This is a genomic window from Streptomyces sp. NPDC001231 (assembly GCF_042896885.1).
Taxonomy (GTDB): Bacteria; Actinomycetota; Actinomycetes; order Streptomycetales; family Streptomycetaceae; genus Streptomyces.
The window spans coordinates 129,868-186,144 of the sequence record NZ_JBIAXS010000015.1; the positions used below are offsets into that span (position 1 = coordinate 129,868).

At 72.7% G+C, this 56,277-nt stretch carries 50 protein-coding genes (1 of these 50 only partly in view); 22 read left to right on the plus strand and 28 right to left on the minus strand.

What is annotated here, in order from left to right; all coding sequences use genetic code 11:
- Positions 1-135: 135 nt before the first annotated feature.
- The 5 genes from ACFY3J_RS19975 to ACFY3J_RS19995 form a co-directional block, all read right to left on the minus strand.
- The gene (locus ACFY3J_RS19975) at positions 136-1,440 is read right to left on the minus strand and encodes a DUF6986 family protein (protein ID WP_384180757.1); all 1,305 of its coding nucleotides are present in this window, start codon (positions 1,438-1,440) and stop codon (positions 136-138) included.
- A 236-nt stretch (positions 1,441-1,676) separates the two neighbouring features.
- Positions 1,677-2,639 carry an electron transfer flavoprotein subunit alpha/FixB family protein gene (locus tag ACFY3J_RS19980; protein WP_390841382.1) on the minus strand — a complete coding sequence of 321 codons (963 nt, stop codon included), beginning with the start codon at positions 2,637-2,639 and terminating at the stop codon, positions 1,677-1,679.
- 52 nt (positions 2,640-2,691) lie between these two features.
- Positions 2,692-3,486 (minus strand): electron transfer flavoprotein subunit beta/FixA family protein, encoded by a 795-nt coding sequence (locus ACFY3J_RS19985; protein WP_384180761.1) that lies wholly within the window; start codon positions 3,484-3,486, stop codon positions 2,692-2,694.
- Positions 3,487-3,705: 219 nt separating this feature from the next.
- Entirely contained in the window at positions 3,706-4,224 is a 519-nt protein-coding gene (locus ACFY3J_RS19990) for a flavin reductase family protein (RefSeq protein ID WP_384180763.1), read from the minus strand.
- A gap of 208 nt (positions 4,225-4,432) precedes the next feature.
- Entirely contained in the window at positions 4,433-4,822 is a 390-nt protein-coding gene (locus tag ACFY3J_RS19995; protein WP_384180765.1) for a TlpA family protein disulfide reductase, read from the minus strand.
- A gap of 276 nt (positions 4,823-5,098) precedes the next feature.
- Between ACFY3J_RS19995 and ACFY3J_RS20000 the strand changes: the two genes are divergently transcribed.
- Positions 5,099-5,827 carry a lysophospholipid acyltransferase family protein gene (locus ACFY3J_RS20000; protein WP_384180767.1) on the plus strand — a complete coding sequence of 243 codons (729 nt, stop codon included), beginning with the start codon at positions 5,099-5,101 and terminating at the stop codon, positions 5,825-5,827.
- A gap of 82 nt (positions 5,828-5,909) precedes the next feature.
- On the opposite strand, the gene ACFY3J_RS20005 is transcribed toward ACFY3J_RS20000, so the two are convergent.
- The 5 genes from ACFY3J_RS20005 to ACFY3J_RS20025 all read right to left on the minus strand — a co-directional run bounded on the left by ACFY3J_RS20005 (position 5,910) and on the right by ACFY3J_RS20025 (position 10,570).
- Positions 5,910-6,605 (minus strand): B3/4 domain-containing protein, encoded by a 696-nt coding sequence (locus ACFY3J_RS20005; RefSeq protein WP_384180769.1) that lies wholly within the window; start codon positions 6,603-6,605, stop codon positions 5,910-5,912.
- Positions 6,606-6,622: 17 nt separating this feature from the next.
- Positions 6,623-7,216 carry a transglutaminase domain-containing protein gene (locus tag ACFY3J_RS20010; protein ID WP_390841383.1) on the minus strand — a complete coding sequence of 198 codons (594 nt, stop codon included), beginning with the start codon at positions 7,214-7,216 and terminating at the stop codon, positions 6,623-6,625.
- A gap of 89 nt (positions 7,217-7,305) precedes the next feature.
- Entirely contained in the window at positions 7,306-8,376 is a 1,071-nt protein-coding gene (locus ACFY3J_RS20015) for a threonine aldolase family protein (protein ID WP_384180773.1), read from the minus strand.
- Positions 8,373-9,131, minus strand: coding sequence for an SDR family NAD(P)-dependent oxidoreductase (locus ACFY3J_RS20020; RefSeq protein ID WP_384180775.1), 759 nt, complete (start codon positions 9,129-9,131; stop codon positions 8,373-8,375). Before ACFY3J_RS20020 ends, ACFY3J_RS20015 begins: the two co-directional genes overlap by 4 nt.
- A gap of 41 nt (positions 9,132-9,172) precedes the next feature.
- Positions 9,173-10,570 (minus strand): DUF6421 family protein, encoded by a 1,398-nt coding sequence (locus tag ACFY3J_RS20025; protein WP_390841384.1) that lies wholly within the window; start codon positions 10,568-10,570, stop codon positions 9,173-9,175.
- A 437-nt stretch (positions 10,571-11,007) separates the two neighbouring features.
- Here ACFY3J_RS20025 and ACFY3J_RS20030 point away from each other — a divergent pair, with 437 nt between their 5' ends.
- Entirely contained in the window at positions 11,008-11,691 is a 684-nt protein-coding gene (locus ACFY3J_RS20030; protein WP_384180779.1) for a glycerophosphodiester phosphodiesterase, read from the plus strand.
- 252 nt (positions 11,692-11,943) lie between these two features.
- On the opposite strand, the gene ACFY3J_RS20035 is transcribed toward ACFY3J_RS20030, so the two are convergent.
- Complete coding sequence (locus tag ACFY3J_RS20035; protein WP_384180781.1) at positions 11,944-12,483, minus strand: GNAT family N-acetyltransferase; 540 nt, start codon at positions 12,481-12,483, stop codon at positions 11,944-11,946.
- A 69-nt stretch (positions 12,484-12,552) separates the two neighbouring features.
- Here ACFY3J_RS20035 and ACFY3J_RS20040 point away from each other — a divergent pair, with 69 nt between their 5' ends.
- Positions 12,553-12,945: a VOC family protein gene (locus tag ACFY3J_RS20040; protein ID WP_384180783.1), complete on the plus strand. Its 393-nt coding sequence runs from the start codon at positions 12,553-12,555 to the stop codon at positions 12,943-12,945.
- Between the two features lie 105 nt (positions 12,946-13,050).
- Positions 13,051-13,815, plus strand: coding sequence for a VOC family protein (locus ACFY3J_RS20045; RefSeq protein ID WP_384180785.1), 765 nt, complete (start codon positions 13,051-13,053; stop codon positions 13,813-13,815).
- 57 nt (positions 13,816-13,872) lie between these two features.
- On the opposite strand, the gene ACFY3J_RS20050 is transcribed toward ACFY3J_RS20045, so the two are convergent.
- Positions 13,873-14,466 (minus strand): MarR family winged helix-turn-helix transcriptional regulator, encoded by a 594-nt coding sequence (locus ACFY3J_RS20050; protein ID WP_384180787.1) that lies wholly within the window; start codon positions 14,464-14,466, stop codon positions 13,873-13,875.
- Entirely contained in the window at positions 14,463-16,139 is a 1,677-nt protein-coding gene (locus ACFY3J_RS20055; RefSeq protein ID WP_390841385.1) for an FUSC family protein, read from the minus strand. Before ACFY3J_RS20055 ends, ACFY3J_RS20050 begins: the two co-directional genes overlap by 4 nt.
- A 197-nt stretch (positions 16,140-16,336) precedes the next feature.
- Between ACFY3J_RS20055 and ACFY3J_RS20060 the strand changes: the two genes are divergently transcribed.
- From ACFY3J_RS20060 to ACFY3J_RS20080, 5 genes are all read left to right on the plus strand, one after another.
- Positions 16,337-16,897, plus strand: a complete 561-nt coding sequence (locus ACFY3J_RS20060) for a DUF5134 domain-containing protein (RefSeq protein ID WP_384180791.1) — start codon at positions 16,337-16,339, stop codon at positions 16,895-16,897.
- A gap of 146 nt (positions 16,898-17,043) precedes the next feature.
- Entirely contained in the window at positions 17,044-17,979 is a 936-nt protein-coding gene (locus ACFY3J_RS20065) for a M56 family metallopeptidase (protein ID WP_390841386.1), read from the plus strand.
- Positions 17,980-18,045: 66 nt separating this feature from the next.
- Positions 18,046-18,744 (plus strand): HAD family hydrolase, encoded by a 699-nt coding sequence (locus tag ACFY3J_RS20070; RefSeq protein WP_390841387.1) that lies wholly within the window; start codon positions 18,046-18,048, stop codon positions 18,742-18,744.
- Between the two features lie 198 nt (positions 18,745-18,942).
- Entirely contained in the window at positions 18,943-19,620 is a 678-nt protein-coding gene (locus ACFY3J_RS20075) for a TetR/AcrR family transcriptional regulator (RefSeq protein ID WP_384180797.1), read from the plus strand.
- 147 nt (positions 19,621-19,767) lie between these two features.
- A complete protein-coding gene (locus tag ACFY3J_RS20080; RefSeq protein ID WP_384180799.1) occupies positions 19,768-21,120 on the plus strand; it encodes an FAD-dependent oxidoreductase in 1,353 nt (450 codons plus the stop codon).
- Between the two features lie 219 nt (positions 21,121-21,339).
- On the opposite strand, the gene ACFY3J_RS20085 is transcribed toward ACFY3J_RS20080, so the two are convergent.
- The 3 genes from ACFY3J_RS20085 to ACFY3J_RS20095 form a co-directional block, all read right to left on the minus strand.
- Positions 21,340-25,659: an HAD-IC family P-type ATPase gene (locus ACFY3J_RS20085; protein WP_390841388.1), complete on the minus strand. Its 4,320-nt coding sequence runs from the start codon at positions 25,657-25,659 to the stop codon at positions 21,340-21,342.
- A 9-nt stretch (positions 25,660-25,668) separates the two neighbouring features.
- The gene (locus tag ACFY3J_RS20090; RefSeq protein ID WP_384180803.1) at positions 25,669-26,211 is read right to left on the minus strand and encodes a hypothetical protein; all 543 of its coding nucleotides are present in this window, start codon (positions 26,209-26,211) and stop codon (positions 25,669-25,671) included.
- 665 nt (positions 26,212-26,876) lie between these two features.
- Entirely contained in the window at positions 26,877-28,178 is a 1,302-nt protein-coding gene (locus tag ACFY3J_RS20095; RefSeq protein WP_384180921.1) for an SGNH/GDSL hydrolase family protein, read from the minus strand.
- A 440-nt stretch (positions 28,179-28,618) separates the two neighbouring features.
- Between ACFY3J_RS20095 and ACFY3J_RS20100 the strand changes: the two genes are divergently transcribed.
- Both ACFY3J_RS20100 and ACFY3J_RS20105 read left to right on the plus strand, forming a co-directional pair.
- Positions 28,619-29,593 carry a polysaccharide lyase family 1 protein gene (locus ACFY3J_RS20100; protein ID WP_384180805.1) on the plus strand — a complete coding sequence of 325 codons (975 nt, stop codon included), beginning with the start codon at positions 28,619-28,621 and terminating at the stop codon, positions 29,591-29,593.
- A 43-nt stretch (positions 29,594-29,636) separates the two neighbouring features.
- Positions 29,637-30,440, plus strand: a complete 804-nt coding sequence (locus ACFY3J_RS20105) for a pectate lyase (RefSeq protein ID WP_384180807.1) — start codon at positions 29,637-29,639, stop codon at positions 30,438-30,440.
- A gap of 68 nt (positions 30,441-30,508) precedes the next feature.
- Here ACFY3J_RS20105 and ACFY3J_RS20110 read toward each other — a convergent pair whose 3' ends face one another.
- A complete protein-coding gene (locus ACFY3J_RS20110; RefSeq protein ID WP_384180809.1) occupies positions 30,509-31,258 on the minus strand; it encodes a PaaX family transcriptional regulator C-terminal domain-containing protein in 750 nt (249 codons plus the stop codon).
- A gap of 73 nt (positions 31,259-31,331) precedes the next feature.
- Between ACFY3J_RS20110 and ACFY3J_RS20115 the strand changes: the two genes are divergently transcribed.
- Positions 31,332-33,089: an acyl-CoA dehydrogenase family protein gene (locus ACFY3J_RS20115; RefSeq protein WP_384180811.1), complete on the plus strand. Its 1,758-nt coding sequence runs from the start codon at positions 31,332-31,334 to the stop codon at positions 33,087-33,089.
- Positions 33,090-33,342: 253 nt separating this feature from the next.
- On the opposite strand, the gene ACFY3J_RS20120 is transcribed toward ACFY3J_RS20115, so the two are convergent.
- Positions 33,343-33,930, minus strand: coding sequence for a hypothetical protein (locus ACFY3J_RS20120; protein WP_384180813.1), 588 nt, complete (start codon positions 33,928-33,930; stop codon positions 33,343-33,345).
- 283 nt (positions 33,931-34,213) lie between these two features.
- Here ACFY3J_RS20120 and ACFY3J_RS20125 point away from each other — a divergent pair, with 283 nt between their 5' ends.
- Positions 34,214-35,299: a WD40/YVTN/BNR-like repeat-containing protein gene (locus ACFY3J_RS20125; RefSeq protein WP_384180815.1), complete on the plus strand. Its 1,086-nt coding sequence runs from the start codon at positions 34,214-34,216 to the stop codon at positions 35,297-35,299.
- Positions 35,300-35,308: 9 nt separating this feature from the next.
- On the opposite strand, the gene ACFY3J_RS20130 is transcribed toward ACFY3J_RS20125, so the two are convergent.
- Together ACFY3J_RS20130 and ACFY3J_RS20135 are read right to left on the minus strand one after the other, a co-directional pair.
- Positions 35,309-36,112: an SAM-dependent methyltransferase gene (locus ACFY3J_RS20130; protein ID WP_384180817.1), complete on the minus strand. Its 804-nt coding sequence runs from the start codon at positions 36,110-36,112 to the stop codon at positions 35,309-35,311.
- Positions 36,113-36,266: 154 nt separating this feature from the next.
- On the minus strand, positions 36,267-36,944 hold the full coding sequence (locus tag ACFY3J_RS20135) for a uracil-DNA glycosylase (RefSeq protein ID WP_141363695.1): 678 nt from the start codon (positions 36,942-36,944) through the stop codon (positions 36,267-36,269).
- A 245-nt stretch (positions 36,945-37,189) separates the two neighbouring features.
- On the opposite strand from ACFY3J_RS20135, the gene ACFY3J_RS20140 reads away from it, so the two are divergent.
- A complete protein-coding gene (locus ACFY3J_RS20140; protein ID WP_384180820.1) occupies positions 37,190-38,182 on the plus strand; it encodes an N-acetylglucosamine kinase in 993 nt (330 codons plus the stop codon).
- A 186-nt stretch (positions 38,183-38,368) separates the two neighbouring features.
- Positions 38,369-39,292: a sirohydrochlorin chelatase gene (locus ACFY3J_RS20145; protein ID WP_384180822.1), complete on the plus strand. Its 924-nt coding sequence runs from the start codon at positions 38,369-38,371 to the stop codon at positions 39,290-39,292.
- 148 nt (positions 39,293-39,440) lie between these two features.
- On the opposite strand, the gene ACFY3J_RS20150 is transcribed toward ACFY3J_RS20145, so the two are convergent.
- Together ACFY3J_RS20150 and ACFY3J_RS20155 are read right to left on the minus strand one after the other, a co-directional pair.
- Positions 39,441-40,475, minus strand: coding sequence for a lactonase family protein (locus ACFY3J_RS20150; protein WP_384180824.1), 1,035 nt, complete (start codon positions 40,473-40,475; stop codon positions 39,441-39,443).
- A gap of 99 nt (positions 40,476-40,574) precedes the next feature.
- On the minus strand, positions 40,575-42,098 hold the full coding sequence (locus tag ACFY3J_RS20155; RefSeq protein WP_384180826.1) for an FUSC family protein: 1,524 nt from the start codon (positions 42,096-42,098) through the stop codon (positions 40,575-40,577).
- A 284-nt stretch (positions 42,099-42,382) separates the two neighbouring features.
- Between ACFY3J_RS20155 and ACFY3J_RS20160 the strand changes: the two genes are divergently transcribed.
- The gene (locus ACFY3J_RS20160; protein WP_384180828.1) at positions 42,383-42,859 is read left to right on the plus strand and encodes an Lrp/AsnC family transcriptional regulator; all 477 of its coding nucleotides are present in this window, start codon (positions 42,383-42,385) and stop codon (positions 42,857-42,859) included.
- Positions 42,860-42,869: 10 nt separating this feature from the next.
- On the opposite strand, the gene ACFY3J_RS20165 is transcribed toward ACFY3J_RS20160, so the two are convergent.
- Positions 42,870-43,775, minus strand: a complete 906-nt coding sequence (locus tag ACFY3J_RS20165) for a LysR family substrate-binding domain-containing protein (RefSeq protein ID WP_384180830.1) — start codon at positions 43,773-43,775, stop codon at positions 42,870-42,872.
- Between the two features lie 58 nt (positions 43,776-43,833).
- Between ACFY3J_RS20165 and ACFY3J_RS20170 the strand changes: the two genes are divergently transcribed.
- Positions 43,834-44,244: a DUF5997 family protein gene (locus ACFY3J_RS20170; protein WP_384180832.1), complete on the plus strand. Its 411-nt coding sequence runs from the start codon at positions 43,834-43,836 to the stop codon at positions 44,242-44,244.
- A 71-nt stretch (positions 44,245-44,315) separates the two neighbouring features.
- Entirely contained in the window at positions 44,316-45,056 is a 741-nt protein-coding gene (locus tag ACFY3J_RS20175; protein ID WP_384180834.1) for a class I SAM-dependent DNA methyltransferase, read from the plus strand.
- A 43-nt stretch (positions 45,057-45,099) separates the two neighbouring features.
- Here ACFY3J_RS20175 and ACFY3J_RS20180 read toward each other — a convergent pair whose 3' ends face one another.
- On the minus strand, positions 45,100-46,659 hold the full coding sequence (locus tag ACFY3J_RS20180) for an SMI1/KNR4 family protein (protein WP_390841389.1): 1,560 nt from the start codon (positions 46,657-46,659) through the stop codon (positions 45,100-45,102).
- Positions 46,660-47,522: 863 nt separating this feature from the next.
- On the minus strand, positions 47,523-48,983 hold the full coding sequence (locus ACFY3J_RS20185) for a multicopper oxidase family protein (RefSeq protein ID WP_390841390.1): 1,461 nt from the start codon (positions 48,981-48,983) through the stop codon (positions 47,523-47,525).
- 156 nt (positions 48,984-49,139) lie between these two features.
- On the opposite strand from ACFY3J_RS20185, the gene ACFY3J_RS20190 reads away from it, so the two are divergent.
- From ACFY3J_RS20190 to ACFY3J_RS20200, 3 genes are read left to right on the plus strand one after another with little or no spacing between them, the layout of a single operon-like run.
- Positions 49,140-50,093: a hypothetical protein gene (locus ACFY3J_RS20190; protein ID WP_390841392.1), complete on the plus strand. Its 954-nt coding sequence runs from the start codon at positions 49,140-49,142 to the stop codon at positions 50,091-50,093.
- Positions 50,094-50,103: 10 nt separating this feature from the next.
- Positions 50,104-51,225, plus strand: coding sequence for a sensor histidine kinase (locus ACFY3J_RS20195; protein WP_384180842.1), 1,122 nt, complete (start codon positions 50,104-50,106; stop codon positions 51,223-51,225).
- A complete protein-coding gene (locus tag ACFY3J_RS20200) occupies positions 51,222-51,875 on the plus strand; it encodes a response regulator (protein WP_384180844.1) in 654 nt (217 codons plus the stop codon). The genes ACFY3J_RS20195 and ACFY3J_RS20200 overlap by 4 nt, the downstream gene beginning before the upstream one ends.
- A 352-nt stretch (positions 51,876-52,227) precedes the next feature.
- On the opposite strand, the gene ACFY3J_RS20205 is transcribed toward ACFY3J_RS20200, so the two are convergent.
- A complete protein-coding gene (locus ACFY3J_RS20205) occupies positions 52,228-52,650 on the minus strand; it encodes a secondary thiamine-phosphate synthase enzyme YjbQ (RefSeq protein ID WP_384180846.1) in 423 nt (140 codons plus the stop codon).
- Positions 52,651-52,710: 60 nt separating this feature from the next.
- Between ACFY3J_RS20205 and ACFY3J_RS20210 the strand changes: the two genes are divergently transcribed.
- The gene (locus ACFY3J_RS20210; protein WP_390841393.1) at positions 52,711-53,790 is read left to right on the plus strand and encodes an NAD(P)-binding domain-containing protein; all 1,080 of its coding nucleotides are present in this window, start codon (positions 52,711-52,713) and stop codon (positions 53,788-53,790) included.
- A 53-nt stretch (positions 53,791-53,843) separates the two neighbouring features.
- On the opposite strand, the gene mltG is transcribed toward ACFY3J_RS20210, so the two are convergent.
- Together mltG and ACFY3J_RS20220 are read right to left on the minus strand one after the other, a co-directional pair.
- Entirely contained in the window at positions 53,844-54,689 is an 846-nt protein-coding gene (gene mltG / locus ACFY3J_RS20215; protein WP_390841394.1) for an endolytic transglycosylase MltG, read from the minus strand.
- A gap of 43 nt (positions 54,690-54,732) precedes the next feature.
- On the minus strand, positions 54,733-56,277 hold the 3' portion of the coding sequence (locus ACFY3J_RS20220) for an ABC transporter ATP-binding protein (protein ID WP_390841395.1). 258 nt of this gene lie beyond the right edge of the window; 1,545 of the gene's 1,803 nt are visible here — the last part of the coding sequence; its start codon lies beyond the right edge, outside the window; its stop codon occupies positions 54,733-54,735.

Consider the following 56,277-nt stretch of genomic DNA (forward strand, 5'->3'; position numbering starts at 1 on the left):
GGGCCGGGGGGGGCCCGGCGCCTGCCCCCCCCCCCCGTGGCCGGCCCGGGGGGGGGGGGGGGCGCCGGGCCGGGGGGGGGGGGGGGGGGGGGGGGGGCGGCCCCCGCCCCCCCCGCCCCTGTCGGTGCCCCCCGGCTACTGCGCCGAGGCAGTCAGGTCGCCGCGGCGCGGGGCGGAGAAGGACTCCAGGTCGGCGCGGGTCAGGCCGGTGAGCTGGGCGACCTCGGCGGAGTCGAGGGCGCCGCAGTCCAGGCCGCGCAGCAGGTAGCCGCTGAGCGCCTTGGCGGTGGCGGGCTCGTCCATGACGTCGCCGCCGGCACGGCTGACGTAGCGGGCCAGGCGGGCCGCCGCCTGCTCGAAGCCCTCGCGGTAGAAGGCGAACACGGCCGCGTACCGGGTGGGGATGTGGCCGGGGTGCATGTCCCAGCCCTGGTAGTAGGCGCGGGCCAGGGCACGGCGGGTGAGGCCGAAGTGCAGCCGCCAGGCGTCGTGCACCTTCTCGGTCGGGCCGACCGGCAGGACGTTGGTGGAGCCGTCCGAGACGCGTACGCCCGTGCCGGCCGCGGCGACCTGCATCACGGCCTTGGCGTAGTCGGCCGCCGGGTGGTCGCTGGCCTGGTAGGCGGCGGAGACACCGAGGCAGGCGCTGTAGTCGAAGGTGCCGTAGTGCAGTCCGGTCGCGCGGCCCTCGGCGGCCTGGATCATCCGGGCGACGGTGGCGGTGCCGTCGGCGGCGAGGATGGACTGGCTGGTCTCGATCTGGAGCTCGAAGCCGAGGCGGCCGGGCGCCAGCCCATGGGCCTTCTCGAAGGCCTCGAGCAGCCGGGCCATGGCGGTGACCTGCTCGGGATAGGTCACCTTCGGCAGGGTCAGGACCAGCCCCTCGGGCAGGCCGCCGGCCGCCATCAGGCCGGTGAGGAAGATGTCGAGGGTGCGGATGCCCCGGTCGCGGACCGCCGCCTCCAGGCACTTCATGCGGATGCCCATGCAGGGGGCGGCCGTCCCGTTGCGGTACGCCTCGGAGACCAGCCTGGCCGCGCGGGCGGCCGCCTCGTCCTCCTCCGCGTCCGGGCGGGGGCCGTAGCCGTCCTCGAAGTCGATCCGCAGGTCCTCGATGGGCTCCCGCTCCAGCTTGGCGCGGACGCGGTCGTACACGGGAGCGGCCAGTTCGTCGCTCAGGCCGAGGACGGCGGCGAAGGAGGCCGCGTCCGGGGCGTGTTCGTCGAGCGCGGCGAGCGCCTGGTCGCCCCAGGAGCGGATGGTGCCGGCGTCGAAGACGTCGCCGGGCACATAGACGGTGTGCACGGGCTGGCGGGTACCGGGGTCGCCCGGGTAGAGGCGCTCCAGTTCGGCGTCGACCGGCGCGAGGGAGGCGCTGATCTCCTCGCTGACGGCGCCCGCGAGGCTCGTCGCCACGTTCTCCTGCTGGCCCTGACCCATCCCACACCCTCCTGTTTTCCGCTTCACGGAATCAATAATCCGCAGTACGAAGTTATCCGTGGATCTTCCCGTGGGTCAACACCGTCTTTCGCGCGACCGCCCACGCCTTCATCGTGGCGCGCGGGAGGAGGGGATCACCCGTCGAAGCCACGGGGGGTGTGCCGCCGGACGAGCCGAGGCCCCCGCGTCCTGCCCAGAGAGGGCGGGGCGCGGGGGCCTCGGTCGGTGTCGGAGGCTCAGCCCTTGCGGGCCTTGATCTCCTCGGTGAGCTGCGGGACGACCTCGAACAGGTCGCCGACCACGCCGTAGTCGACCAGGTCGAAGATCGGGGCCTCGGAGTCCTTGTTGACCGCGACGATCGTCTTCGAGGTCTGCATGCCGGCCCGGTGCTGGATCGCGCCGGAGATGCCGTTGGCGATGTACAGCTGCGGGGACACGGACTTGCCGGTCTGGCCGACCTGGCTGGTGTGCGGGTACCAGCCGGCGTCGACGGCGGCACGCGAGGCACCGACGGCCGCGCCGAGGGAGTCGGCGAGCGCCTCGATGACCGCGAAGTTCTCCGCGCCGTTCACGCCACGGCCGCCGGAGACCACGATGGCGGCCTCGGTCAGCTCCGGACGCCCGGTCGACTCACGCGGCGTCCGGCCGGTGACCTTGGTGCCGGTCGCCTGGGCGGAGAAGGACACGTCCAGCGCCTCGACCGTACCGGCGGCCGGGGCGGCCTCCACCGCGGCCGAGTTCGGCTTGACGGTGATGACCGGGGTGCCCTTGGAGACACGGGACTTGGTGCTGTACGAGGCGGCGAACACCGACTGGGTGGCCACCGGGCCCTCGTCGCCGGCCTCCAGGTCGACGGCGTCGGTGATGATGCCCGAACCGATGCGCAGCGCCAGACGCGCGGCGATCTCCTTGCCCTCGGCGGAGGAGGGGACGAGCACGGCGGCCGGGGAGACGGCCGCGACCGCGGCCTGGAGGGCGTCCACCTTGGGCACGACCAGGTAGTCGGCGTACTCGGGCGCGTCGTGGGTGAGGACCTTCGCCGCGCCGTGCTCGGCGAGCGTCGCGGCGGTGTCCGCGGCACCCGCGCCGAGGGCGACGGCGACCGGCTCGCCGATGCGGCGGGCCAGGGTCAGCAGTTCCAGGGTCGGCTTGCGGACGGCACCGTCCACGTGGTCGACGTAGACGAGGACTTCAGCCATGGGACTTCTTCTCTCCTGCTTGCGAAGGGGGGCGGTCGGCGGGTTGCGGGCCTTAGATGAACTTCTGGCTCGCGAGGAACTCGGCGAGCTGCTTGCCGCCCTCGCCCTCGTCCTTGACGATCGTGCCGGCGGTGCGGGCCGGGCGCTCCGTGGCGGAGTCGACGGCCGTCCAGGCGTTCTCCAGACCGACCTCGTCCTCGTCGATGTCCAGGTCGGACAGGTCCCAGGACTGAACCGGCTTCTTCTTGGCCGCCATGATGCCCTTGAACGACGGGTAACGGGCCTCGCCCGACTGGTCGGTGACCGACACCACCGCGGGCAGGGACGCCTCCAACTGCTCGGAGGCGGCGTCGCCGTCCCTGCGGCCCTTCACGGTGCCGTCCTCGACCGACACCTCGGCCAGCAGCGTCACCTGCGGAACACCCAGACGCTCGGCCAGCAGCGCCGGGACCACGCCCATGGAGCCGTCGGTGGAGGCCATGCCGGAGATCACCAGGTCGTAACCGGCCTTCTCGACCGCCTTGGCCAGCACCAGCGAGGTGCCGATGGCGTCCGTGCCGTGCAGATCGTCGTCCTCGACGTGGACCGCCTTGTCGGCGCCCATCGAAAGCGCCTTGCGCAGCGCGTCCTTGGCGTCCTCCGGACCCACCGTCAACACGGTGACCTCGGCGTCGCCGTCCCCGTCGTAGTTCTCCGCGATCCGCAGCGCCTGCTCGACCGCGTACTCGTCCAGCTCGGAGAGCAGACCGTCCACGTCGTCCCGGTCGACGGTCAGGTCCTCGGCGAAGTGCCGGTCGCCAGTGGCGTCGGGCACGTACTTCACAGTGACAACGATCCTCAAGCTCACGCCGGCTCTCCTACTGCATCGTCTTCTCTGGGCTGCCTTCCTGCAGGCAGCATAGGCGCCTGAAGCGGCCGATCCCGGTCAGGGCGACCGCGCGCTCCGAGCGAAATATTACTCGTCAGTACACCCAGTTCATGCCCGCTGAGCAAGCGCTTTGAACTGTGACCTTCGCAACGCAGCGTAACCGGAACCCGACGGCTTCGCAGGAGAGTGCCGAGGTGATCAATCACGCAGGCCGCTGAAGCCGCCCTGGTGGTAGAGAAGCGGACGGCCGGCGCCTGTGGCGTCGCCCAGAACGACCTCGGCCAGCACGATGCGGTGGTCCCCGGCGGGCACCCGCGTGACGACCCGGCACACCATCCAGGCGAGCACGCCGTCGAGGACGGGCACCCCCTCGGGGCCCTCGCGCCACGCCGTCGGCGCTCCGAAGCGGTCGGCACCGCTGCGCGCGAAGGTGGCGGCCAGTTCCTCCTGGTGCTCCCCGAGTATGTGGACGCCTACATGGTCGGTCGCGGCGATCGCCGGCCAGCTGGAGCCGCCGGTGCCGACGCCGAAGGAGAGCAGCGGGGGTTCGGCGGAGACGGAGGTGAGGGAGGTGGCGGTGAAGCCGACCGGACCGGCGTCGCCCCGGGCGGTGATCACCGCGACGCCCGCCGCGTGCCGCCGGAAGACGGAGCGCAGCAGATGGGGGGAGGCGAGCCGGACGGTGGCGGAGGCGCCCAGGTCGGACGTGGCCGTCATGGAGCTGTCCTTCTGCTGGTCGGGCGAGCGGGATCCGTGGCTGCTCAACAGTCCGGGCGGCACGCGCTCGTGGGGCGGGCTGGGTCGACGCGGGGCCGCCCGAGAAGAAGGAGTTCCGAGGGCATGCGGTCAGGCTCACGATAGTTGGCGTGTCCAGTCAAGTACGTCCCGGGATGTGGGAGCTGTCCCGCCGTCATGGACAGGGACCTCACAACGCCTCCCCCAGCGCCGCGATGACGTCCGCCCTGCGCGGTTGTCCGGCGGCCCGCCGCACCACGCGGCCGTCCGCGTCGAGGACGAGCACGGTCGGCGTCCTGAGGATCCCGAGTTCGCGCACGAGGTCGAGCCGGGCCTCCGCGTCGATCTCGACGTGCGCCACCCCGGGGACCATGCGGGCCACCTCGCCGAGGACTCGCCTGGTCGCCCGGCAGGGTGCGCAGAAGGCGCTGGAGAACTGCACCAGCGTGGCACGCGCGCCGAGGTCCTCACCGAGTTCGGCCGTCCCGAGCCGCCTGTCCTCGCCACGTCCCCGCACGCCCGCTCTCCTGTTCCGCTGTGCCGCCGCCGTACCTTCGCGAACGCGCCGGTGCGCGCCCACCGGTTCAGCGCGCCCGGGAGCGCGGAGATTCCCGGGACCCGGGACGGGTCCGCCGGGCGGCGGTCGCGGCCGGCGGATCCGTGGACGCGGTGTGGCCGCCATGGGCCGTCGGGCGGAATCTCACGGGTGACGTGACGAGGATCTCGCCGTGGACGGGCACGTGGGCTGGCTCCCGGGCCGTTCTTGGGGCACGATCTGCGACAGGCCGTAAACCTACGGCAGCGTAACTTCAGCCGGGAGCCCCTTCCCTGGCAGAGAGAAGGGTCCGTCCCGCTCATGGCAGAGCTCGTCTACCGCCCCGTCATCGGTCTCGCCCGCACGATGTTCAAGGCGTGGGACCTCAAGATCGACTGCCGGGGATCGGAGAACATCCCGCGCACGGGCGGCGCCGTGCTGGTGAGCAATCACATCAGCTATCTGGACTTCGTCTTCAACGGGCTCGCGGCGCTCCCGCAGAAGCGACTGGTGCGTTTCATGGCCAAGGAGTCGGTCTTCCGGCACCGGATCTCCGGCCCCCTGATGCGCGGCATGAAGCACATCCCGGTGGACCGCGCCAACGGTGAGGCGGCGTACGCGCGAGCGCTGGACTCGCTGAGGTCCGGCGAGCTGGTCGGGGTGTTCCCGGAGGCCACGATCTCCGAGTCGTTCACGCTGAAGAGCTTCAAGTCGGGCGCGGCGCGCCTCGCGCAGGAGGCGGGCGTTCCGATGATCCCGATGGCCGTCTGGGGCACGCAGCGCCTGTGGACCAAGGGCCACCCGCGCAACTTCAAGCGCAGCCACATCCCGATCACGATCCGCGTGGGCGAGGCCATGGAGGCCTCCCGCGAGCAGTACGCGGGCGCCATCACCCGCCGGCTGCGCGAACGCGTCCAGGAGCTCCTGGAGGCCGCCCAGCGCGCCTACCCGGTCCGCCCCCGGTCCGCCGACGACACCTGGTGGATGCCGGCCCACCTCGGCGGCACGGCCCCGACCCCGGACCAGCTCCGCACGGCCGGGGCGCACTGACGCCGACCGGGACCGTGCGGCAGACCGGCCGACCCGGCCGGGACCGCGCGCCAGACCGGAAGGTGACGGACCGGACCCGGGTCTAGGACGCGGGCTGCCGTACGGTGACCTCGGCACCCGGGCTGAACTTCTCCAGCAGTTCGGCGAGTTCGGCCGCCGCCGCCTCCACCTCGGCGACCGGCATCGGGGCCAGGCTCTCCAGCAGGAAGATGCCCGACGCGGTCTGCTCGGTGAGGCGGGTGCGCGGGCCCTGGCGCCAGTTCCAGCGGCGGCAGGTCACGCCGGCCTCGTCGCACCACACCACCTCGCCCGCGTCCGGGTGTTCGACGGTCTCCTCGCCGCCCGCGACGGTCACGAAGTCCTCCTCGCCACTGGCGCGCACCAGGCGCATACCGCCCTCGATCCGGTCGAGGTCCTCGCCTCCGACGGGGATGAGATGGGCGACGCTGATGGCGTTGTAGAGGTCGACGAGCAGGTTGATACGGGGCAGTCCGGCGTCGGTCAGCGCCCGCCGGGCCAGCGCCTCCGCCGAGTTGCGGGTACGGGAGGGCTTGGAGCCGAACGCCGTGTAGGTCTCGCGCCAGGCGGCCATGTGCGGGTCCTCGTGCGGGGCGCGCCCCTCCAGACCCGCCGCCAGACGGCGTGCGGCGTCGTCGAGGAGCGCCGAGGAGGCCTCGGTGCTCGGTCCGCCCACCAGCCCGTGGGCCTCGACGGCCACGTGGGTGAAGCCGGGCGCGAGTGCGCGTACCTCGTCGGACACGGTGAGCGTCAGTGCCATGTTCTCCCGCCTCGCGGTCAGAGTGCGGCAGGGAGCGTCTTCCACAGCCGCGGCCGGTCCGGAGCGGCCGTGAGGGCGGCCAGCACCGCCGGGTGCGGTTCAGCGTACAGCACCGGATAGTCCAGCTCGTTGGACTTTGGATCCGGTACGAAGGCCAGGCGCTCACCAGTGAGGGAGAACTGGGCGCCGACGCCCGGCTTGTTGCCGCGCGGGTCCTGCCGGTGCCAGGCTCCGTTGAACCGGACCGCGACCAGTCCGTGCACCACGTGCCCGCCGCCCTCGTCGTGCGTCAGCCGCTGATAGCACAGCGCCGTCGGGATGTCCTCGGCCCGCAGCAGCGCCGCCAGGGCATGGGCCTTGGCGTGGCAGATGCCGGTGCGCAGCCGGAGGACGTCGGAGGCGCGCCAGGTGACACGCGGGTCGCCGGAGTCCTGCGAGTGCGGGATGCCGTCGCGCACGAACTCGTACGCGGACCGCGCATAGGCATACGAGTCCACCACCCCCTCGGCGAGACGCGCAGCTGTCTCGCGGACCATCGGGTGCTCATGGTCGATCACCTCGTCGGCGGCCAAATACGCAGACAGGTCGGGGGTGTTCTGGATCAGCTCCATGCCCGCAGAGCATAGGAACGCGACCACTCGAACGTCAATGACTTTTCGAGTGATCGCATAACTATGCAGATCCGACCGGCGTGCGGACGCTAGCGCGCCATCTCCTCCTTCAGCGCGGCCACGAACGTGTCCACGTCGTCCTCGGTGGTGTCGAAGGCGCACATCCAGCGCACGACGCCCTCCGCCTCGTCCCAGAAGTAGAAGCGGAACCGCTTCTGCAGGCGCTCGCTCACCTCGTGCGGGAGCTTGGCGAAGACCCCGTTGGCCTGCACCGGGTAGAGGATCTCCACGCCGTGCACGGCGCGCACGCCCTCCGCGAGCCGCTGCGCCATCCCGTTGGCGTGCCGGGCGTTGCGCAGCCACAGGTCCTTGGCGAGCAGCGCCTCCAACTGCACCGACACGAAACGCATCTTGGAGGCGAGCTGCATGCTCATCTTGCGGATGTGCTTCATCCGGCGGACGGAGTCCTGGTTGAGGACCACGACCGCCTCGCCGAACATCGCGCCGTTCTTCGTCCCGCCCAGGGAGAGGATGTCGACGCCGACGGCGTTGGTGAACGTCCGCATCGGCACGTTCAGGGAGGCGGCCGCGTTGGCTATGCGGGAGCCGTCCAGGTGCACCTTCATGCCCCGCGCGTGCGCGTGCTCGCAGATGGCGCGGATCTCCTCGGGCGTGTAGAGGGTGCCGAGTTCGGTGCTCTGGGTGATCGAGACGGCCTGCGGCATCGCCCGGTGCTCGTCCTCCCAGCCGTACGCCTGCCGGTCGATCAGCTCGGGGGTGAGCTTGCCGTCGGGCGTGGGCACGGTGAGCAGCTTCAGGCCGCCCATGCGCTCGGGGGCGCCGCCCTCGTCGACGTTGATGTGCGCGCTCTCCGCGCAGATCACCGCGCCCCAGCGGTCGGTGACCGCCTGGAGCGCCACGACGTTCGCGCCGGTTCCGTTGAACACCGGGAACGCCTCCGCGGTGGCGCCGAAGTGGCTGCGGACGATCCGCTGGAGGTTCTCGGTGTAGTCGTCCTCGCCGTACGCGACCTGGTGCCCGCCGTTGGCCACGGCCAGGGCGGCGAGCACCTCCGGGTGGACCCCGGCGTAGTTGTCGCTGGCGAACCCGCGGACCTCGGGGTCGTGATGGCGACGCGCGTCGGTCCTGGGAGGGTTCACGGCTTGTCGGTCAGCCACAGACGGTTTCCGTTCACTTCCGCGGCGGGCTTGCTCCACACGTCGACGATGGCCTCGGCCAGGTCCTTGACGTCCGTGAAGCCCGCGAACTTCGCGTTGGGGCGGTCGGCGCGCATCGCGTCGTGCACCAACGCCTTCACCACCAGGATCGCAGCCGCGGACGTCGGCCCTTCGGCGCCCTCGCTCTTTCCCGCCTTGCGGAAGAAGTCGGCCATGGCCAGCGTCCACGCCTCGGCGGCCGCCTTGGCGGCGGAGTACGCCGCGTTGCCCGCGGTGGGCTTGCTGGCCCCGGCCGCGCTGATCAGGACGTACCGGCCGCGCTCGCTGCGCTGCAGCGCCTCGTGGAAGGCCAGGGAGGTGTGCTGCACGGTGCGGATGAGCAGCAGCTCCAGGAAGTCCCAGTCGTCAAGGCTGGTCTTGGTGAAGGTCTCGCTGCCGCGCCAGCCGCCCACGAGGTGGACCAGGCCGTCGATCCGGCCGAAGTCCTTCTCGATGTGCGCGGCCCAGTCGCGGGTGGACTGGAGGTCGAGCAGGTCGACGGTGTCCCCGGTGACGCGGGCGCCGCCGGAGGCGTACCGGGCGGCGTCCACGGCCTGCGAGAGCCGCTCCGGGTCGTTGTCCGCGCCGACGACGGTCGCCCCCGCCTCGGCGAGCCTGAGCAGCGCCGCCCGGCCGGCCGGTCCGCCCGCGCCGGCCACCGCGATCACCGCACCGCTGAGAGCCCCGTTCCCCGCCATGTTCCTCGCCTCCTGCGCAGTGTTCTTGGTTTCGCGGCCGCTCACGCGGCGACCCGCTCGGCGCTGTCCGCCACGATGCCCCTGGTCGAGGCGATCACATTCTTCAGCTTCTTGGACAGTGCCTCGTAGAACATGCTGAGCGGAAACTCGTCCGGAAGCACGTCATCCACGAGCTTGCGCGGGGGCTGGGTCAGGTCCAGGGCGTCGGGGCCCTTGGCCCACTTGGAGCCCGGGTGCGGAGCGAGGTAGGTGGAGACCAGTTCGTAGCCGGCGAACCAGTGGACCAGCTTGGGGCGGTCGATGCCGTCGCGGTAGAGCTTCTCGATCTCGGCGCACAGCTGGTTGGTGACCTGCGGGGCGCGCTCCCAGTCGATGGTCAGCTTGTTGTCGGTCCAGCGCACCACGTCGTGCTTGTGCAGGTAGGCGAAGAGCAGCTGACCGCCGAGGCCGTCGTAGTTGCGCACGCGCTCGCCGGTGACCGGGAAGCGGAACATGCGGTCGAACAGCACCGCGTACTGCACGTCACGGGCCTGCGCGACACCGTCGGCCTGGAGCTTCACGGCCTCCTTGAAGGCGGTGAGGTCGCAGCGCAGCTCCTCCAGGCCGTACATCCAGAACGGCTGGCGCTGCTTGATCATGAACGGGTCGAATGGCAGGTCGCCGTGGCTGTGGGTGCGGTCGTGGACCATGTCCCACAGTACGAAGGCCTCCTCGCAGCGCTTCTGGTCGTGGACCATGGCGGCGATGTCCTCGGGCAGTTCGAGGCCCAGGAGGTCGACGGCGGCGGCGGTGACGCGGCGGAAGCGGGCGGCCTCGCGGTCGCAGAAGATGCCACCCCAGGAGAACCGTTCCGGCGCCTCGCGCACGGCGATGGTCTCCGGGAAGAGGACGGCGGAGTTGGTGTCGTAGCCGCCCGTGAAGTCCTCGAAGGTGATGCCGCAGAACAGCGGGTTGTCGTAGCGGGTGCGCTCCAGTTCGGCCAGCCAGTCCGGCCAGACCATGCGCAGCACGACCGCCTCCAGGTTGCGGTCCGGGTTGCCGTTCTGCGTGTACATGGGGAAGACGACCAGGTGCTGGAGGCCGTCCGCGCGGTTCGCGGCGGGCTGGAAGGCCAGCAGCGAGTCCAGGAAGTCCGGCACCTCGAAGCCGCCCTCGGCCCAGCGGCGCAGGTCCCGCACGAGTGCCTCGTGGTAGGCGGCGTCGTGCGGCAGCAGCGGGGACAGCTCCTCGACGGCGTCGATCACACGGCGTACGGCGGCGTCGGCGTCCGCCCGGCCGGGGGCGCCCTCGGCCGTGAAGTCGATCGCGCCGTCCTTCGACTGCCATGGCCGGATTCGCTCCACGGCATCCTTGAGCACGGGCCACGCCGGGTGCTCAACCACCCTGGCCACCGGAGGAACCTTCTCCTCCGCACCCACCTGCACAAGAATTTCCGTCATGTCTCATCCTCCACGGGACAACCTCGCGTAAGGAGACCGTATACATACAGGGTTTCTCCCAGCAAGGGGAGCCTCGGGAGTTTATTCTGCACACGGCCATGGTCACCGACTATTTTCCTGCCGTACACCCGGACGGGGCCAGACCCGGCGGGCCGGTCGGGTGACCGACGCCACGTCTCCCCAGGGGCGGTTTCCGGCCGTGGGCGACCGTGCGAAGGCTTCACGGCCCGGCGGTCAACGCGACCGGGGACTCGCCCACGCCGGAGTGACCGCCGCGACGGATCCGGCCCGCTCCTGCGGGGCGTCACCCCACTGCGGCGTGTACGCGGGGGTTCAACCAGCGTGTGGGCCATTAGGCTGCGTCACTACCGCGCGGACGACGAGGTCCGTCCGCTCCGCGCCGCGCAGAGCCGCCGTCGACGGAAGCGAGTTGAACTTTGAACTTCCTTACCATCGGTCACCGCGGAGTCATGGGAGTCGAGCCCGAGAACACCCTCCGTTCCTTCGTCGCCGCCCAGCAGGCCGGACTGGACGTCATCGAACTCGATCTGCACCTGAGCAAGGACGGCGCCCTTGTCGTCATGCACGACGACAAGGTGGACCGCACCACCGACGGAAGCGGCGCGATCGCCGACAAGACACTCGCCGAGCTGCGCTCCCTGGACGCCGGCCGCGGCGAGCGGATCCCGCTCTTCGAGGAGGTCCTCGACGCTGTGCGGTCACCGCTCCAGGCCGAGATCAAGGACGTATCCGCGGCCCGCGCACTGGCCGAGGTGCTGCACGAGCGGGACCTGGTCTCCCGCGTCGAGGTGTCCTCGTTCCACGACGAGGCGATCGCAGAGGTCGCCCGGCTGGTGCCGGGAGTGCGCACCGCGCTCGTGGCCAGCCGCTACGGCTCCGAGGTCGTCGAACGCGCCACCGCCGCCGGCGCCGCGACCGTCTGCCTCAACATCCGCCGGCTCACCCTCGAGATCGTCGAGCACGCGCGCAAGGCGGACCTGCGGATCATCGGCTGGGTCGTCAACACCCTGGACCATCTGCGCCTGGTCCGCGCCCTGGAGCTGGACGGGGCGACCACCGACTACCCGGAGATCAAGCTCACGGGCCGCTTCACCGCCTGACCCTCCGGGCGAGGGTGCCTAGCTAGTGCTGTGACCGGAGAGGTTCACCGGCTCGCGACGCCCGGCACGGCTCCCCCAAGCTCTTCGAGCAGGGGGACCCCCAGCCGCGTTGTCGCATCACCCGAGCACATCCAGTACGCGGGTCATGCTCCGCCTTGCGATGTTCCCCCACTGCCCGAACGGCGTGGGAGGTGCCCCCAGCACCGGACGCCGCGAGCTTCCCGGCAAACCTTTCCGGTCACAGCACTAGCCCTAGACGAGTTCCTTGACCAGCAGCTCGAACTCCAGGTCGTCGCGTTGCGGAATGCCGAACCGCTCGTCGCCGTACGGGAAGGGGGTCGTCCTTCCCGTACGGCGGTAGCCGCGGCGCTCGTACCAGGCGATCAGGTCCTCGCGCACGGAGATCACGGTCATGTGCATCTCCCTGGCGCCCCAGTCCTCCCGGGCCTGGCGCTCGGCCTCCGCGATGACCACCTTGCCCAGGCCCGCGCCCTGCAGTGCAGGGCTGACGGCGAACATGCCGAAGTAGGCGTGGTCCCCCTGGTGCTCCAGTTGGCAGCAGGCGACCACGCGGCCCTCCCGCTCGACCGTCAGCAGCCTGCTCCCGGGCGACTTGATCACCTCCAGCACGCCCTCGGGGTCCGTCCGCTGCCCCTGGAGGATGTCCGCCTCGGTGGTCCAGCCCGCCCGGCTGGAGTCCCCGCGGTACGCCGACTCGATCAGGTGCACCAGCGTGTCGACATCGGCGTCGCGGGCGTCACGGAAGGTCAGTCCGCTGGCGGCGGTCTTCATGGGGCGAGCCTTTCGGTTCGGGCGCTGTCGGGCGGGGCGAGCGCCATCCTGCCACTAGGCTCCAGGTGCATGGTGCACGTACTCAGCAGCCGGACACTGGTCCGGCCCACGGACCCCGAGCGTTCCCGTGTCTTCTACGGCGAGCGGCTCGGCCTCGCCGTCTACCGCGAGTTCGGCACGGGGCCGGAGCGGGGCACCGTCTACTTCCTCGGTGGCGGTTTCCTGGAGCTCTCCGGGCGCTCCGACGGCCCGCCGTCCCCGTCCGTGCGGCTGTGGCTCCAGGTCGAGGACGTGGCGGCGGCCCACGAGGAGCTGCGGGCGAAGGGCGTCGAGATCACGCGTGAGCCGGTGCGCGAGCCGTGGGGTCTGATCGAGATGTGGATCGCCGATCCGGACGGCACGCCCATCGTCCTCGTCGAGGTGCCGGCGGAGCACCCGCTGCGGTACCGGGCGGGGATCTGAGCCGGATCCGGGCGCGCGGCGGCCGCGGGCGGCTCCCACTGGCCCGCGTCGGCGGCCGGGGCTAGCGTGCTGGTGGGTGGGGACGAGCCTTCCCGGAGGAGTGCCATGGAGTTCGACAAACCTGTGGTCGGCGGACCCTGCTGGGCGGAGCTGGGCACCAGCGATCTGGAGGCGGCCACACGGTTCTACACGGAGGTGTTCGGCTGGCGCATGCGGCGCCACCCCCGGCTGGTCTCGGGTGACTACACCCTCGCTCACCTCGGGGACGCGCCGGTCGCCGCGATCACGCCCCTGTACCAGAGGTCGCAGCCGGTCGCGTGGAACGTCTCGTTCGCCGTCGCCGACGCGGACGCCGTGGCGAACAAGGTGGTGGAGGCCGGCGGGACGGTGATCCACGGCCCGAGGGACATCTACGACGAGGGCCGCTTCACCGTCGCGCTCGACCCGTCGGGCGCGGCCTTCCAGATGTGGCAGGCGCGGGAGTTCTCCGGTGCCGGGGTGTTCAACCGGCCCGGCTCGCTCGGCTGGGTGGAACTGGTCACCCGCAACCCCAAGCGGGCCAGGGACTTCTACACGAGCGTGTTCGGCTGGAGCGTCAACGCCTCGGAGTGGTACACGCAGTGGGGTCTGCACGGCGAGGACTTCGGCGGTGTGACGGCGATGCACGACCGCTTCCCGGCCGATGTGCCGCCGCACTGGCTGCCGTACTTCGCGGTCGAGGACGTCGACGCGACCACGGACGTCGCGGTCCGGGCCGGCGCCAAGGCCCTGCTGGAGCCCACCCCGCTCCCGGACGGCCCCCGTATCGCGGTCCTGCGGGACCCCCAGGGCGCGACCTTCGGCATCTACCGGTCCGCCCAGGAGAGCTGAGGCCCGTCCAGGAAGGCCGAGGTCCGCCCGGGGGAGCCGAAGAACTGGCCCTCCGGCTCAGAGGCGCAGGGCGCCCGGGCGGCCCTCCAGCCGGCCGAGCAGCTCGCCCAGGAGCGCGGCCAGGCCGTCCCGTTCCCGCCCGGCCAGGCCGGACAGGACGGCCCGTTCGTAGGCGAGCTGTTCCGGCAGGATGCCGTCGACGAGGTCCCGTCCGGCGTCCGTGAGGCGGACGTGGGCGACCCGGCGGTCACGGGTGTCGCCGCGGCGCTCCACCAGTCCGCGTTCGGTGAGCTGCTTCAGGCGTTTGGTGACCGCCGCCCCCGAGGAGAACGTCTCGCGGGTCAGTTCACTCGGGGTGAGTTCGTCCCCCGTCCGCCGCAGCGCCCCGAGCAGGTCGAACTCGGGCCGGCTGAGGCCCGCCCGGCGCAGCGGCGCGTCCTCGGCCTGCTGGAGGAGGGCGGCGCAGCGGTTGATCCGGCCGATGATCTCCATCGGCGCGGTGTCCAGATCGGGGTGGACGGCCCGCCACTGGCGGACCACCCCGGCGACGGTGTCGCCGCCCGGCTCGGTCCCCGTGGGCCGGGTCCACCCGTGCGCCGCGTCCCCGGTCGCCGCGTCCTCGTGGGCCGGCCGTCCGTTCCTCGCCGTCATGGCCGTACGTCCTCCGTCGTCTCGCCCGTGCTCGCCGGGGCGTGCAGGCCCTGGCGTCGTACCGTCGCGGCGAGCGTACGGTGTGCGGACTGCTCGGTGAGCACGACCCGCTCCTGGGGCAGGGCGCGTTGCCACCACTCGCCGGACGCGGCGTCAGCGGTGGCGCGCAGGTCGGCCAGCGCGGCCGCCAGGCTCCGGCGGGCGGACTGCAGGGCGGCGGGCGCGGGCCGCTCCTCGGCGAGCAGGCGGGCGGCCCCTTCGCGGGCCCGGTCGACGGCGGCCAGGGCGTGCTCGATGCGGTCGCCGGCCCGGCGGTTGGTGACGGCGACGGCGGCCACGAAGCCGACCAGCGCGCCGGCCAGGGTGTCCACGGCCCGCTCGGTGATCAGCTCGCCCGGCTCGTGGAACCCGGCGAACTCGATGATGAGCAGCGCCAGGGGGGTCACGCAGATGCTGCCGAGCCAGTAGTTGCGGCCGATCAGCGCCTCGGCGCCGAAGTTGAAGGCCATGCAGAGCAGGACGAGGGCCAGGTCACTGGCGTGCGCGAGCGGGGCGACGACGGCGAAGACGAGGACGCCGACGAGGTTGCCGACGACGCGCTGGATGCCCCGCTTCCAGGTCAGGGTCAGGTTGGCCTGGTACAGGGAGGCGGCGGTGACCAGGGCCCAGTAGGGGCGGCCGACACCGAGCGCGAGGGAGGCGTAGCCGGCGAGGGCACAGCCCAGCGCGGTGCGCACCACGATCGGGGTGAGCGGGCCGAGCCGGGTCCACCAGGGCCGGTGGGGGGCGGTGGTCTCGGCGTCCACGCCGAGCAGTTCGTCGGCGTCCGCCGCCGTCTCGCCGGCCTCGGGGATCGGCCCGGTCCCGCACAGTTGGCGGGCCCAGGTGCGCAGCCTCTCGGGGTCCGTGTCGGCCGGGGCGGCGAGCGCGACCTCGGCGCGCACGACGAGCCGTTCCAGAGCGCGCCGGGGAGCGGTGCGGGCGCCGGTGGACAGCAGCGTCTGCCAGGCGGCCTGGACGGCGGCGGCCGCGGCGGCGCGGGTCCGGGCGTGGCCTTCGCCGGTGCCGCCGGTGGCCGCGTGGGCGGCGGCCGCGTTCAGCGCCTGCGCGGTGGCGCGGCGCTCCGGGCCGTGCGGGCGCAGCAGCCCGGGCGCCATGCCGACCACCCAGGCCCAGGCCGCCGCGGCCAGGGCCAGCGCCAGGTGGGCCGGGACCTGGCCGAGGGTCTGCGGGGCGAACAGGGAGGCGGAGCTGATGAAGGTGAGGACGACATTGCCGGGCGGTCCGATGCGGGTGGTGTCGCAGAGAGCCTTCTGCGCGGCCGCCATCAGGGCACCGATGGTGACCAGGACGACCGGGTCGGTGGTGAGCGAGGCGGTGACCAGGGCGAGGGCGAGGCCGCCGATCATGCCGAGGACCACCCAGGCCAGGGCACGGGCCCGGGCGGCGTAGGGGCGGTTGTGCGCGTACAGGGCGCACAGCGAGCCCGCCATCGTGTACATGGCCAGGTCGAGCCGGCCGAGGACGAGCAGGGTGAGGTTGGGCACGGCAACCGAGACGACGACGCTCAGGGCGGGCTTGAACCAGATGTCCGAGGGGCGGCCGAGCCGCAGCACGCCGTTGAGCGGAAGACGCCGGGCGATCCGGCCGGAAGCGGGGGGCACACTGCTCATACCAACAAGATTAGCAGGTGTTTTACCTGTAAAGCATATTGGCATGACATGCCGTCCCCGGCTCGTGACGTGCCGTGCTTCCCCGAACGCGCCCCGTATACCTCCTTGCGCTCGTGTGCGCACCGCGTGCCCTGGGCATCGCTTGACCGACCGGCCGTCCGGCGGCGGCCGTGATCCGTCGAGCGGGGAGGTGGGGGGTGCACGGATCGACTTCGCCCGGCTGGCTGCTGGTCGCGCTGTGCGCGGCGACCGGGGCGTACTGCCTGCTGCGGATGCGCAGCACCGTCGAGGACCAGCGCCGTTCCGCGGGCGGCGAGGCGGTCATGGGCTTCGGCATGGCCGCCATGGCCGTCCCGGCCGCGGTGTTCACACCGCCGGTGTGGGCCTGGTCGGCCTACGGGGCGGTCTTCGGCGCGACCGCGCTGCGCTCCCTGTGGTCGGCGCGGACGAGCCCGCACCACCTGCACCACCTGGTGGGCGCGGCAGCCATGGTCTACATGTCCGTGGTGATGGCCGTGTCGCCCGTGTCGCCCGGCTCCCACCATCACGGCGGGGCGGGAGTGCCGCCGCTCACCGGGGCACTGCTGCTGTACTTCACCGGATACGTCCTGCTGTCCGGCGTCCGGCTGGTCCCCGCCGGGACGGTGGCCGTCGGTGGCGCGCGCGGCGGCACGGCGTGGGGCGACCGTCCGGAGCTGGCGCGGGCATGCCGGCTGTCGATGGGGATCGCGATGGTGGCGATGCTCCTGACCATCTGACCGGTGACCATGGTGACCGGCAGGACGGTGAGATCGGACCAGTGATCCGCCGGGACGGCGCGGCCGGCGCCACGGCGTCGTGGTCTGCGTCACTTTGCCGCGGAGCCGTACCCATGGGGCTGTCGGCCGCTCATAGGGTGGCTCGCATGATGGTCCCCGCGGTCCTGCTGCTGCTCGGCGCCCTGACCGCCCTCGCCGCCCCTCGGCTGCTCGCCCGGGCCGACTGGCCGGACCGTGAACCGGTGCTCGCACTGTGGGTGTGGCAGTGCGTGGTCGCCGCGGTCCTGCTGTGCTGCGCGCTGTCGATGACGCTCAGCGCGGCGGCCGCCTGGCAGGCGGTGCGCGGCCATGTGTTCGCCCCGGCTCCGCGTTCGGTGGTGGAGGCGTACGCGCTCGGCACGGCCGACGCCTGGGCGCCGACGACCGCGGTGGCGCTCGCGTGCGGCGGGGCGTGGAGCGCGGCGATGCTGCTCCGCGAGGTGGTACGGGCCCGGGCGCGACGCAGGCTGCGCCGCGCCGAACTCCTCGTCCGTGCCCCGCTGCTGCCCGGCGAGGAGTCCGGCGCCGACCGGCTCGTGGTGCTGGAGGGCGAGCGGCCGGACGCCTGGTGGCTGCCGGGACCGTCGCCCCGGCTGGTCATCACCACGGCCGCGTTGCGCCGGCTGAAGGGGCGGCAGCTGGACGCCGTCCTCGCGCACGAGCAGGGCCACGCGCGGGCCCGGCACGACTGGCTGCTGCACTGCTCCGCCGCGCTCGCCGGCGGCTTTCCGCAGGTGCTGGTGTTCGCCGCGTTCCGCGACGAGATGCACCGCCTGGTCGAACTCGCCGCCGACGACATGGCGTCACGCCGCTTCGGCCGCCTGACGACCGCCCTCGCCCTGGTCGGACTCAACGAGCACCGCGGCGTGTTCGGCCCCTGCCCCGCCGCCCAGGCGCACGTCCCTCAGCGCGTGCACCGACTCCTCACTCCCCCGAACCGCCTCCCGACCGCCCGCAGACTGCGCCTGACGGCGGTCGCCTCCCTCGTCCCGGTGATACCGGTCCTGGTGGCGGTGATACCCGGCTTGAGGGCGCTGGGCTAGGAACGGCACCCGTCCGTGACCGGTGTCCGGTGGCCGGGGCGCCCGGGGGTGGGCCATCATCGGCCCATGGCTGCCGTGCTCTTCGACTTCTCCGGGACCCTCTTCCGCATCGAGTCCTGCGAGTCCTGGCTGAGAGCCGTCCTGAACGCGGCTGAACTCACCCTTGATGAGCGAGAGTTGGCCCGGACGGCACGAGCGCTGGAGGAGGCCGGGGCGCTGCCGGGCGGGGCGCCGCCGGCGCGGCTGCCCGACGAGGCGGCCGGGCTGTGGGAGATCCGGGACCGCAGCGCCGAACTGCACCGGTCCACCTACACCACCCTGTCCCGCCAAGTGCCGCTGCCCGACCCGGCGTTGCACGACGCACTGTACGAGCGGCACATGACGCCGGCGGCCTGGGCCCCCTACCCGGACGCGGCCGAGGTGCTGCGCACGCTGCACGAACGCGGGGTCGGCGTGGCCGTGGTGAGCAACATCGGCTGGGACCTGCGCCCGGTGTTCCGCGCCCACGGCCTCGACGCGTACGTGGACGCCTACGTGCTGTCGTACGAGCACGGCGTCCAGAAGCCGGACCCGCGCCTGTTCGCTCTCGCCTGCGCGGCGCTCGGCGCCGACCCGAAGGACGTGCTGATGGTCGGCGACAGCCGCCACGCGGACGGCGGCGCGGCCGCCCTGGGCTGCGGTACGCACTTCGTGGACCACCTGCCGGTCACGCGGCGGCCGGACGCGCTGCTGCCGGTCCTCGGCCTGCTCGACCGGACGGACTGAGCCACCACCGCGCCGCCGGCACTCCCACCCGACCCCGGCGGCAGCCCCTTGACGGCGCCGGATACGCAAAAGTCCGCCCGTCTCGGACGATCCCCCGTTTCGCCCGAGACGGACGGCAGCACGACGGACCCCTGCCGGGGCCGGTCCGCTCGTGCTGAGTATAGTTGGCTGGCAGCCAGTCAACGCAGGAGTCACAGCATGTCCCCGCGAAGCGCCTCGGTCAATGAAGAGTTGCGACGGCGTTCCCGGGAGCGGCTCCTCCAGGCGGCGGTCGAGCTGGTCGGCGAGCACGGCTACGACGCGACGACGCTCGGCGCCATCGCCGACCGCGCGGGGTCGGCACGCGGCCTGGTCTCCTACTACTTCCCCGGCAAGCGCCAGCTGGTGCAGTCCGCCGTGCACCGGCTGATGCACCGCACGCTCCAGGAGGCGCTGGAGCGCGAGCCGCACACCGAGGACGGCCGGGAGCGGCTGGCACGGGCCGTCGACGCGATCCTGGGTCTGGCCCGGGACCGGCCGGTGCTGATGCGCCAGCACATGGCGGGGATCCTGCACGAGGAGGGCTTCGTGCAGTGCCCGGAGCAGCAGCGCCTCTCGGAGCTGCTGCGGGACACGGTGGCCCGGCGCGGTTCGCAGGACGTCGACGCCGACTACCCGATGCTGCGCGCCCTGCTGATGGGCGCCGTCTACGCCGCGCTGATGCCCGGGGCGCCGATGCCGGTGCCGGTGCTGCGGGCCGAGCTGTTCGAGCGCTACCGGCTCGACTGGGACATGGGAGCGCCGCCGGAGGCACAGCCGCCCGGCGGCTCCTGCGACACGGACCTCTCCCGCTTCTTCGCGACCGGCCGGATCCCGGCGCCCCCGCCGGAGCGGTAGCCCGGCGGCCGGCGTACGGATCCGGGCCGCGACACGCGGGCGATCCCGCGCGGCCTCCCTCCCCCGGCGGTCCGCTTGGTGCCATGCTGGAGCCATCAGCGATCTCCTGCGATCCATGTGCGATCCATCGGGGTAAGGAGTTCCGCCGTGCTGCGTGTCGCCGTCGTCGGCTCGGGGCCGAGCGGGTGCTACACCGCTCAGGGCCTGGTCCAGCAGGACCCCTCGGTGCGCGTCGACGTCCTCGACCGGCTGCCGTGCCCGTACGGGCTCGTGCGCTACGGCGTGGCGCCGGACCACGAGAAGATCAAGTCCCTGCAGAACAACCTGCGGACGGTCCTGGAGCACGAGCGGGTCCGGTTCCTGGGCGGCGTCCAGGTCGGTGGCCCCGGCGGACTGCCCGCCGCGCGGCTGCGCGAGCTGTACCACGCGGTGGTGTACTGCGTGGGCGCCGCCACCGACCGCCGTCTGCACATCCCGGGCGAGGACCTGCCGGGCAGCTGGTCGGCGACCGAGTTCGTCTCCTGGTACAGCGCCCACCCCGACTCCGTGGACAGCGGTTTCGTGCGGGGCGCGCGGTCGGCCGTCGTCGTCGGCGTGGGCAACGTCGCCGTGGACGTCACGCGCATCCTGGCGCGCGGCGCGGCCGAGCTGAGCCCCACCGACATGCCCGAGGCCGCGCTCGCCGCGCTCACCGCGAGCCGGGTGACCGAGATCCACATGGTGGGCCGGCGCGGCCCGTCGCAGGCCCGCTTCACGACCAAGGAGCTGCGCGAGCTGGGCGCCCTGCCGGACACCGACGTCGTCGTCGACCCGGAGGAGCTGGCGCTGGACCCGGCCTGCGCCGACCCCTCGGCGCTGCCGGCCGCCCAGCGCCGCAACATCGAGGTCCTGCGCGGCTGGGCCGCGACGCCGCCGAAGGGCGGCACCCGCCGGATCCGGCTGCGCTTCTTCCTGCGCCCCGTCGAACTGCTCGCCGACGACGGCCGCGTGGGTACGGTGCGGCTGGAGCGCACGGCGCCGGACGGGCACGGCGGCGTCGTCGGAACGGGGCGGTACGAGGACATCGCGGCCCAGCTGGTGCTGCGGTCGGTGGGCTACCGCGGAGTGCCGCCGGACGGGCTGCCGTTCGACGCGGGCACCGGCACCGTGCCGCACCGGGACGGGCGCGTGCTGCGCGACGGTGCCGTCGCGCCGGGCGAGTACGTGGCCGGCTGGATCAAGCGGGGTCCCACGGGCGTCATCGGCACCAACCGGCCGTGCGCGAAGGAGACGGTGACCTCACTGCTCCAGGACGCGCCCGGGCTCGTGGGCAGGCAGGTGCCCGACGACAGCCTCCCGGTGCTGCGTGCCGAGGGTGTCGAGCCCGTACGGTGGGCGGGCTGGCAGGCCATCGAGCGGGCCGAGGCGGAACTCGGCGTCTCCCTCGGGCGCAGCGTGGTCAAGCTGCCGGACTGGGAGTCCCTGCGGGCGGCGGCCCGCACCGCGGTCTCCCAGGCCTAAGTCCTGTCGTCTGGATCGTGCAAGGGCCCGCGAGCCCGGCGTGATCCGGACAAGAGGCACTGGGAGCCGGTCCGGGACTCCCCGCCGAAACGGCGTTCTCCTGTCCAGCGGCGGGAGATGGCACCCGGGCAGGGGGCGGGGTCGCCCTGGTGCGTATCCGCGGGAATCCATGAGCGGGTCCGGTTCCGCCAGGCTCTGGCGGAACCGGACCCGCGACCGTCAACCTCCGGCCGTAAGCTCGCGGACGAACGCGGGACCGCTTTCCGGCAGCAGCCGTACGACGGTCTCCTCCAGCCGGGGCAGGACCCGCTGACCGGCCAGGGCCAGGGTGATCGCCGCGGCGACGCCGGCCCAGGCCACCGGACCGAGCGGGGTGCAGCCCAGGAGCCGGCTGACGCCGGGGGTCTGGATCAGGGCGGCGAGGGCCAGGGCGGAGCCCAGGGACGTCACCCGGACCAGCGTGCTGCCCCGGCGGTCGAGGAGGGTCTGGGCGAGCTGGGTGCCGACCACGCCGCACAGGGCCATCGTGCTGGAGCGGCGGGCGGTGCCGGGTGTCCAGCGGCCGATCATCCAGGCCGTGACCGCGCCCAGACAGGTGGTCATGGCACGGTGGCGGATCTGCCGGATCAGCCCCTCGCCCAGGACGGAGCCCGCCGCGTCCTCCGGCGTCGCCGACCGCGCCTGTTCGGGGGCCTCCTTCGGGGTCACCGCCACGGCCATCGCCGGGAACAGGTCCGTGAACAGGTTCACCATGAGCATCTGCCGGGTGGACAGCGGCGCGGTGCCCGACAGCAGCGTGCCGAACAGACCGAAACCGATCTCGCCCGCGTTGCCGCCGATCAGGATGGCGATGGCGTCGGCGACGCTGTGCCACAGGGCGCGGCCCTCGCCGATCGCGTCGATCAGGACCGTCAGGTCGTCGTCGGTCAGGACGATGTCGGCGGCGTTGCGCGCGGCCGCGGAACCGCGGGCGTTGATGCCCACGCCGATGTCGGCGGCACGGATCGCCGCGGCGTCGTTGGCGCCGTCGCCGACCATGCCGACCACCCGGCCGGCGTCCCGCAGGGCCTCGACGACCTGGAGCTTCTGCTCGGGCGCCACTCGGGCGACCACGTCGGCGTCGCGCAGCATCCGGGCGCGGGCCGACCTGTCCGCGGCGGCGAGTTCGTCGCCGGTGACCACGGTGGTGTCCTTGGGCCAGCCCAGCTCGGTGGCGATCGCCCGGGCGGTCTGCGGATGGTCGCCGGTGAGCATGACCGGCCGTACGCCCTCTTCGTACAGCCCGCTCACGAGCGCCATGGACGTGTCGCGCGGCACGTCCGACAGCGCCAGCAGCCCGATGAACTCCAGGCCCTCAAGCCTCCGTTCGAGTGCGTCCTCCTCGCTCTCGTGCTCGTCGAGCCGCCGCTGCGCGACCGCCAGCACCCGCAGCCCGTCGCCGGCCAGGGCGTGCGAGGTCTCGATGGCGTGGGCCGGGAGGGCGGGGCAGGCGGGGAGCACCGTCTCGGGGGCGCCCTTGACGACCAGCAGGCGGGGTCCGCCCGCGATCCGGCCGACGGCGGCCGCGTATCCACGGGCGGCCTCGAAGCCGAGGTCCTCCAGTTCGACCCAGTCCGGGTCGGGACCGGCCGCGTCGAGGACGGCCTCGTCGGTGGCGTGCACCGGCCGGTCCGAGTCGCCGTTGAGACGAGGACAGGCCCGCGCCGCGGACCGCAGGGTGCGTGCGGAGGCCTCGTCGTCCACCACGTGGACCTCACCGTCGGCGTCGGACGCCCGCACCACGCGCAGCCGGTTCTCGGTGAGGGTGCCGGTCTTGTCGAAGCAGATGGTGTCCATCCGGCCCAGCGCCTCCAGCGCGCGCGGGGTGCGGACCAGGACGCCGTCGCGGCTGAGCCGCCGGGCCGCCGCCAGCTGCGCCACGGTGGCGACCAGGGGCAGGCCCTCCGGGACGGCGGCCACGGCGACGGCCACGCCGCCGCTGACCGCCTCGCGGACCGAGGTGCCGCGCAGCAGCGCGATACCGGTCAGCGCCGCTCCGCCCGCCAGTGTCAACGGCAGTGCCTTGCGGGTGAGTTCCTGGAGCCTGGCCTGCACGCCCGCGGACGGGGGCGTGCGGGCGGCGAGGTGCACGGCGCGGGCGGCCTCGGTGCTCTCGCCGGTGTCGACCACGACGGCCCGGGCCTGCCCGGCCACCACGGTCGTGCCCTCGAAGACCATGCAGCTGCGGTCCGCGACCGCGGCGTGCGGGGTCGGGTCGGTCTGCTTCTCCACCGGAAGGGACTCCCCGGTCAGCGCGGACTCGTCGACCTCCAGGCCGTCCTCCCACAGCAGCCGGGCGTCGGCGGGCACCACCTCGTCGCCCTTCAGCTCGATCACGTCGCCCGGCTTGAGCTTTCCGGCGTCGACCGTGACGGTGGCGCCGGCCGGGGCCTGCGAGTCCGGGGGCGCGATGCGCGCCTTGCGCTTCTGCTCGGCGATCAGGCCGGACAGGGCACGCTCGGCGCGCAGCCGCTGGAATCCGCCGACCAGGGCGTTCAGGTCGAGGGCCCCGATCACGAGGAGGGCGTCCACCACGGAGCCGAGGATCGCCGAGGCCGCCGAGCCGACGGCCAGGACCGGGGTGAGGGGGTCCCGCAGCTCGCCGCGCACGGCCTGCTCCAGGTCGTACGTCCAGCGGACCGGGGCGAGGACCGGGTTCCGGACGATGCCGGCCACCGCCTTGCGGACCTGGACGGCGGCCCACTCGAACGGGGTGAGCCGGCCCGCCGCTTCCTGGTCCAGCCGTTTTTGGGTCTCCTTCGCGTCGAGTTCATGCCAGTGCACGCGCGGTCGCGGGTGCGGGGCGTGCGTCGCCGCCACGGCCAAGGCGGCACGTGTCCCGGACAGCAGGGCGGCGGCCGCGGCGGCGTCGACCGGCGCGTGCCGCAACCCGGGCAGGATGGCACGGCGGCCGCGGCCGCGCTTGGACTCGCCGATGGCCACGAGCAGTCCGGACAGCGCGGCGCCGGACCGGGCCAGGGTCTGCGCCCGGTGGCCGGTCCTCCGGGCCGCCGGGACGGCCGTCAGCACCCGCCACACGTCGGGCAGCCCGTGCAGGGCGAGGATGTCCGCGCCCCAGACGACGGCGGCGTCGCCGTCCACGAGGGCGATGGCGAGGTCGCTGCCGCGCAGTCCGGCGAGGACGTCGTGGTCGTCGGCGGAGCGCATCCGGGCGACGGTGATTACTGTGCCCTCCTCGCCGCGCAGCCCGTACACCACGTCGTCCAGGGGGCGCCGGGCGTCCACGACCTGGTCGGCGAGACCAGTGAGGTCCTCCAGGGCCGGATCGTCCACCAGGACCACCCGTAGTCCGGCCCGGCGTGCCGCGTCCAGGACCGGTTCGACCCACGGGTCCGCCTCCCCCTCCTCGGTGCGCAGCGCGCTCGAGTGCAGGACGACGGTACCGGCCATCTCCAGTTGCCGCAGCCGCTCCGGGGCCCGGACCAGCACGCCGGTCCGGGCGAGCAGGGTGCCGAGCACGGCGTGGAAGACGGCGGGTCCGTAGCGCGCGGCCTTGGGCGAACCGGCGAGCACCGCCTCGGCCGCCTCGGCCCCGTTGTGCTTGACCAGCATGGTCAGCGCCGCGCCCACCAGACTGCCGGCGGAGGCGTGGTTGGCGTACTCCTGGGCCGGTGTGACGCGCAGCGGCGGGCGCGGGGTGTCGTCCGCGGCGACGCTGACGCGGCCCGGTGCGCACAACTGGTCGTGGAACGCGTCGAAGGCGGCCGTGCGGGCCACCGTGTCGGCCAGTTGACCGGCGCGCAGCGCACCGTCCAGGACCAGCGAGGTGGGGGTCTGGCCGATGCCGTGGGCGGCCGCGTTCGCGCAGGCGAGCAGGAGGTCCATACGGGACCTGCCCAGCCGGGCGCTCAGTGCGGCACGGAAGCGCGGGTTCTCCCGCAGCAGCGTCACCGCGGCGGTCACCATGCGCGGTGAGGGCGGCAGGCGCAACGCGTAGGAGGTCAGTGCGACACCGACGCCCACCACGTCGGCGGCGAGCGTGGCCGCGGCCGCCCGCACCCCGGCCGGATCCCCCGGATGTGTGATCTCCTCCGGATCGTCGCCGTCCAGGACGAGCCCGTGCCGGGCCGCGAGGCCGGCCGCGTGGTCCACGACCTCGTCGGCGGCCTCCTCCTCCGTCACGGCGACGACCAGCCGCCCCAGACCCTCGTCCCAGCATGCGAAGAGCACGTCGGGCCGCTCGGCGAGCGTCGCGGCGATGTGCCGCGCCAGATGTTGCTTCCCGCCCGCGCGCAGCACCTTCTCGGGGTCCAGGGAACGCAGCGACAGGTGCGCCCGGGTGCCGGACCGCCAGTGGCGGTCCGTGCCGGGCAGCGCGTTGCGGGCGACACGCACGACCCGCGCGGCGGCGTCCACGCCGCGTACGCCGGCCCGTGCCGTTCCGGCCACCGCTCCCGCGGCGGCCCCGACCGCAGGGGCGGCCCTCCGGGTGACCAGCCGGGCAGCGGCCGACGGGGCAGTCAGCAGTTCGAGCACCATGGCGCGTCCTCAGATGGAGGTGCGGTCGGGCCGCGCCGTCGGGCCGAGGGGTCCGGCGGCCGTCTGCCCCTTCGAGGACTTGCCTCGGCCGGCCCCGGACGCCCTGGTCTTCGCCGGTCCCTCGGGCCCGGTGTCCGTGTCCGGCGCGGACGCCTGCTTCTCGATGCCGGTACCGGCGCCCTGCTCGGTCTCCCGGGCAGCCGCGCCGCGCTTCTTCTTCGCGGGCTTGCGTGCCGCGGTGGTGGCCGGTGGCGGTTCCAGTGCCTGTGTCTGTTCCTCGCCGGCGGCGGGCCGTTCGGGGCGGGGCTGGGTGAGCCAGACCACGGCCGCGCCGGTGAGCGCCACCGGCCACTCCACCACTCCGGCGACACCGAGCACTCCGGCTCCCGTGTACACCGCGAGCCGCCGCCCGCGCGGCGAGACCGCGCCGACCTTGTCCAGCGTCCCCTGCGCGGCCCGGCCCACCGCCTCGGCGCCGGGCACCTTCCGCAGCACCGAGGCCGCACCGTGCAGCGGCGCCGCAAGGGCAGACGACGACTTCCGCTCAGCCATGACTCTCCTCGCCTGGGGTGAGATCGACTCCTCGTGGCCACCGGGTGCCCACAGCCGTGCTGGTCACCCCGTCTCTCCCAGAGAACGTCACCGGTCGCGTCCGCGCCACCGGGCTCCGCCGTCCGCCACGTTCCGCGTTGCGGACGGAACGCCGACCGGCACCCTGCCCGCGGCACCGGCGGGATGTCGGCCGGAGCCGGCCCGCCCCCGCGCCGGAACCAGCAAAACCGCTCGGGAAAAGTGCACCCGGCACGACTCCCGCACCCCTGCGGCTACGGGTGCACCAACCGCGCCGCACACCCCACCGAAATGCCGGCGGACACCCCGCCCGAAAGGCCGACGCCCGAGAGTCCAACGGCCGAGCCGCCCACGCCCACACCAGAGCCAGCGGGCCCCAGGAAGCGGCAAGGACCCCGCCCGCACAGGCGCACCCGCCGCGCCGAGCGCCCACCCGAAGGGCCGACGAGCACCCGCCCCGAAGCCGACGCCCGACAGCCCACCAGCCGAGCCACCCACGCGAGAAGCAGCGGACCCCCTGGGAAGCGGCAAACACCCCACCCGCACAGGCGCACCCGCCGCACCAAGCCCCAACCAGAGGACCGACAGGCGCCCGCCCCAAAGGCAGACGCCCGACAGCCCGACGGCGGAGCCGTCCGTCCCCCGCGTCAGGAGTGGCGGAACAGTCCCGCGGGGACCGTCCCCGCGAGGAGTCCGTAGCCCTGCGGGTTGAGGTGCAGCCAGTCCCCGGCGTGGAGGTCGGGCCGCAGCCGGCTCGGCTGCGCGGGGTCGCGCACCGCGCGGTCGAAGTCGATCAGCGCGTCGAAGTGCCCGCTCGCCCGGATCCAGGCGTTGACCGCCTGGCGGGACTTCTCCCGCAGGCCCGCCGGGTCGTCGTAGGAGTCGTTGCCGCCGAACGGCAGCAGGGTGGCGCCGTAGACGCGGATGCCCTGGGCGTGGGCGCGCACCACGATCTGCTGGTAGGCGGCGATCAGGTCGTCGGTGGCCCGGCGCTGGGCGGCCGGGGTGGCGTCGGCGGTGCCGATGTCGTTGACGCCCTCGAAGACGATCAGCCAGGCGACGCCGCTGCGCGAGAGGATGTCGCGGTCGAGGCGGGCGAGGACATTGGGGCCGAGGCCGTCGTTCAGGACGCGGTTGCCCCCGGCGGCCTGGTTCAGGACGGCGAGGTCCGCGGTGGCGGGGCGGGAGCGGAGCCCGTCGTAGAGCTGGTCGGGCCAGCGGTCGTTGGCGTTGGTGGTGGAGCCGCGCCCGTCGGTGAGCGAGTCGCCGAGTATCGCCACCGCCTCGGTCGAGGCCTTGGCCTCCACCTCGACGTCGCTGATCAGGTACCAGTGGTCGACCGGCGTCGCCCCGGTCAGGTCGGCGTCCCGGGTGTGGTCGCCGTGGACGAGGTACGACGTCGTACGCGAACCCGGGTGCGAGGTGAGGGCGAGGGAGGGCTGGCCCTCGGCCAGGTACGCCGTCACGGTGAGGTTGGACGCGGCGCGCAGGTCGAGGTCCAGCGGGTCGGAGACGACCTGGGCCCCGGTGGGCACGGTCGTCGACGCCCGCCCGGAGAACGTGACCTTCCGGGTCGTACGCTGCTCGACGGCGCTGACTCCGGCCGCGCCGTCGCGCGGCAGCGCCACCGTCACGGCGGTCAGGGGCAGCGGGGTGTCACCGAAGGCGTTGGAGAAGCGCAGCCGGATGCGGTGGCCGCCGGTGGAGACGCGCAGCGTCTGCCGCACGGTGGTGTCGACGAGGACGGCGTGGTCGCCGGTGTAGGGCGCCGGCGGCAGGTTGCCGGGTTCGGTGAGCTGCGGCATCGCCGTCCAGGTGTTCACCCAGTGCCGTGCGGCCGCGGCCGGCGGCCGGCCGGCGGCGGTCACGCGGTCCGGCTCACGCACCAGGGCGGTGACGGCCGAGACGGTGACGACGAGGGCCAGCACCAGGACGCACACGCCGATCAGGTCGGCACGGACGGTTCGGCCGGTTCTGGCGGGGCGGGTTCTTCCGGGCGGTGTCACTTGCGTCCTCCGTTGGATGTGCGGGGGTGCGATCGGACGGGTGCGGGCGGCGGCCCGAGGCGCGCGGGACTGCCCCCGGCGGGCTGCCGCTGGTGCATGGTGGCATGGACATGGCCGCCATGGAAGCGCTCCCACGCTCAGTGTCGGCACCCTTTCGCCATCCACCCGCGAGTGGCCGAATGCGACCTGCGCGAGGCGTTGACTAGAAAGCGCTTGCACTCTACGGTCCGTTCAACAGTGTGACCGGCAGGCGCTACTTCAGGCCCTTCGAGCCACACTGCTCCCGCGAGTCGTTCCACATGATGTTCGGCATTCACGTATACGACCCAACCGGGTCTCGTATACGACCCCCCACCCAGTCCTTCCGAAGGGACAGCATCCGCATGCGAACTCGCCTCTCACGTCCACACGCACCCAGGTCGGCGCTGGCGGCGGCCGTCGCCGCGGCCGCGACCCTCGCGGTGCTCGCCCTGCCGCAGCAGGCCGGGGCCGCCGAGAGCTCACCGGTCGGTTTCGGCGCCGGCACGACCGGTGGCGGCAGCGCCTCGGCGGTGACCGTCTCGACGCTCAGTGCCTTCAAGTCGGCCGTGACCGGCAACACCGCCAAGGTGATCAAGGTGAGCGGCCTGATCTCACTGAGCGGTCAGGTCGACATCGGCTCCAACACCACGGTGCTGGGCGTCGGTTCGTCGTCCGGGTTCACCGGCGGCGGGCTGCGGCTGAAGAACGTCAGCAACGTCGTCGTGCGCAACCTCCAGATCAGCAAGGCCGTCGGGACGGACGCGATCACCGTCCAGGGCTCGACCAAGGTCTGGATCGACCACAACTCCCTGTCCTCCGACCGCGACCACGGCAAGGACTACTACGACGGCCTGCTCGACGTCTCGCACGCCTCCGACTACGTCACGGTGTCCTGGAACACCTTCAAGGACCACTACAAGGGCTCGCTGGTCGGCCACAGCGACAGCAACGCGAGTGAGGACACCGGGCATCTGCGGGTGACGTACCACCACAACTGGTTCAACAACGTCAACTCCCGCATCCCGAGCCTGCGTTTCGGCACGGGGCACTTCTACGACAACTACGTCGTGGGCGCCGAGACCGCCGTGCACTCGCGCATGGGCGCCCAGATGCTGGTCGAGAACAACGTCTTCCGCAGCACGTCGGTCGCCGTCACCACCAACCGGGACAGCAAGCAGGACGGTTACGCCAACCTGCGCGGCAACGACCTCGGCGGCGCCGCGACCGAGGTGTCGCAGACCGGCACCTTCACCAGTCCTCCGTACAGCTACACGGCAGAGGCCGCCTCCGGTGTGGCCTCCTCGGTGACCGCGGGCGCGGGCACCGGGAAGATCTGACCGCCGCCCGGCCATCACCCGACCGCACGGAAGGAACAAGGACATGACGTCCGCAGCACGACCGCACCTGCGACGGCGCGCACTGACCGGGGGCCTGGCCGCACTCGGCCTCTCGGTTGCCATGCTCATGACCGAAGGGGCGCCTTCGGCGAGCGCCGCCACCTGGCCCACCGCCAACGGCAGTCAGGCGGTTTCCACCACCATCTCGGTGTCCGGCACCAAGGACTACGGGATGACGCGCCTGTACGGCAGTGGGGCCCTGGGCACCGGCGGCCAGGAGGAGAACCAGAAGCCGATCCTGGAACTGGCCGCCGGCGCCGTCCTGAAGAACGTCATCATCGGCTCCCCCGCCGCCGACGGCATCCACTGTCTGGGCAGCTGCACGCTCCAGAACGTCTGGTGGGAGGACGTCGGCGAGGACGCCGCGACGTTCCTCGGCTCCTCGTCCTCCAACGTCTACACCGTCTCCGGCGGCGGCGCGAAGGAGGCCAGCGACAAGGTCTTCCAGTTCAACGGCGCCGGCACGCTGAACGTGTCGAACTTCGCGGTGCAGAACTTCGGCACCTTCGTCCGCTCGTGCGGCAACTGCAAGACGCAGTACAAGCGGACCATCAACCTCAACACGATCGAGGCCACCTACAAGGGCGGCCGGATCGCCGGCATCAACACCAACTACGGGGACAGCGCCTCGCTGAAGAAGATCACCATCATCGGGGACTCCGGCAAGAAGATCATCCCCTGCCAGAAGTACACCGGGAACAACACGGGCGCCGAGCCGTCCAAGGGCGGCACGGACGCCGACGGCACGTACTGCAAGTACGCGGCGTCCGACATCACTTACAAGTGATGCCGACGCGGTGAGAGCGCGGTCGCGCGCGGCGTGCCCGAGGGCGCCGCGCGCGAACCGCCGTACGCTCACCGCCTCGCGCGTCCGAGCATCTCCTCGGTCAACTCCCGCCGGCAGTCGGTGTACGCGGTGCGCAGCGCGGGGCCCGGCCAGTGCGCGGGCAGCAGGGGCGCGGGCAGCACGGGGTCGGCCAGCAGGTGCCGTACGACGGCCGCGAGGGCGGTGAAGCGGTCGGCGGGCCGGTCCGTGCGCGCGACAAGATCGAGCAGCGTGCGGGCGGTCGCCGCCCAGTCGTCGACCGGCCACAGGCGCGCGGCCAGGCCGGCGGCGGGTTCCTCGGGCCGGGCGGTGAATCGCCGGACCACCGGGGACAGTCCGTCAGGCCAGGGTCGGCGCAGGTTGGCGGGGCGCAGCCAGACGCCCTCGCGGAGTTCGGAGAGCCGCAGGGCCGTCAACCGGGCGCGCAGTTCGGCGCGTTCGGCCGGCTCGCGGCCGGTCGCCGTCACGACCGCCATCTCCCACTCCCCGTCCCAGGGGCACGTCGCGGGGTGCACGGCCGCGTCCTGGCGCCGCTGGCGCTCCAGCAGCCGGTCGCTGAGGCCGTGGACGGTGTCGGAGCGTCGCAGGTCTCCGGCGGCCACCATCCGGCTCAGGGCCGCGCGCAGGGTGGATCCGCCGATCCCGAAGGGTTCGACCGCCCGTACGAGGTCCTTGACCGGCAGTTCGGGCGGGTGTGTGCCCAGCAGCAGGCTCAGGACGACCGACCGCGCGGACAGCGGGCGCAGCCCGGCCCCGGCGGGCTCCTGTGAGGCGTTCATGGTCACGTACTGTACGGACACCCGGCGTGTTGCACTATTGCTGCGACCGCAGCCACAGTGCAACATGGATGCCATGGCCTCGACACTCGCGCACGAGCAGCAGGAACGACAGGCACAGCGGGCACGGCAGGTGCGACAGGGACCGGCGGTGCGGCCGGACGGAGGGGCGCCGCTCGAACCGCCGCCCTGGCCGCACGGGCAGGACGCCACGCACGCCGTCACCAACCAGGCCCCTCCCCTGGCGCCCTACGACGCGTCCGACGACGCGGCGCTGCTGGAGGGCCTGCGCCGGGAGGGCGCGGGCTGGGCCGAGGAGGACGTACGGCGCCTCGGGGCGCTGGCCGGGAGTGCTCAGGCGCAGGAGTGGGCCGACCAGGCCAACCGGCACGAGCCCGAACTGCGCACCCACGACCGCTACGGCACCCGGATCGACGAGGTCGACTTCCACCCCGCCTGGCACCACCTGATGCGGACGGCGGTCACCGAAGGCCTGGCCGGCGCCCCCTGGGCGGACGAGCGGCCCGGCGCGCACGTGGCCCGCAGCGCCGGTGGCCTGGTCTGGGGGCACACGGACGCCGGACACGGCTGTCCGACGTCCATGACGTACGCCGCCGTACCCGCCCTGCGCGCCCAGCCGGAACTGGCCGCCGTGTACGAACCGCTGCTGGCCGCCCGGGTGTACGAGCCCGGGCTGCGGGTGCCGGCCGAGAAGCAGGGCCTGCTGGCGGGCATGGGGATGACCGAGAAGCAGGGCGGTTCGGACGTACGGACGAACACCACGACGGCCACGCCGACCGCGGAGCCCGGGGTGTACACCCTGCGCGGGCACAAGTGGTTCACCTCGGCGCCCATGTGCGACGTCTTCCTGGTGCTCGCCCAGGCTCCGGGCGGACTGTCCTGCTTCCTGGTGCCGCGCGTCCTGCCCGACGGCAGCCGCAACACCTTCCGCATCCAGCGGCTCAAGGACAAGCTGGGCAACCGGTCGAACGCCTCCTCCGAGCCGGAGTTCGACGGGACGGTGGCCTGGCTGGTCGGGCCCGAGGGGCGGGGCGTCAAGACGATCATCGAGATGGTCAACTGCACGCGCCTGGACTGCGTGATGATGTCGGCGGCGCTCATGCGCAAGACACTCGTCGAGGCAGGTCACCACGTGCGGCACCGCGGCGCCTTCGGCGCGCTGCTCATCGACCAGCCGCTGATGCGGAACGTGCTGGCCGACCTGGCCCTGGAGTCCGAGGCCGCGACGACGCTCACGCTGCGGCTGGCCGGTGCTGCCGACCGCACGGTGCGCGCGGGCGGCGGGGGCGACGAGGCCGCGTTCCGGAGGATCGCGACCGCGGTCGGCAAGTTCTGGGTCACCAAGCGGGGGCCCGCCTTCACGGCGGAGGCCCTGGAGTGCCTGGGCGGCAACGGCTACGTCGAGGAGTCCGGGATGCCCCGGCACTACCGGGAGGCGCCGCTGCTGTCGATCTGGGAGGGCTCGGGGAACGTCAACGCCCTGGACGTCCTGCGGGCGCTCGGCCGGGAGCCCGGCACGGCGGAGGCGCTGTTCGCCGAACTCGCCCTGGCCCGGGGCGCCGACGCCCGCCTGGACGCGGCCGTGGCCCGGCTCGAGGCGGGTCTGGGCGAGGCCTCCCCGGCCGGTGCCCGCCGCCTGGTCGAGCTCATGGCCCTGACCCTGCAGGCCTCCCTGCTCGTGCGGCACGCCCCGTCCGCCGTCGCCGACGCCTTCTGCGCGACCCGGCTGGGCGGCGACTGGGGCCACTCCTTCGGCACGCTGCCGGACAGCGCGGACGTCGACGCCATTCTGGAACGGTCGCTTCCGGGTTAGGTCCTGTCGTCACGTTCCCGTCGTCCGCCCGAAGGGCGGGCCGCGCGGCTTCCGATGCGTGCGATCGCAAGGCGCCGGAGCGCCCTCGTGGCGGAGCCACGTGGGCGGTTCGGCAACGCGGCTGGGGGTCCCCCCTGCTCGAAGAGCTCGGGGAATGCGTACCAGACGCCGCACGGCAGGCGGGAACGTGACGACAGGGCCCAGGGGCCGTGCCGGGAGTCTCCAGGCACCGGCACGCCACCCGCGGGGCCGGTCACCAGGTCTTGCGGCTCCACAGCGGGCCGAAGCGGGCCCACTCGGTGTCCCACTGGTCCAAGCGACGGCGTTCCAGACAGGCGCGCAGGGCACGGCCGGTGACGAAGGGGACGGCGGCGGCGCCCACTCCCACCAGGCCGCCGGACATCAAGGCCCGCGTGCGGGCCTGGGCGGGCGTGGCCGGTCCGGTCACCAGCCGGCCCCGGGAGTCGGTCCACACGGTGACCGGGGTGCCGACGGCGCTGCCGGGCCACACCCGGGCCCAGCCGGTGCGCGCGGTGCCGTCCGGGGCGGTCCAGCGCACCTTTCCCCACACCCGGAGGGTGGTGCCGGGAGTCCCGCCGGTCCCGGCGGACGAGCCGGGCACCTGCTCGGTCACCCGCGCGACCGTGGACGTCCGCGCGAGGGGTTCGAGGGCCATCGCCTGTTCCGCACCCCGGGCCGCCGTCCATCCGGCGAGCACCCCGGCGAGAACACCGAGCACCCAGGTGCCGAGCACGACCCAGGCCTCCACCATGTCGGCGCGGCGTCTGAGCGGATTACGGCGCCACCGCCACAGCCACACCTTCGGACCACGGAACGCCATCGACGGCATCCTCCTCACGAGCGCACGGACCTGCCGGACCGCCCTCCCATACGGCGGAGGACCCCCCGATGCTCACGCCGGGTTCCCCGCCTTGGCCCTCCGTGGGGGCCGCGGCCCGGCCGTCCCCGGCTCCCACGGAGGGCGCGATCGGGTGCCGTCTCCCAGCCATGCCGCTGTGACCTGCGACGACGCCGATACGGGGAGGACTGTCAGTGGTGGGGTGCACACTGGCCGGTGTCCAGGACAAAGAGATCCGGACGAAGACCTCGCGGAGGTGATCGGCATGACCGAGGTACTGCTCGCCGTGGGCACGCGCAAGGGCTTGTTCATCGGGCGGCGGCGGGACGGCGTCTGGGAGTTCGACGACAGTCCCCACTTCAACGCCCAGGCCGTGTACTCGGTCGCCATCGACGTCCGCGGCTCCGTGCCGCGGCTGCTGGCCGGCGGGGACAGCGCGCACTGGGGCCCCTCGGTGTTCCACTCCGACGACCTGGGCCGCACCTGGACCGAGCCGGCTCGCCCCGCCGTGAAGTTCCCCAAGGACACCGGCGCCTCGCTGGAGCGGGTGTGGCAACTGCACCCGGCCGCCGCCGAGCCCGACGTGGTCTACGCGGGCACGGAACCGGCCGCGCTGTACCGCTCGGAGGACCGCGGCGAGAGCTTCGACCTGGTCCGCCCGCTGTGGGAGCACCCCACCCGGTCGAAGTGGGTGCCGGGCGGCGGTGGTGAGGGCCTGCACACCGTGGTGACGGACCGGCGCGATCCGCAGGCGGTCACGGTCGCCGTGTCCACCGCCGGTGTGTTCCGCACGGCCGACGGCGGAGTGAGCTGGACGCCGGCCAACTCCGGGGTGTCCGCCGTGTTCCTGCCGGATCCGAACCCGGAGTTCGGCCAGTGCGTGCACAAGGTCGCGCAGGACGCGGAGAACCTCGACCGGCTGTACCTGCAGAACCACTGGGGCGTGTACCGCAGTGATGACGGGGGTGCGCACTGGACGGACATCGGTGAGGGCCTGCCGTCGACGTTCGGCTTCGCCGCGGCCGCCCACCCGCACCGCGGCGACACCGCGTACGTCTTCCCGATCAACGCGGACGCGGACCGGGTGCCCGCAGGCCACCGCTGCCGTGTGTTCCGCACCGAGGACGCGGGCCGGAGCTGGGAGCCGCTCGCGGCGGGCCTGCCCTCGGAGGACCATTACGGCACGGTGCTGCGGGACGCGTTGTGCACCGACGACGCGGACCCGGCCGGCGTCTACTTCGGCAATCGCAACGGGGAGGTGTACGCGTCGGCGGACGACGGCGACACCTGGCGGCAACTGGCATCGCACCTGCCCGACGTGCTCTGCGTGCGCGCGGCGGTCATCGGTTGAGAGGGGCTCCTACTCCTTCAGGCCCACCGCCGCGACGGCATGGCCCTGATCGCGGGTGATGTCCGCCGTATCGGGGTCCGGGCGCCAGTCGGCGGACCTGACCAGGCCCGGCTCGACCAGGCTCAGCCCCCGCAGCAGGCGCCCGATGTGCTCGGGCGAGCGCAGGTGGTACGAGTTGGCGGACTGCGCGTTGTAGGCCGTGATGGCCGAGTTGAGCTTGTCGCTGGTGTCGGTGCCGTCACTGAAGGCCACGTAGCTGCCGCGGGGCAGCGCGTCGATCAGCTCGGCCACGATCTGTTCGGGCTCCTCCTGGTCCGGGACCTGCCCGATGATGCCGAGCAGGATCAGGCCGATGGGCTGGTCGAAGTCCAGCGTCTGCGCCGCCTGGGCGAGGATCTTCCGCGGATCGCGCACATCGGCGTCGAGGTAGGCGCACTCGCCCTCAGGCGTGCCGCGCAGCAACGCGTCGGCGTGGACGAGGACGATGGGGTCGTTGTCGACGTAGACGATCTTGCTGTCGGGTGCGATGCTCTGGGCGACCTCGTGCGTGTTGTTCGCGGTGGGCAGCCCGGTGCCGATGTCGAGGAACTGGCGGATCCCGGCCTCGCCTGCCAGGTACCGCACCGCCCGCACCAGGAAGCTCCGTTGCTGACGTGCGATGGCCGCGATCTCGGGGAACATCCGCAGGATCACGTCGCCGGTCTCGCTGTCCACCGGGTAGTGGTCCTTGCCGCCGAGCAGGTAGTTCCACACGCGGGCAGAGTGGGGTCGATCGGTCTGCAGTCTGCTTTCCCAGTCGCTTCGATCAGTCATGGGGAGAGCATCGCACACGGGACCGCCGGCATGATCAACTTCCTTGCCGGCGGCCATCGTTGTCAGCCGGCCCGGCCTGCGGCCGCGAACTGGCCTTCCAGGCCGGACCGTTGACTACAGCCGGGCTCCTCACATGTCGCCGGCGGCCAAGACCCTAGGGCAGTCGCCAGTCCACCGGCTCGGCCCCCTGCCGTTGGAGGAGATCGTTGGCCCGGCTGAACGGGCGCGAGCCGAAGAAGCCCCGGTCCGCGGACATCGGCGAAGGGTGCGCCGACTCGATCGCCGGATACTCGCCGAGCAGGGGGCGCAGGTTGCGCGCGTCCCGCCCCCACAGGATCGACACCAGCGGCCGTTCCCGCGCGACGAGGGCACGGATGGCCTGCTCCGTGACCTCCTCCCAGCCCTTGCCCCGATGGGCACCCGGCTTGCGCGGGGCCGTGGTGAGCGCCCTGTTGAGCAGCAGTACGCCCTGCTGGGTCCACGGGGTCAGATCACCGTTGGAGGGCCTGGGCAGGCCCAGATCCGAGTTCATCTCCCGGTAGATGTTCTCCAGGCTGCCCGGCAGCGACCGCACCTGCGGCGAGACCGCGAAACTCAGGCCGATCGCCATTCCCGGCGTCGGATAGGGATCCTGACCGACGATCAGGACCCTTACGTCGTCGAAGGGTTGCTGGAACGCCCGCAGGACGTTCGCTCCCGCCGGGAGATAGGTCCGGCCGGCCGCGACCTCGGAGCGCAGGAAGTCACCCATGCCCGCGATACGCCCGGCCACCGGTTCCAGGGCCTTCGCCCAGCCGGCCTCTACTAGTTCATGCAACGGTCGTGGTGCCACGCCGCGTCACTCTAGCGGCCCACACCGACAACCCGTGCGCGCGGACCGGCCGCTGCGGGGTGGCGTCCGCGGCGCTAGTCTTCCTCCTCGCCAACGTCATCGAGCCGGTCGGGCGGATCGCGCAGCCGGCCGTCAGGGGAGGGGATCCCGGTGCGTCCAGTGACCGAGCCGCTCCCTCTCGGGCGCCGCGCCTCCTCGTCCCCCTCCCCCACGTCGGCGGACCCGGTCGGGGACGGGGTGCTGCCGTGACCGGGGACGCGCGGGCCGGTACGGCCGGATTCCTCGCCGTGGACTCGGGCGGCTCCGGGCTCCGGGCCGTCGTCGGTGTGCCCGGGCGCGGGCCGCTGGCGCGAGGGGAGTCCGGTGAGCCGGTGCGCACCGGCGCGCGGGGCATCGACCCCGGGCATCTCCTGGAGCAACTGGTGCCCATGGCCCGGGCGTTGGCCACCGAGGCCGGAGTGGGGCGGCTGGAGACCGCCGTACTGGGGGCGGCCGGGCTCGCCACCCTGGGTGACGCGCTGCGCGCCGAACTGCCCGGCGCGCTGGCACGGCACCTCGGCGTGCGCCGGGTCGCGCTGGCCGCCGACGCGGTCACCGCCTTCACCGGCGCCCTGGGCCCCCGTCCCGGCGCCGTCGTCGCCGCCGGGACCGGTCTGATCGCGATCGGCACCGACCTCACGGGCTGGCGGCGCGCGGACGGCTGGGGGCATCTGCTCGGCGACTGCGGCAGCGGGGCCTGGATCGGACGGGCCGGCCTGGAGGCCGCGCTGCGCGCCCACGACGGCCGGGACGGCGGCTCGGCGCGGCTGCTGGCCCGCGCCGAGAAGGCGTTCGGGCCGATGACGGAACTGCCCGGCAAGCTCTACCCGCGCTCCGACCGCGCCGCCGTCCTGGCCTCCTTCGCACCCGAGGTGGCCGCGTGCGCGGCCGACGACCCCGTCGCGGCCTGTGTGCTGCGCACGGCCGCCCGGCACATGGCCGAGTCCGCCGCGGCCGTCTGCCCGCTCGCGGGAGAGCCGCTGCTCGCCCTCACCGGCGGCCTGTTCAAGCTGGGCGACCCCCTCCTCGTACCGCTGGAGAGGGAACTCTCCGAGCGGCTCCCGCACGCACGGCGGGTGCGCGCCGAGGGCGATCCGCTGCACGGCTGCGTGCGCATCGCGACCGATCTGGCCAGAGACGTCCTCGCCCTGCCGGGTGATGAGAAGTTGCTGTACGTACCACCCCCACAAAGGGATTGATCCCCCACATCCGCATCTGTCGGACAAGTACGCCGATGGACCGGCCGAGTTGTCCCCATCCGGTCCGATGGGGCCACACCGGCGCTTGGCATCCGTACGTAACTCATCAGACAAAACCGGACGGATACCGCTCACCTGCACCCTCCCCGAACAGGGGCGCCCCGGAAGCCAGTAACATGCGGCGCCATGAGCTCCCCCACTGGGCCCGCGCCCGGCCTACCAGTACGAATGCCGCGCCCCCGCCAGCCCGGACGGCACCGCCGACCCGAACCGCTGGCGGCGCCCGAGGGCGCGCCCGCTCTCGTCCTCGCGGTTCCGGGCACCCCTGGCGACGCCACGCGGAGCCTCGCCGAGGAAGTCGTGAGCATCGCCCGCTCCGAGCTGCCCGGACTCGACGCCCGGATCGGCTACCTCGACGGGGACGACGCGGACCACCCGACCGTGCAGTCCGTCCTCACCCGTGCGGCCGAGGAGCGGACCGCCCGCTACGAGCAGGCTGTCGCCGCCGGCGCGGACGTCAAGGAGCCCGACGGTCCGGTCGCGGTCGTGGTGCCGCTGCTGGCCGGTCCGGACAACGCGCTGCTGCGCCGGATCCGCCAGGCCGTCATGGACAGCCGGGTCGCCGCCGAGCTGACCGATGTGCTCGGCCCGCACCCGCTGCTCGCCGAGGCACTGCACGTCCGGCTGTCGGAGGCGGGCCTGGCCCGTGCCGATCGCGCCCGCCTGTTCACCGTGGCCACCGCGGCCGACGGGATCATCCTGGCCTCGGTGGGCGGCGAGGAGGCCGTGCAGGCGGCCGGGATCACCGGCATGCTGCTCGCCGCCCGCCTCGCCGTGCCGGTGATGGCGGCCGCTCTCGACCAGGACGGCTCGATCGCCTCCGTCGCCGAGCAACTGCGGTCCGCCGGCTCCCAGCAGCTCGCCCTGGCGCCGTACCTGATCGGCCCGGAGATCGAAGCGGAGCTGATCGAGGCCGCCGCCGAGGAGGCGGGCTGCGCCGCCGCCGAGGCGCTCGGCCCGTACCCGGCGATCGGCAAGCTCGCCCTGGCCAACTACACGACGGCTCTGGGCATCGCCCCGCAGCAGCCGCAGAGCGCGCCGGCCCGCTGACGCTCGCAGCCTTACCCGTACGAGCAGGGCCCGCTCCTCACCAGCCGAGGAGCGGGCCCTTCGCCATGCCGATCACGTCTCCGGCCGGACCATCAGGGTCGTTCGTGTCGTTCGTGCCGTCAGGGACGCCCGGCGCCCGTGCGCGCGTTCAGCCGAAGACCACGCAGGACGCCGCCGCCACCTCGACCGCGCCGGCCCGCGCGGGCAGCCCCGTCGCCTCGTCCACGGCGAACCAGGTGACGTTCCCGGAGCGTTCGTTGGCGACGTACAGGAAGCCGTCGGACAGGGTCAGCGCCCGGGGCCAGTGGCCGCCGCACGGCACGCTCCCGACCAGCCGCAGCCGCTCCCCGTCCGCCTCGACCGCGAACACGGACAGGACGTCCTCGCCGCGCGTCGCGGTCCACAGGAACCGGCCGTCCGGCGCGACAGCGATCCCCGAGGGGTAGGCGTCGCCGGCCGGGACGTCGGGCAGGACCGGGTTCTCGGTCAGCGGCTTGAGCGAGCCCTCGGCGGCGTCCCAGCGGCAGACCGTGACGGTGGGCGTCAGTTCGTTGACGACGTAGGCGTACGCGCCGTCCGGGTGGAACGCCAGGTGGCGGGGACCGGAGCCGGGCCGCAGTGCGATCTCCCGGTGTACGGCGAGCCACCCGTCCGTCAGGGTGCACACCCGGACCGAGTCGGTGCCGAGGTCCACACTGACGGCCCAGCGGCCGCTCGGGTCCGGCTGGACCTGGTGGGCGTGCGGACCGCGCTGGCGGCGCTCGTGCGGACCCGAGCCGGTGTGCCGCAGCACGTCCGAGGCGGCCGGGGCGAGGCGCCCGTCGGCGTGGACGGGAACGGCGCTGACGCTGCCGGAACCGTAGTTGGCCGTCAGGACGTGCCCGTCGAACAGGCTCAGGTGGGTGGGGCCACTGCCGCCGACGCTCACCGGCGGTCCGGTCAGCTCGACCGTCTCGCCCTTCACGCGGTAGGCCGCCACGGCACCCTCGGCCGTCTCGCTCACCGCGTAGAGCGTGCCGCCGTCGCGGGACAGGGCCAGGTACGAGGGGTCGAGGACGCCGTCGACGCCGCTGAGCACGGTCAGCGCCCCGCCGTCCTCGGACACCGCCGCGGTGACGACCCCGGGACCTCCCGCCGCCGTGAACGACCCGATGAACGCCCGCCGCCTGCCGCCGTGTGCCACCACTGGTCCCCTCTCGGTCGTCCCGTCCGAGCGACGGTAGCAGTCACCACCTCTAGGTCTAGACCAAGTTGAGGCGTGGCTCGCGACGTGCCGTTGACCTCACGCACCGACCAGCGGCGAACCCGACGGCACCCGCAGGGGCGTGGCCAGTTCCGCCAGGGCGTGTTCCAGGGCGTGGAGGTGAGTGAGGGCGGCTTCCGCGGCCGTCGGCCGGGGGTGGGCGGGGGCGACCCGCGGAGCGGTGTCCGCGCCGTCGTCGACGAGGGCTTCCACCGCGAGCTCCACACGGTGGCAGGCGGCGGCCAGCCGCTCGTCGTGGGAGGCCTCCGGGTCGGCGTTGACGGCGACGAGGCCGCGGACCTCGCGGGCGCAGTCGTCGAGCAGGGCCAGCACCTGACGGGCGCGCCGCATACGACCGCGCATCGGGTTCAGCGGATGCACGAGCGGGGCGACGGAGAGCCGTACCCGGCCGAGCAGTTGTTCGAGTTCGGCCACGCGGGGCGCCGGGTCGGCGCCGGCGGTGCCGGCCAGCCGGGCCGCGGCCTCGGCCGTGCACGTGTGGACACAGCGCAGGGCCCGCTGGATCCAGGCGTCGGTGACGGCGTGAGTGGTGACGGGCAGCACGAACAGCACGGCCAGCCAGGCGCCGAGCGAGCCGACGGCCGTCTCCCCGAGCCGCAGGGCGAGCAGTCCGGGAACCCCGGGCCCTCCGGGTACGAGGACACCGAGAAGGCCGTAGAGCGCCGTGGCGAGCAGCGTGACCCAGAGCATCATCCAGGTGTAGGACACGGCGGCCGTGTAGAAGATGCCGAAGACGCAGACGGCGACCAGGACGGCGGTGGGGAGCGCGGCCCCGTGCAGCGGGACGACGAGCAGGGCGGCCAGACCGATGCCGAGCACCGTGCCGAGGACCCGGCGGAAGCCGCGGACCAGCGTCTCGCCCCGCGAGGCGGTGTTCACGAACACCCACCAGGTGGCGCCGACGGCCCAGTACCAGCGCTCCCCGGACACCATCTGGCCCACGACGAGGGCGAAGCCGGCGCCCGCGGTCGCCTGCACGGCCTGCCGGGTGGTCACCCGGGCCAGTCCGCCGCCGCCCAGGAGGGCGGGAGCGGCGGCGGCAGGCAGCCGGCGTTCGTAGCACCACACTCCGAAGCGCACCACCGCCGCGGTGAGCACGGACAGCAGGACGGCGGCGGACACCTCGGCCAGCCGCCCGGTCGTGGTGTGCAGGAACTGCGCCACGAAGAAGGTCATGAACGCGAACACGCCGAGACTGTGGCCGCGCGGCCCCCAGCGGCGCGCGTACACGCCCACGCCGACCACGGCGAGGAAGGCGAGGTCGCGTGCCACGGGGTGGTCGTGCAGCCCGGCCGCGACGGCGAGCACGGGCAGTCCGGCGACCGGCAGCAGCGCGGTGGTGAGGAGCTGTCCGCGCACCGTGGGGTCGGTGACGGTGAACAGGGCGAGCAGCGCGGCGAGCCCGCCGGCGACGGCGCCCGGAAGGGAGTGTCCCGCCGCCCCGCAGACGGCGACCGCCAGACCGATGCCGAGCACGGCCCTGGCGGCGAAACGCAGCCGTGTCCGCCCCGGGTCCGGAGCCACGAACACCCTCTTCAGCACTGCTTACCGCCCCCGTGGAAGACACCTGGAACGCCGGCGCGACACCGGCATGAGAAAGGCGCCGCGGAGATCCGCAGCGCCATCGACGTGTCCATGAGAGCATCACCGGCGCCCCTGGCTCAAGCGAACCCGGCAGCATTGGGCCATTGGCACATCCGAACATCTCGTCGACACGCAGGCAGAGAGCCAATGGACTACGACACCTGGCCCATCCGAGCAGCGTTCAGGTGAGCCATTGGTACAGTCAGTGTCGATCACTGACCTGGGAGGAGACCCGCGTCGCCATGGCCGTGGACGAACTCGACACCCGCATCCTGCGGCTGCTTCTGGAGCAGCCGCGCACCAGCGTGCGCGAGTGCGCCCGCGTTCTCGGTATCGCCCGGGGCACGCTCCAGGCCCGCCTCGACCGACTCGAACGGGACGGCGTGATCACCGGCACGGGTCCCGCCCTCTCCCCCGTCGCGCTCGGCCACCCGGTCCTGGCGTTCGTGCACATCGAGGTCACCCAGGGGCACCTGGACGACGTCGGGGACGCGCTGGCCGCCGTACCGGAGATCGTCGAGGCGTTCTCGATCACGGGCGGCGGCGACCTGCTCACCCGCGTCGTGGCGCGCGACAACGCCCATCTGGAGGACGTCATCCAGAAGCTCATCAGCCTGCCGGGCGTGGTCCGCACCCGCACGGAGGTGGCGTTGCGCGAGCGTGTCCCGTACCGGCTGCTGCCGCTGGTGGAGTCGATCGGCCGCAGCGCGCGGAAGTGACGCGGGGCGACTACGCCCCGCGGCCCGGCCTGCCCCGTCCACCGCTCCTGCCGCCGCCCGAGCCACCGGCGCCGCCGGAACCACCGCGCCGGTTGCGGGCCGCGGGCCCGCCCGCACGGCCGGTCGCCCGGCCGGAGCGGCCCGACGCCTGGCCCGTACGGCCGTCCGCCTTGCCGCCCGTCTTCCTGGCCACCTTTCCACCGGCCTTTCCGCCGGCCTTTCCGCCGGCAGCGGGCTTGTGGCGGGTTTCCGCCGCCTCTGCACGGCGGTCCTTGCGCCGGGACTGCTCCTCGGGCTGGGCCTGGGCGCGGCCCCGGGTGCTGTTCACGGTCCGGCCACGGACGATCCCGATGAAGTGCTCCACCAGGTCGGTGTGCGCCTCCTCCGGCCAGCACAGCGCGATGCTCGACTGCGGGGCGTCGGTCACCGGCCGGTAGGTGAGGTCCCTGCGGTGGTGGAGGCGGGCCAGCGACTGGGGGACGACGAGCAGCCCCACTCCGGCCGCCACCAGCTCCACGGCGTCACCCGTGGTGGCGGGGCGCTCGAAGGCCTCCTCGCCGGGTGGCCGTTCCCAGCCGAGGACGTCGTCGAGCGGGTGCAGGACGACCTCGTCGGCCAGGTCCGCCACTGACACCTCGTCCACGGCGGTCACCAGATGGTCCTTGGGGACGATCACCACCGTGGTCTCGGTGTAGAGGGGGATCGCGCTGAAGTACGTACGGTCCACCGGCAGGCGTACGATCCCCGCGTCCGCTGCGCCACCGCGCAGCACCTCGGCCACCTCGGCGGCCGGAACCTGGACGAGGTCGAGGGGGACGTCCGGCAGGCGCTCGTTCCAGATGCGCACCCACTTGGCGGGCGTCGCCCCGGGGACGTACGCGAGCCGGAACGAGGCAGATGCATCCGAGCCGGTCACGCCGCCAGGTTACCCGGCGTGGTCGGCCCCCTCGTCCGCGGTCGATAGTCTGGACACCATGAAGTCGCACCAGACCACCCAGACGATGAAGCCCGCCACCGCGGCGAAGAAGCTGGGTGTGTACCTCCCCGCCACGCCCGCCGAGTTCCAGGAGGGCGTCGTCTCGCGTGCCGAGCTCAACAAGCTCCAGGCCGATCCGCCCGAGTGGCTGCGGGACCTCCGACGCGACGGCCCCCACCCGCGCCCGGTGGTCGCGGCCAAGCTGGGCATCTCCATCTCGGGTCTCGCGCGCGGCGGGGTCACCGAGGCCCTGACCACCGAGCAGATCGAGGCGCTGAAGCAGGAGCAGCCCGAGTGGCTGGAGAAGGAGCGCGCCACGCAGGCCGAGGTGCGCAAGGAGACGGCACGTCTGAAGCAGCGCGCCGCCGAACGCGCCGAGCAGGACGCGGAGCAGGCGCCGGGCCACTGACCTGCCGACGGGGGCCGGTGGCGGGGAAATGCGTGGACAGCGTCCCTCCCTGCCCGGCAAAGTGGCCCCCCGTGACGAGCAGCGAACTGTGGAGCCGCGAAACCGCCGAACGCTACGACGCCGGGGAGGCCGAGAGGTCCTCGGCCGCCTTCCTCGGGCCGACGCTCGACTTTCTCTCCCAACTCGCCGGTGACGGGCGGGCGTTGGAATTCGCCATCGGGACCGGACGGGTCGGCGTCCCGCTCCGGGAACGCGGTGTGCCCGTGGTGGGCATCGAACTGTCCGAGCACATGGCGGCGGTACTGCGGCGCAAGATCGACGAGGACAGGCTCCCGGTCGCCCTCGGGGACATGGCCACGACCACCGTCCCCGGCGAGTTCAGCCTGGTCTACCTCGTCTACAACACGATCACGAACCTGCTCACCCAGGACGAGCAGGTCGAGTGCTTCCGCAACGCCGCACGCCATCTGTCGCCCGGCGGCCGGTTCGTCATCGAGCTGGGCGTGCCACCGCTGCGGTTCCTGCCGCCCGGGCAGGTCGCGGTGCCGTTCGACGTCTCCGACCGGCACCTCGGCTTCGACACCTTCGACCTCGTCGAGCAGATCCTCGTCTCGCACCACTTCAGTCATGACGGCGAGGACGGCCGTTACCGCCGCACCGACTCCCGGCACCGGTACGCGTGGCCGGCGGAACTCGACCTCATGGCGCGGATCGCGGGGCTCGAACTGGAACGGCGCGTCGCCGACTGGGACGGGGCGCCGTTCGCCGAGGACTCCCCGAAGCACATCTCCGTGTGGCGCAAGCCGGCTTGAGACACTCCTGCCTCGTCTTCCTGGTCCTGCCTCCCGCGACTGTTCAGAGGCTGCCGGCGACGCGGAGCGCGTCGCCGGTGTCCAGGCCGACACGGGAGGCCAGGGCGAGGGCGTCGTCGAAGGTGACGTCGTCTCCGGCAATGCGGACGGCGGCCAGCGCGGGTGGGACCTTGCCGTGGTCGAGCAGCGTGGTCCACTGCCGGCGGCCAAGCGCGAGGTAGCGCAGGTTCGCGAGGTCGGCGAGGACGGTCAGGTCGCCCGTCTCGGCGCCGGAGAGGTCGAGGCCGTGCAGGTTGGGGGCGCTGCGCAGGGGCGTGAGGTCGGCCGGGGCGGTGGTGTTCAGGTCGAGCGACGCGAGGTGGGGGTGACCTGCCAGCGCGGTGAGGTCGCCGTCGGTGAGGGCGACGCGGACGGACTCGACCGGCAGGCCGCGCAGGGGCGTCAGGTCGGCGGTGGTGGAGCGGTTGAGGTGCAGGCGGCGCAGGCCTGGGGCGGCGGTGAGCGGGCTGAGGTCGACGGTGCCGGTGGCGTCGTTGACGTGGATGGCCTGGAGGGTGGGCGGAACCTCTTCCGGGATACCGCCGATGATCTGCCGGGTGCCGTTGTCGCAGCCGGGCAGGCGCAGGGAGATGTGGTCGTCGTGCGTCTCGTAGGAGCCACGCTCCAGCAGTTCCAGGTGCTGCCCGAGCAGTGAGGTGAGGGAGTCGGCGACGTACACGGGGCCGTCGTCGTAGTCGCGGCCTGTGGCGATGACCTGGCCGGGCCGGCCGTCACGGGCGGGGGCCATGTCCACGGCGAGGTAGTTGCCGTCCTCGCCGCTGGCGAAGCGGATCCAGCCGGGGTGGCCCCCGCAGCGGCGGACGGTCTCGGCGGGGGTGGTGTCGAACACCACGGCGTCCCACTCCAGGTCCCAGCCGAACCAGGGACGGTCCTGCCACTCGCGTGAGTCGGTGTACTCGGCGACCAGGCTCTCCAGTGGCAGCCAGGCGTAGTTCTCGATCAGGTAGCGGTGCCGGTACCCGATGCCGTCCCCGTCGGCGATCAGGTACAGCGCGCGCAGGTCGGCGGGCAGCGGGCGGCCGATACGGCGTTCGGCGTCGTCGAGCGCGGACTCGGTGACGGGCGGAGGCAGTTCCTCGGCGTGCCCGAGGACGGCGGCACGCCGCTCGAGGTAGGCGCGGAAGCTCGCCGCGGCCAGTTCCGGATCGCCTGCGGGGGCGGCCGTGCCCGCCTGCTGGCGCGTGCCCGGCTGTGGCAGGCGGTGGTCGGGGTCCAGGACTATCTCGTAACCGCCTCCCGGTCCGGACACGCGGCCGACGGAGTCCCTGAACACGACGAGCCGGAACTCGCCGGAGGGCCGGCAGTCCATCTCCCAGCTGACGGGATCCCAGCCGCGGTCGTCGCGTACCGCCTCCGCGAGTTCCGCCAGCCGGGAGTGCATCTCGGGCAGCCCCATGGGAGTACGCGGCCCGGGGAGGATGTAGCCGCCCGTGATCCCGGTCCCGCCGCGGCCCGCGTGACCGGAGAGCACGGCCCGTGTCCATCCCTCCGGCGCGTTCCCGACGATCTGTTCGGCCATGCGGCGGGCCATCTGCTCGACCATGCGCTACTGCTCCCGTTCTGTGGAATACACCGCCATCCTGGCAGGGACCACTGACAACGGGCGGCTGCCGGCGCCCTGCGACCCCGGTACCGACTGCGGCGGCGCACCGGGCAGGGACGGCGGCGATGCGGGGCGCCGGGCAGGGATGGCGGCGATGCGGGGCGCCGGAACTATCCGAGGCACGACAGACGCACCCGGCGGTTGTGGTTGTCCTGGTTGGTGTCCACCAAACTCCGTTAAGGCAACCCCAAACGTACCCAGGTCCACAGCCCACTTCCAACTGACGCCGGACCAGCGGGTCGACCCACCGGGTCCGGGCGAAGCCGATGCGCCCTGGGCAACACCTTGGGGATCGCCTCGGAAATGCCGTTGCACGTCCGTCCAGCATCCGTGCGGCTCCCCTGGTGACGTACGAGTTCTTGCCGTCTGCCCTCACCTCGCCCGAGGTCGACCCCTGCACCCACCCGTTGGACCCGACCACCGCCCGCACGGAGATACCGGTTCTCGCTCCCGCCGTACCGGCCCGCCCCAAGCACAGGGGCGACGATCCGGCATCGCAGCTCTCCGCCCGGACCCGGCCCAGCGGGACCGGCTGGAGGAGATACGCGACAACCTCCTCGCCCGGATCGCCGAGGCCGAGCGCGAAGGCTGGCTCGGCAAGATGGCGGGGCTCCGCGTCAGCCTCGCCGGGGCCAAGTCCAAGATCGGCCAGATCGTCCTACTGTGGCTGCCGACGACGCGGGCAGCCCGACAGGGGAAATCCAACCCCGGGTAAGACGGCTCACCGCAACGCACCTCGAGCCCGTTGATGCCTTCCCCTCACCGGATGGAACGGGCGCGGTCTGTGACGGTTGCTGTGCCTGTCAGTGGTGGGTATGCCCGGCTCCGGTGAGGGTGCGGGGCGTGGAGTTCTCGGTACCGGGCGGGACGATGACGAACTGACCCATCATGCCTTTGTCCTCGTGCTTGAGGATGTGGCAGTGGTACATGTACGGCGTCCGTGGGTCGGTGTGACGGCCGAATTCGACGGCCAGCCGGACCTTTGTCTTGCCGGGCACGTACACCGTGTCCTTGGGGCCGCGCAGGTGCTCCGGCGGTCGCTCGCCGTCGATGTCGAGGACGCGGAAGACGACTTCGTGGATGTGGAAGTTGTGGGAAAAGGTGATGTTGTCCACCTCCCACACCTCGCGGGCGCCGGCCGGCACCACCTCGTCGATGCGGGTCATGTCCATGTGGTGCTTGTTGATGTGGGTGCCGTAGAGACGGAAGGTGCGGGTCCGTTTGCCGGGGGGCGGTGGCACGAGGGACGTGAGGCGTGCGGGGAGGCCAGGCGAGGGCGTGAGACGGGGTGCCGCGGCCAGACGGAGCAGGTCGTACGCACCGTCCTCGATCTCGGCGTCGCCGTCGAAGGACTTGAGCAGCACCTCCTCGCCAGGGTCGAAGGCGACGACGATCTCGAACCGTTCACCGGGACTGATCCGCAGCCGCCGGACGGCGACCGGGCGGTCCAGGAGGCCGGCGTCGCTCGCCACCACGTGGAACTCACGCTCGTCCGCGAAGCCCAGTGTGAAGACGTGGGCGTTGGCGCCGTTGAGCACGCGGAAGCGGACCATGGTGGTGGTGACGCGAAAGTACGGGCCATACGTGCCGTTGATCAGGACGTCGTCGGCGAGCGGGCCGAACGTTCCGCCGAAGTGCTCGTCGAGTTCACCGTCGGACCGGAACTTGCGGTCCTGGACGATGAGGGGGATGTCGTCCACACCGTAGGTGTGCGGCAGGCCGGGGTCGTGCGTGTCGTCGAGAAGGAAGAGTCCGGCGAGGCCCCGGTAGACATGGAGGCCGATCTGGCCGTGCGGGTGCGGGTGGTACCAGGTGGTGGCCGCGGGCTGGTCGACGGTCCACTCGGGGGCCCAGGTGGCGCCCGGTTCGACCATCTGGTGCGGTCCGCCGTCCATGGCGGCGGGCAGGCGCATGCCGTGCCAGTGCAGGGTGCTCGCCTCGTCGAGTGTGTTCGTCACGGTCATGGCGACGCGGTCGCCGCGCCGGGCGCGCAGGGTGGGGCCGAGGTGGGTGCCGTTGATGCCCCATGTTCTGGCGGTCTTCCCCGGCAGCAGTTCCGTGCGGCCCTGGCGCAGGCGCAGGTCGAACCGCTTCACGCCGTCCTTGCCCGGCGCGGGGTCGAGGACCGGAGGTATGCGGAGCGGCGTGGTCAGGGAGAGGGTGCCCTCGTTCCCCTGAGCGCCGCCGCATCCGCCCAGGGCGAGGCCGGTGGCCCCAGTGATGGCGGTCATTCCGGCGAGGGCGAGGAAGCTGCGTCGTCTCATGGCACCAGCCTGCTGATCCGGGGTGCCCTGCTGCGTCGGCCTGGGACGGCAACTGCGGTGTACATCCCGGGCGGTAGCGTCATCCTCCGGTGGTAGACGCAGGTGTCGCCGGGCGGCCGACGCGGCGCCGGGCGCCCGGGCGGCACCGTTGTCGTCATGAAGCGAACCCCGCACTTTCTCGGTCTTGGTCCCTCCTGGCGCCGGTCCCCGGTCCGGCCCCTGGTATGCGCGGCCGTGGCCGCCACGCTCGCCGGCTACCTCCTCGCACTGCCCGTCACGGCACAGGCGGCCGTGCCCGTGCCGGCCCTGGACACCCCCTCGCAACAGGCGGAGATCGCCGTCACGCCGGGCGGGTTCACGGCGCCCGACGTCCTGCGGGCCGGCGCGGTCACGTTCCGGGTGCGCTCCGACGATCCACAGGGCGCCTGGATCGGGCTCGTCCGGCTCCGTCCTGGCGTGTCTCTGGAGCGGTACCTCCATGACCTGGAGCGCGCCATGGGCGACGATCCCGTCGCGAGCCTCGCGGGCGGCGAAGCGATCGCCCAGGACGTGGAGATGCTGGGCGGGGCGGCGGTCGCCCGGGTCCCGGCCCAAGTGACGCTGCGGGTCACCCCCGGCACGTACCACCTGGTCGACTTCCGCGACGTGGGCCTGCCGGACCTGGCTGCCCGGGTGCGCACCGTACGGGTCCTGCCCGGACCTGTCCCCGCCGGAACCCGTCCGCCCGGGCTCCGTTCCACCGCGCGCGTCATCCTGCGGGACGGTGTCTTCGAGGCCCCGGCCGTGCTCGACGGGACCGAGGCCGTACGCGTGGAGAACCGCTCGCGGCAGCACAACGAGGCCATGTTGGTTCCCGTGCGGGCCGGGGTGACGCTCGCGGATCTGGACGCGTTCTTCGCGGACGTGGACGCCGGCCGCCGTCCGGATGGGTCGCCGTTCACCGGCGGGCCCACCGGTGTGGTGCCGCTGTCGCCCGGCCGGTCCGCGCTGCTCGCCACCGAACTCCCTGCCGAGCATTATGCGTTGGTCACCTGGGTGCGTGACCTGGAGACCGGCAGAATGTTCGCGGCGCACGGGATGCGCGCGCTGGTCACGGTGGTTCGGGGGTAAGGGGGTGCGGGTGCCGAGAGCAGCCGACATGGCATGGGGCACGGTCTTGGTGCTGCTGGTGCTCGGGGGCGGTCTCCTGGAGTTGGGGCCACCCGGGCCCACCGGGCAGCTGGGCGGGGGCGCGCTCGTGCTCGCGGCCGTGGCCGCCGCGGCGGTCGCGTACCGGCGCCGTTCCCCCGTCCTCGCGCTGGTCGTCGCCAACGCGGCGACGACCGTGTGGTTCCTCCTCGACTACCACGGACGGCTCATCACCCTCGCCCCGCTGGTCTGCTGTTACGCGCTCGGGGCGGGCCGGGGCTGGCGGGCGGGCGCCGCCGGTGGTCTCCTCACGGCCGGATGCACCGTCCTCGCCGTACGGTTCGCGTTGGACGGGGGCTGGTTCGGCGATCAGGTGTTCAACGCCGTGCCCCTGGTTGCCGCCACCACCGCGCTCGGTGCGGCGGTGCACTCCCACCGGGCGTTCGCCGCCGGGGCGCGGGAGAGCGCAGAGCGCCTGGCGCGGGCGCGTACCGACCAGGCTCGCCGGGAGGCGGCCGAGGAACGGCTGGAGATCGCGCGTGAACTCCACGACGTGTTCGGCCACACCATGGCGGCGATCAGCGTGCAGGCGGGTGTCGCCGTCCATGTGATGGGGCAGCGGCCCGAGCAGGCCGCCGAGGCCCTGGACACGATCAAGCGGATCAGCGACGAAGGGCTCTCCGAGGTGCGGCTGCTGCTCCGGGCGATGCGCTCCGAGGGCCTGCCCACTGCGACGGGCGGGCTGGCCGGGATCGACAAGCTGCTGCCGACCGCAGGCGTTCCGATCCAGGTGACGGTACGGGGCGAGGACCGCAGCGTTCCGGTGGCGGTCGACCTCGCCGCGTACCGGATCGTCCAGGAGTCCCTGACCAACGTTCGTCGTCATGCCCAGGACGCCACGAAGGTGCGCCTGGAGATCGACTACGGTGAGCGTCTCGAGATCGTCGTCCGCGACGACGGGAAGCCGGGCGAAGGGTCCACGACGGTCGGTGGGCACGGTGTCGAGGGGATGCGGGCGCGGGCTGAGAAGCTCGGCGGAACGTTCACCGCGGGCCCGGTGGCCGGCGGTTTCGAAGTACGGTGTTCGCTGCCGATCGAGAAGGATCTCCCGTGATCAAGGTGCTGATCGTCGACGACCAGGCGCTCGTCCGCGGAGGCTTCCGCGTCCTGGTCGAGAGCGAGCCGGACATGACGGTCGTCGGCGAGGCGAGCGACGGCGCCGCCGCGGCCGAACTCGCCTCTCGGACCCGGCCGCACATTGTCCTCATGGACGTCCAGATGCCGGGGGTGGACGGCATCGAGGGCATCCGCAGGATCATGGCGGACCCGGACCTCTCCGCCGTGCGCGTGCTGGTCCTGACCACCTTCGACGAGGACAAGTACGCGATCGAGGGGATGATCGCGGGCGCAAGCGGGTTCCTGTTGAAGAACACCGACCCGGCCCAGCTCCTGCACGGCATCCGGGTCGTCGCGGGCGGGGAGGAACTCCTCTCCCCCGGCCTGACGAAGCGTCTGCTTGCCCGGGTGCCCGCGGCGGGCGCCCGGTCGAACGACGACGTCTTCGCCGAGCTGACGACACGCGAACGGGAGATCGTAGCACTGGTCGCGCAAGGCATGAGCAACGCGGACATCACGCGTGAGCTGGTCATCAGCCCGGCCACAACCAAGACCCACGTCAGCCGGGCCCTGACCAAGCTCGGCGCCCGCGACCGCGCCCATCTCGTCGCCTTGGCCTACCAGCACGGCCTCGTCGACCCCGGCTGATCCCTCACACAGCGCCGGTGTGGGTCACGCCGGGAAGACTGCGACCTCGTCGAACTCGCCGCCGCGCACACCTCGCAGAAAGCGCTCCACTCGGCGGCCGTGAATCTGGTCGTGCAACGGCCGTTTCCGCACGTCTCACACCGCTGTTGGCGATCGGGGGGCCGCCGCAGCGGCGGACGTGCGGCTTGCCGCAGCTGAGGGTGGATTCCAGGTCGGCCGGGATAAGGCCTGCTTCACGTCCGGCCTTGCACACCTCGCCTTTCGTCAGCCGCGCGCTGCCCTCGCCGATCTGGGCGCGCCTTCTCACTTGGTGCGGCCGGAAATTGCTCCTACAGTTGCGGCTGCCGCAGAGCTACCCGAGGAACGACAGCCGGACCTGACGGTTGTGGTTCGAGACGTTCGTGTCCACCAGGCACACCGACTGCCATGTGCCCAGTTCCAGTCGGCCGGCGAGGACCGGGATGGTCGCGTGCGGCGGCACGATGGCGGGCAGCACGTGGTCGCGGCCGTGGCCGGGGCTGCCGTGGCGGTGCTGCCAGCGGTCGTCGGCGGGCAGCAGGGTGTGCAGGGCGGCGAGGAGGTCGTCGTCGCTGCCGGCGCCGGTCTCGATGATCGCGATGCCGGCGGTGGCGTGCGGCACGAACAGGTTCAGCAGACCGTCCCGGCCGGCCGCGGTCTCCTGGAGGAAGGCCTCGCAGTCACGGGTCAGGTCGACGACCGTCTCCCGGGAACCGGAGGCCACGTTCAGCACTCGGGTGGTGAAGGCACGTGACATGGCCCCCATCCTCCTCGATCGCCGGGGAAGATCGGCGCCCGCGGCACGGTTGGGAAGAACGTGAACACCGAACGCGAGGTCGACGTGGTCGTCGTGGGCGCTGGTCAGGCGGGTCTGTCCAGTGCCTATCACCTGCGGCGCACCGGATTCGAGCCGGACCGCGACTTCGTCGTGCTCGACCGCCCCGCCGGTCCGGGCGGTGCCTGGCAGTTCCGGTGGCCGTCGCTGACGTACGGCAAGGTGCACGGGATGCACGCACTGCCGGGGATGGAGCTGACCGGCGCCGATCCCGCGCGGCCGTCGTCGGAGGTCGTCGCCGCGTACTTCGCCGACTACGAACGCGCCTTCGACCTGCGGGTGCGGCGGCCGGTGGAGGTCACCGCCGTCACGGAGGGCCCCGGCGGGCGACTGCTCGTGGAGACCTCCGACGGCACCTGGACGACACGCGCGCTGATCAACGCGACCGGCACCTGGGACCAGCCGTTCCTGCCGCGGTACCCGGGTCAGGAGACCTTCCGCGGGCGGCAGTTGCACACGGCGCGGTACGCAGGGCCCGAGGAGTTCACCGGGCAGCGCGTGATCGTGGTGGGCGGCGGCGCCTCGGGCACCCAGCACCTGCTGGAGATCGCCCCGTACGCGGCCGCCACCACCTGGGTGACACGGCGGCCGCCGGTCTTCCGGGACGGCCCGTTCGACGAGAACGCGGGGCGTGCGGCGGTGGCGCTGGTCGAGGAGCGGGTGCGGCAGGGGCTGCCGCCCAGGAGTGTCGTCTCGGTGACGGGACTTCCGCTGAACGACGCCATCCGGCAGGGGCTTAAGGACGGGGTCATGAACCGGCAGCCGATGTTCGACCGGATCACCCCGGACGGGGTGCTGTGGGCGGACGGACGGCATGTGGCGGCCGACGTCATCCTCTGGGCGACCGGGTTCCGGCCCTCGCTGCGCCATCTGACGCCGCTCGGGCTGCGCGAACCGGGCGGCGGCATCCGTGTGGACGGCACCCGGGCGGTCGCCGATCCCCGGATCCACCTGGTCGGCTACGGCCCTTCGGCCAGCACGATCGGCGCCAACCGGGCCGGACGTGCGGCCGTCCGGGACATCAGGCGTCTGCTGGAGGAGGAGCCGGCCGCCGCGGCGTGACGGTGTGGGCAGCCGCGGCGTGACCGGCGTGGACCGCCGTGGCCGGGCACGGCTCACTTCGTGGGCTGTGGACTGCTGCCTTTCAGGTGGGCGTTGAACTCCGCCACATTGCGCTGGTGCTCGCTGAAGTCGGCGGTGAAGCGCGTGTCGCCCGGCTTGACGGTGACGAAGTACAGCCAGTCGCCCTGCGCAGGGTTGGTCACGGCGCGCATGGCGTCCTCGCCCGGACTGTCGATGGGCGTCGGCGGCAGCCCCATGCGCTGGTAGGAGTTGTAGGGGCTCTCCAGCCGGGTGTCCTCCATGCTCATGCGGACCGTGCTGCGGTTGAGGGCGTAGTTGAGGGTCGAGTCCATCTGAAGCGGCATGCCGTGCTCCAGCCGGTTGAAGACGACCCGTGCCACCTTGCTCATGTCGGCCTTCGATGCGGCCTCGGCCTGGACGATGCTCGCGATGGTGATCGCCTGGTACAGGTTCATGGAGTTGCGCTCCGGGCCGGCGGCGACCGGGGCCGCGGCGAACCTCTTGTTCGCGGTGTCGACCATGTAGGTCAGCAGGGACTGCGGAGTGGTCTTGTCGTCGATGGGATACGTAGCCGGGAAGAGGTAGCCCTCGGGATTGCCCTCGGCGGCGTTCGGCAGGTTCAGCTGGGCGTCGGCGAGCGACTGTTTCGTGGTGCCGGGGGCCAGGGCGAGGGCCTTGTCGATGGCGGCGTAGATCTGGCCGGACCGCCAGCCCTCGGGGATCACCAGCGTGCGGGGGCTCGCCAGGGCGTGGTGGCGGAGCGTCAGCAGCGGCACCGCCACGGCGGTGCCGGCCAGGACGGCCCCGATCAGGACCAGGACCACACGGCCCCGGCGTGTCAGTCGGGTCGTTCTCCGTGACGGAATGTTCCTCTGCATGCGGGCACGGTAACCCCCAAAGGGCCGCGAACCCGGCATATCGTCATCTTGTCGGTTCCAGTTGCGCGTCCCGGCGGACCAGGGCCGCGTAGCGTCCGTCGAGCTCCAGCAACTCCTGGTGCGTACCGCGTTCGGCCGGCCGCCCGAAGTCGAGGACCACGATCTGGTCGGCCCCGCGCACGGTGGACAGGCGGTGCGCGATGGTCAGAGTCGTCCGGTTGGCGGACAGGGCGTCGATGGCCTCCTGCACGGCGGCCTCCGTACGGGTGTCCAGGGCACTGGTGGCCTCGTCGAGGATGAGGACCGGCGGATCGCGCAGGATGGTCCGGGCGATCGCCAGGCGCTGCTTCTCACCGCCGGAGAACCGGTGGCCGCGCTCGCCGACGACCGTGTCGTAGCCGTCGGGCAGGGCCGCGATGTGGTCGTGGATCTGCGCCGCCTTCGCCGCCGCCCGCAGTTCCTCGTCGGTGGCGTCCGGCTTGGCGAAGCGGAGGTTCTCGGCGACCGAGGCGTGGAAGAGGTACGTCTCCTGGGAGACGACGCCGACCGCGCGGGCGAGGGTGTCGAAGTCGAGGTCGCGCACGTCGACGCCGTCGATGGTGACGCGGCCGCCCGTGACGTCGTAGAGCCGGGGCACCAGATAGCCGAGGGTGGACTTGCCGGCGCCGGTCGGGCCGACGATCGCGAGGCTGCCGCCGGCGGGCACGGTGACGTCGATGCCCTCCAGGATCGGGCCGCTCTTGTCGTCGTAGCGGAAGTCGACGTCCTCGAAGCGGACCTCGCCCTTGACGCGGTCGAGGTGGATCGGGCGCTCGCGCTCGGTGATGTCGATCGGCAGGTCCAGGTACTCGAAGATGCGCTGGAACAACGCGAGCGAGGTCTGGATCTGCACACCGGTGGACAGCAGGCTGACGGTCGGCCGGAACAGTCCCTGCTGGAGCGAGACGAAGGCGACGATCGTGCCGATGGAGACCTGCGGCCCGCCGAACTGGAGGGCGACGCCCGCGGTCCAGTAGATGACGGCGGGCAGGGCGGCCATGACGATCGTGATGACGGCCATGCGCCAGCGCCCGGCCATGTTCGACCTCACCTCGAGGTCGACCAGGCCTTCCGACTCCGCGCTGAAGGAGTCGGTCAGCGAGGCAGAGCGGCCCATCGTGCGGCCGAGCAGGATGCCGCTGACGGAGAGGGATTCCGTGACCGTGGCGGCGATCGCGGCCATCTGCTTCTGCCGCTGGGTGGTGATCTTCTTGCGCTCGTTGCCGACGCGGCGACTGATCCACACGAACACCGGGAGCAGCAGCAGCGAGACGACGGTGAGCCGCCAGTCGAGGGCCACCATCGCGACGATCGTGGCGACCACGCTGGTGACGTTGGAGACGAGCGAGGTGGCGGTGGAAGTGACGGTGGCCTGCATGCCGCCGATGTCGTTGGCGATGCGGGACTGCACCTCGCCGGTACGGGTCCGGGTGAAGAAGGCCAGTGACTGGCGCTGCAGCCGCCCATAGACGGCGGTGCGCAGGTCGTGCATGACCCGCTGACCGACGGTCGTGGAGATCAACGTCTGCAGCACGCCGAAGACGCTCGT

Coding starts and splice junctions, on each gene's coding strand:
- ACFY3J_RS20045 (WP_384180785.1), top strand. CDS start 13,051: ATGGAGTTCGACAAACCTGTGGTCGGCGGACCCTGCTGGGCGGAGCTG.
- ACFY3J_RS19990 (WP_384180763.1), bottom strand. CDS start 4,224: ATGACGGCCACGTCCGACCTGGGCGCCTCCGCCACCGTCCGGCTCGCC.
- ACFY3J_RS20205 (WP_384180846.1), bottom strand. CDS start 52,650: ATGTCACGTGCCTTCACCACCCGAGTGCTGAACGTGGCCTCCGGTTCC.
- ACFY3J_RS20105 (WP_384180807.1), top strand. CDS start 29,637: ATGACGTCCGCAGCACGACCGCACCTGCGACGGCGCGCACTGACCGGG.
- ACFY3J_RS19980 (WP_390841382.1), bottom strand. CDS start 2,639: ATGGCTGAAGTCCTCGTCTACGTCGACCACGTGGACGGTGCCGTCCGC.
- ACFY3J_RS20035 (WP_384180781.1), bottom strand. CDS start 12,483: ATGAAGACCGCCGCCAGCGGACTGACCTTCCGTGACGCCCGCGACGCC.
- ACFY3J_RS19975 (WP_384180757.1), bottom strand. CDS start 1,440: ATGGGTCAGGGCCAGCAGGAGAACGTGGCGACGAGCCTCGCGGGCGCC.
- ACFY3J_RS20190 (WP_390841392.1), top strand. CDS start 49,140: ATGAAGCGAACCCCGCACTTTCTCGGTCTTGGTCCCTCCTGGCGCCGG.
- ACFY3J_RS20185 (WP_390841390.1), bottom strand. CDS start 48,983: ATGAGACGACGCAGCTTCCTCGCCCTCGCCGGAATGACCGCCATCACT.
- ACFY3J_RS20075 (WP_384180797.1), top strand. CDS start 18,943: ATGTCCCCGCGAAGCGCCTCGGTCAATGAAGAGTTGCGACGGCGTTCC.
- ACFY3J_RS20025 (WP_390841384.1), bottom strand. CDS start 10,570: ATGACGGAAATTCTTGTGCAGGTGGGTGCGGAGGAGAAGGTTCCTCCG.
- ACFY3J_RS20055 (WP_390841385.1), bottom strand. CDS start 16,139: ATGAGCAGTGTGCCCCCCGCTTCCGGCCGGATCGCCCGGCGTCTTCCG.
- ACFY3J_RS20120 (WP_384180813.1), bottom strand. CDS start 33,930: ATGGCGTTCCGTGGTCCGAAGGTGTGGCTGTGGCGGTGGCGCCGTAAT.
- ACFY3J_RS20005 (WP_384180769.1), bottom strand. CDS start 6,605: ATGGCACTGACGCTCACCGTGTCCGACGAGGTACGCGCACTCGCGCCC.
- ACFY3J_RS20160 (WP_384180828.1), top strand. CDS start 42,383: ATGGCCGTGGACGAACTCGACACCCGCATCCTGCGGCTGCTTCTGGAG.
- ACFY3J_RS20050 (WP_384180787.1), bottom strand. CDS start 14,466: ATGACGGCGAGGAACGGACGGCCGGCCCACGAGGACGCGGCGACCGGG.
- ACFY3J_RS20070 (WP_390841387.1), top strand. CDS start 18,046: ATGGCTGCCGTGCTCTTCGACTTCTCCGGGACCCTCTTCCGCATCGAG.
- ACFY3J_RS20110 (WP_384180809.1), bottom strand. CDS start 31,258: ATGAACGCCTCACAGGAGCCCGCCGGGGCCGGGCTGCGCCCGCTGTCC.
- ACFY3J_RS20040 (WP_384180783.1), top strand. CDS start 12,553: ATGGTGCACGTACTCAGCAGCCGGACACTGGTCCGGCCCACGGACCCC.
- ACFY3J_RS20010 (WP_390841383.1), bottom strand. CDS start 7,216: ATGGAGCTGATCCAGAACACCCCCGACCTGTCTGCGTATTTGGCCGCC.
- ACFY3J_RS20065 (WP_390841386.1), top strand. CDS start 17,044: ATGATGGTCCCCGCGGTCCTGCTGCTGCTCGGCGCCCTGACCGCCCTC.
- mltG (WP_390841394.1), bottom strand. CDS start 54,689: ATGCAGAGGAACATTCCGTCACGGAGAACGACCCGACTGACACGCCGG.
- ACFY3J_RS20000 (WP_384180767.1), top strand. CDS start 5,099: ATGGCAGAGCTCGTCTACCGCCCCGTCATCGGTCTCGCCCGCACGATG.
- ACFY3J_RS20180 (WP_390841389.1), bottom strand. CDS start 46,659: ATGGTCGAGCAGATGGCCCGCCGCATGGCCGAACAGATCGTCGGGAAC.
- ACFY3J_RS20130 (WP_384180817.1), bottom strand. CDS start 36,112: ATGACTGATCGAAGCGACTGGGAAAGCAGACTGCAGACCGATCGACCC.
- ACFY3J_RS20145 (WP_384180822.1), top strand. CDS start 38,369: ATGAGCTCCCCCACTGGGCCCGCGCCCGGCCTACCAGTACGAATGCCG.
- ACFY3J_RS20125 (WP_384180815.1), top strand. CDS start 34,214: ATGACCGAGGTACTGCTCGCCGTGGGCACGCGCAAGGGCTTGTTCATC.
- ACFY3J_RS20090 (WP_384180803.1), bottom strand. CDS start 26,211: ATGGCTGAGCGGAAGTCGTCGTCTGCCCTTGCGGCGCCGCTGCACGGT.
- ACFY3J_RS20100 (WP_384180805.1), top strand. CDS start 28,619: ATGCGAACTCGCCTCTCACGTCCACACGCACCCAGGTCGGCGCTGGCG.
- ACFY3J_RS20020 (WP_384180775.1), bottom strand. CDS start 9,131: ATGGCGGGGAACGGGGCTCTCAGCGGTGCGGTGATCGCGGTGGCCGGC.
- ACFY3J_RS20115 (WP_384180811.1), top strand. CDS start 31,332: ATGGCCTCGACACTCGCGCACGAGCAGCAGGAACGACAGGCACAGCGG.
- ACFY3J_RS20085 (WP_390841388.1), bottom strand. CDS start 25,659: ATGGTGCTCGAACTGCTGACTGCCCCGTCGGCCGCTGCCCGGCTGGTC.
- ACFY3J_RS20170 (WP_384180832.1), top strand. CDS start 43,834: ATGAAGTCGCACCAGACCACCCAGACGATGAAGCCCGCCACCGCGGCG.